The following is a 56651-nucleotide window of genomic DNA, read 5'->3' on the forward strand; positions in this document are numbered from 1 at the left end:
CCAACCGGTGCGTCGGCATCCTGCATGGCTGCCTCAAAACCCGCACGCACTACGACGAGGCGACCGCCTGGTCGCATCGTGTCGAGAAGGCTGCTGCTTGACATTCAAGCTCCTGGGATGTCTTTCGGCTCGTGCCGGTTCGGCCGGGCTCGCCTCGTTTCGCTCGCTGCTGGGCGACTTGGCCGGTCACGTGCGCCTGTGAGGGTCCTTGAACCCCGTTCACAGTTGTCTGGCACTGTGGTGGACATGAGGCGACTTGGGGGAGTGCTGGCGGCGGCCGTGTTCGGCCTTGCCGCGTGCACCAACGCGCCACCACCGCCGCTGGTCCCCGATTCCGAGGTCCCGACGATCGTCACGACGGGCCCGAAGATCAAGGAGATCGTGCTCGGCGTCGACGAGGTGAAGGGCGGGTACAACCCGCACACGCTCGCCGGGCAGAGCGCGATGACCACGGCGTTGTCGTCGCTCCTCCTCCCCAGCGCCTTCCGGCCCGCGCAGGACGGGGCACCGCAGCTGGATCGGACGTTGCTGGTCAGCGCTCAGGTCACCAAGGCCGAGCCGTTCACCGTCACGTACACGATCCGCAGGGACGCGAGCTGGAGTGACAGTGCGCCGATCGCCGCCGAGGACTTCGCGTACCTGTCGGAGCGGATGCGCAACGAGCCCGGCGTGGTGGACGCCGCCGGGTACCGGCTGATCCAGAACGTCGGGTCGCGCGAGGGCGGCAAGGTCGTCGAGGTCACCTTCGCCAAGCCGTTCCCCGGCTGGCGGTCGCTGTTCGGGAACCTGCTGCCCGCCCACCTGCTCAAGGACGCACCAGGCAACTGGTCCAGCGTGCTGGCCACCGGGTTCCCCGCCACGGCCGGGCCGTTCGCCGTGCGGTCGCTCGACGAGCCGCGCGGTGAGGTCATCCTCGAACGCAGCGATCGGTACTGGGAAGCGCCGACGACACTCGATCGGGTGGTGTTGCGGCGGTCGGGGCACCAGGAGATGGCCGACTCGCTCAAGGACGGTGACGTCCAGGCCGCGCTGCTGCGGGCGGATGCCATCGCGCTCAACCTGCTGCGGCCCGTGCCGGGCCTGGTCACCAAGGCCGTTCCGCGCAACGAGGTCGTCCAGCTGCTCGTCCGGCCGGCCAGTCCGCAGCTGGCCACGTCCACGGTGCGCAAGGCGCTGGTCGCCGCGCTCGACCGGGACACGCTCATCGCCGCGGGCACCGGCAACGGGCCGTCCGCGCAGCTCAGGGCGGACTCGCTCGTGGTGCCGCCGAGCAGGCCCGGCTACCAGGCCACGATTCCGGCCGGCATCAGCGACAAGGTGAAGGCCGAGCAGCTGCTCACCTCGGCCGGGTACGTCAAGACCGCCGCGGGCTGGGGCAAGGACGGCAAGCCGCTGCAGATCAGGATCGCGGCGCAACAAGGCGTCGAGCCCTACCTGACGGTCGCGAACGAGGCGCAGCGCCAACTGAAGGCGTTCGGAATTGATGCCAGCGTCATCACGCCGAACGCGGAAGAACTGTACGGAAGACTTCTCGTCTCGAAACTCTCCGAGTCCGAAGGATCGGTTGATATCGCCGTTGTGCCGAGGGCCGATGGCGGTGATTCGGCGGCGGCGCTGGCCAGCTCATTCGGCTGTGTAACTACGCCACCCGATGGTGGGACCGCCGGACCCGTGAATTCCACCGGATTCTGTGATCGGTCAATGCAGCCGTCGATCGAAGCTGTGCTCACCGGCAAGACGCCTCTCGCCGACGGACTCACCGCACTGGAGCCCCAGTTGTGGGAACAGGCCGTCGCATTGCCGTTGTTCCAGGTGGCCGACCTGCTGGCCGTGACACCTGCGGTTTCCGGTGTCGACGCGGGCGCTCCGCTGGCTGGAGTCCTCTCCGGTGCGCCCGAATGGCGCAGGCTCGACCGCTGAGTTAATCACCTTCCCAATTAGCTCGAGGTGCGCGTTGCCTCGTTCGTTGACAGTATTTCCGGCGTCCGGTTAACGAACGCTCCCGGCCGGTAATCGGGGTGTAGCTTGCTGCTACCAGCGTGTCACCCTTTGGTCACGATCACGCGTGGGACAGTGACCCGCCCCGCCACCGGTTCTTACGGTGCTGCAACGGTGTGTCGGTTCGGGGCGCGTATGACACATCACGGGTTACGGGTGATGAAGGCGCCAACAGGCCGCTTCACCCAGTGCTAGGAGGGCACGTGTCGATGAGTAGAACCAAAGCACTGCCGGTGATCGCGCTGCTTTCTGGCGCGGCTCTCGTGCTGAGCGCGTGTAGCGGCAGTGGAGGTGGCGGAGATGCCACCAGTGGCGACGGTTCGATCGCCGAGATGGCGGTCCCGCGTGGTGAGTCGGGTGACACCTACACCGCTCCTGAGACCAAGGAGAGCGACCTCATCGAGGTGTCGCAGGACAAGCCGTTCACCACGTACAACAACGCCACGGCTGACGGCAACAACTCGTACAACACCTACGCGCTGGCGCTGATCCAGGTGGGCGCGTACAAGTTGGACGGCAACAACAAGGTCATCCTGAACAAGGATGTCATGGAGTCCGTCGAGGTCACGAACGCGGACCCGCAGGAAGTCACCTGGAAGCTCAAGTCGGGCGTGAAGTGGTCCGACGGCGAGGCCTGGGACTGCGACGACTTCTACATGCAGTGGTTCACCTCGTCCGGCAAGGTCAAGAAGCCCGACGGCAGCCCGTACTTCCTGTCGGCCAGCAGCAACGGCTACGAGCTGATCGACGGCTCGTGCAAGGACGACCAGACGTTCGTCGGCAAGTTCTCGGACAAGTACCCGGACTACCAGGACCTGTTCAGCGCCGACGTGCTCCCCGCGCACATCGTGGAGAAGCAGGCGAACGTCCCCGACATCACCAAGCTGACGGCCACCAGTGACGCCGCGCAGCTCGCTGCGGTGGCGGAGTTCTGGAACACGAAGTGGAACGGCTTCGACAAGGCCATCCAGCCGGGCTCCGGCCCGTACGTGATGACCGAGTTCGTCGCCAACCAGTCCGTGACGCTGGAGCGCAACCCGAACTGGGTCGGCAAGAAGGGTGGCCCGAAGAAGATCTTCATCAAGGCCATTCCGGACCCGGTCGCCCAGGCTCAGGCGCTGGAGAACAACGAGGTCAAGGTCAACGGCCTGACCCAGCCCGACGTCAACGCCGCCACCCGCCTGAAGGGCCTCGCGTCCCAGGGCATCACCTTCGGCGCGGCTCCGGGTCTCTCCTTCGAGCACCTCGACCTGAACTTCAAGCACCCCGCTCTGAAGCAGAAGGAAGTTCGCCAGGCGTTCTTCCAGTGCGTGAAGCGCCAGGACATCGCGGACAAGCTGATCGCCGAGATCCAGAGCGACGTCAAGCCGCTCGGCTCGCTGATCTTCTTCCCGAGCGACGAGGGCTACAAGGACCTCTACGCGGACAAGAGCAAGGGCAGTGCGGACGAGGCCAAGAAGGTCCTCTCCGGTGCCGGCTGGACCCAGGGTGCCGACGGCATCTTCGCGAAGGACGGCGTGAAGGCGTCCTTCAAGATCAGCCACACCGACATCCCGCGCCGCAAGCAGACGGTCGAGCTCATCCAGGGCCATTGCAAGGAAGCCGGTATCGAGGTCATCGACGACACCGACCCGAACTTCCTCGACAAGCGCGTGAGCGACGGTGACTACGAGGTCGCCCTGTTCGCGTGGTCCGGTGGCCCGTACAAGAGCTCCAAGAAGTCCATCTACGAGACGGGCGGCGGCCAGAACTGGCAGGGCGTCTCCTCGAAGGGCTACGACGAGAACTTCAAGAAGGCCGTCTCGCAGACGTCGATCTCCGACGCGCTGAAGTACTACCAGGAGGCCGACAAGGCGCTGGCCGACGAGTACGCGTCACTGCCGCTGTTCCAGATGCCCAACATGTGGGCGTTCAAGGGCATCGACCGCGTGTACTTCCAGAGCCAGTACGGCGTCGCCACCTACGCCAACGAGTGGCAGCTGAAGTGATCTTGTTCAGCAGGTAGTAAGACCTATGGGGCGGGGTCGGACCACGAGTCCGGCCCCGTTCTCCTGGGTTCCCCCCGACTTCACACCGCGCGTACAGTCCGCGCAGGAGGGTTCCCGTGCCCGGCCTCACCCCCCAGGCCACCGGGTGCCGTCAAGGAGCTTGATCGTGATTCGCTACATACTTCGCCGACTTCTCATATCGATACCGATCTTGTTGATCGGTAGCTTCCTCTGCTACGTCCTCGTTGCCACGGCGGGCAACCCACTGGCTGAAATGCGTGCGAAGCCAGGCGTGACGGAGGCTCAGGTCCAGCAGGTGGCCAACGAGCTCGGCCTCAACCGGCCGGTGCTGGTCCGGTACTGGGACTGGCTGACGAACTTCGTGCAGGGCGACTGGGGCACGAGCGTCGCGCTCGGCCAGGCGCGCGCCGAGGTCCAGCCGGCCATCATGGACGCGCTCTGGACCACCGGACGCCTCGTGCTCGGCGCCGAGCTGCTCGCGCTCACGCTGGGCGTCGCGGTCGGTGTCCTCGCGGCCGTCAAGCAGTACTCGATCTTCGACTACCTCGCCACGAGCACCGCGTTCCTGATGTTCTCGATGCCGATCTTCTGCGTCGCCGTCATCATCAAGAACTACGGCATCCAGTTCAACAACGTGCTGGAGTCGATCGGTCTGCAGCGCTGGCTGACCACGGCGGGCCCGCGTGAAGGCGGGTTCTCCGGCAGCATCGGTGACGCGATATTCAAGTACACCGGCACCTTCCTGCTGCCCACGGTCAGCCTCATGCTGATCAGCTTCGCGGCGTACAGCCGGTTCGAACGGGCCTCGATGCTGGAGATCATGCACTCCGACTTCGTGCGCACCGCGCGGGCGAAGGGCATCTCGCAGAGCCGCGTGATCTTCCGCCACGCGTTCCGCAACGCGCTCATCCCCGTCGCGACGCTGTTCTCGCTGAACTTCGGCGCCGTCTTCGCCGGCGCGATCATCACCGAGACGGTCTTCGGCTGGGTGGGCATGGGTACGCGTCTCGTCGAGGCGGTGCGCAACTTCGACCCGTCCATGCTCATGGGCTGGCTCGCGGTGACCGCGACCATGGTCGTCCTGTTCAACCTGGTTGCCGACATCGTGTACGGCATCCTCGACCCGAGGATCCGACTTGGCTAACGTCAACCTCACCTCAGCGTCCCTGCCGCCCGCGGGCGTCGGTACCGACAGCTCGCACGAGTTCGACGCGGCCACCACCAGGACGCAGGGCCAGCTCGTGCTTCGCCGGTTCCTCCGGCACCGCATGGCGATGATCAGCTTCGGTGTGTTCATCGCACTGGTGGTCTTCGCGTTCATCGGCCCGCTGGTGTGGTCCTACGACTTCGAGGACGTCTCCAGCAAGGCCTACCAGGCGCCCAGCATCGGCCACCCGCTCGGCACCACGCAGGTCGGCAAGGACATGCTGGCGCTGCTGATGCGCGGCACCGGCTACTCGCTGCAGATCGCGCTCGTCGTCGCGGCGCTCGCCACGGTCATCGGCGTCGTGTTCGGCGCCCTCGCGGGTTACCTGCGCGGGTTCGTCGACAACGCGCTGATGCGGCTCGTCGACCTCATGCTGATCGTCCCGCAGATCGCCGTCGCGGCCATCGTCGTGAAGGGCTTCTCGGGCAGCTGGTACGTCGTCGCTCTCGTGCTCGCGGCCTTCGCGTGGATGTCCATCGCCCGCATCACCCGCGGTGAGACGCTCTCCCTGTCGCAGCGCGAGTTCATCGAGGCGGCCAGGGCGTGCGGCGCGACGACGCCGCGGATCATCTTCAAGCACCTCGTCCCCAACATGATCGGCAGCATCACGGTCAACGCGACCCTCGCGATCGCGGCGGCCGTGCTGACCGAGGCCGCACTGTCGTTCCTCGGCCTGGGCGTGCGCCCGCCGGACACCTCGCTCGGTGTGATCGTGCAGGAGAACTACGGGCAGTTCCTCAACCGTCCCTGGCTGTTCTGGGGACCGTTCGTGGTGCTCGTGTCCCTCTCCCTCGCGGTCAACTTCATCGGCGACGGTCTGCGCGACGCGTTCGACCCCCGGCAGACGAAGGTGCGTGCCTGATGTCCCAGGTTTCCGAACTGACGGAGGACTTCCTCCCCTCCGACTCCACCACCCCGCTGCTCTCGGTCGAAGGCCTCTCGGTCACGTTCCCGACCGACGACGGCGACGTGCGCGCGGTGCGCAACGTGTCGTTCGACCTCAACTCCGGTGACGTGCTCGGCATCGTGGGTGAGTCGGGGTCGGGCAAGTCGGTCTCCTCCATGGCGATCATGGGTCTGCTGCCGGGATCGGCGCGGATCGAGGGCTCCATCCGCTACCGCGGCCAGGAGCTCGTCGGCCGCAACTACAAGCAGATGCAGCCGTTCCGCTCCAAGCACATCTCGATGATCTTCCAGGACCCGATGACGTCGCTCAACCCGGTTTACACCGTGGGCTGGCAGCTCGCGGAGACCTACCGGGCGCACCACAACGTCTCGAAGAAGGCGGCGTGGGCGAAGGCCGTCGAGTCGCTGGAGCTGGTCGGCATCCCGCAGCCGGACAAGCGTGCGGCGCAGTACCCGCACGAGTTCTCCGGCGGCATGCGGCAGCGCGTCGTGATCGCCATGGCGATCATCAACGACCCCAGCGTCATCATCGCCGACGAGCCGACGACCGCACTGGACGTCACCGTGCAGGCGCAGATCCTCGACACGATGCTGCGCATCCAGCAGGAGACCGACGCCGCGATCGTCATGATCACGCACGACCTCGGTGTCGTCGCCGGCATGGTCAACCGCGTGCAGGTCATGTACGGCGGCACGGTCGTCGAGTCCGGTCCGGTCGACGACGTCTTCGAGGCGCCGCGCATGCCGTACACCGTCGGCCTGCTCGGCTCCGTGCCGAACCCGTCGACGCTGGGCAAGCGCCTCACCCCGATCAAGGGTGCGCCGCCCTCGCTGGTGAACCTGCCGTCCGGCTGCGCCTTCTCACCGCGCTGCCCGCTCGTCGCCGAGGTGTGCCACGAGTCGGAGCCGGTGCTGGCCGAGGCCGGTGTCAGCAACCACCGTTCCCGGTGTCACCGCTGGGAGCACCTGGCGACGCTGGAGAACCCGCAGAAGCTGTTCCTCACCGAGGAGATCGGCGTCGTGGAGAACCCGGCCTCGCTCACCGTGGCCGACCCGGACATCCCGGTGATCGCGGACATTGTTTCCGTTGATTTCGAAGGAGACAAGTCGTGACCGCCGTCAGCTCTTCCGGGCCCCTCCTGGAGGTCACGGACCTCGTCAAGTCCTTCCCGGTGCGGGGCAAGGGGATCATCCCTCGCTCCGTCGGTGAGGTGCAGGCCGTCTCCGGCATCTCGTTCAAGCTGGAGGCGGGCGAGACGCTCGGTCTGGTCGGCGAGTCGGGCTGCGGCAAGTCGACGACCGGCCGCGCGATCCTCCAGCTGCACAAGCCGACCTCGGGCTCGGTGAAGTTCGAGGGCCGCGAGCTCACGTCGATGAGCACCAAGCAGCTCCGGCCGCTGCGCAAGGACATCCAGATCGTGTTCCAGGACCCGTACGCTTCGCTGAACCCGAAGTGGCAGGTCAACGACATCATCGCGGAGCCGCTGCGCATCCACGGCAGGGAGAAGGGCGTGCAGGGCCGGGTCAACGAGCTCATGGAGCTCGTCGGCCTCAACCCGGAGCACCGCAACAGGTACCCGCACGAGTTCTCCGGCGGCCAGCGCCAGCGCATCGGCATCGCGCGTGCGCTCGCGCTCAACCCGAAGTTCCTCGTGCTGGACGAGCCGGTGTCCGCACTGGACGTCTCCGTCCAGGCGGGCGTGGTGAACCTGCTGGAGGAGCTGCAGGACCGGCTCGGGCTCGCGTACCTGTTCGTCGCGCACGACCTGTCGGTCGTCCGGCACATCTCGGACCGGGTCGCGGTCATGTACCTCGGCAAGATCATCGAGATGGGTGACCGCGAGGCCATCTACAGCAGGCCGATGCACCCCTACACCCAGGCGCTGCTGTCCGCGGTGCCGATGCCGGACCCGAAGGCGGAGCGCCAGCGCCAGCGGATCGTGCTCACGGGTGACGTGCCGTCGCCGGTGAACCCGCCGTCGGGCTGCCGGTTCCGCACGCGGTGCTGGAAGGCGCAGGACATCTGCGCCACCGAGGAGCCGAAGCTCGAGTTCCGCGGCTCGCCGGAGGGCACCATGTCGGCGTGCCACTTCGCCGAAGAGAAGTCCGTGGTCTGAGAGTTCACTGCCGAACGGGGTCTCGCGACTGGTCGCGGGACCCCGTTTTCCGTTGCACGGCAAGCGCTCGCTGCTCGTGCAGCCGCAGCCCGGTCCGCTCGATCTCCTCGAGCGCCGCGGCCGCATCCCGTGCCGCGGCCTCGTCCTCGCCGAGCTCGTGCCGCGCCTCCGCGCACCCGAGCAGCGACTCGATGCGGCCGGTGAGGTCGTCGGCCGCGGTGAGCGCGGCCAGCCCGCCCGTGTGCTTCGCGACCGCGCCGCGGGCGTCGCCGAGGTGCCGCAGCGCCAGGCCGACGCGGTTGAGGAACCTGCCCTCGAACATGTCGTCCGCCCGTGATCTCGCGAGCGCGAGGCCTTCCTGCCCGTACGCCAGTGCCTGGTCGTGCAGGCCCAGCGCGCAGTGCACCGACGACAGCTCGTCGAGTGCGACGAGGTCGCCGCGCGTCGCCCCGGTCAGGTGGTAGAGCCGCTGCGCCTCGAGTACGAGCTCCAGCCCGGCGGCCGGCCTGCCCTGCTCGCGGAGCGCGTGGCAGAGGTTGGTCAGGCAGTTCCCCGTCGTGTAGTCGTTGCCGAGCTCGCGGGTCAGCGCCAGCCCGGCGCGCAGGTGCCGTTCGGCTTCGATCAACCGGCCGGTCTCCACGCACGCCATGCCCAGGCTGGACAACGCGTTCGCCTCGCGCAGCCGGGCACCGGCCGCGCGGGCGACCGTCAGCGACTCGGTGAGCAGCTCGACCCCGAGGTCCGCCTCGCCCAGCCGCATGTGGGCGATACCGATGTTGTGCAGCGCCGCGGCGAGCCCGTCCGACGGGCCGAGCTCGCGGTACCTGTCCGCGCCGTGCGTGAACTGGACGATCGCGTCGCGCAGGCGGTGCTGGGTCCAGCGCAGCGCGCCGAGGCTGTTGTGCATGACGGCCTGTGCCAGCTCGTCGTCCGCCGCCCGTGCGGCGGCGAGGCCGGCATCGGCGAGCAACGCCCACTCCGGCTGCAGGTGGGCCAGCACCAGCTGACCGCGCAACGCGTCGGCGAGCCGCCAGCTGATCGATCCCGCGTCCGCGGCGGTCGCCGTCGCGACGAGGTTGCCCAGCTCCGCTGCGACCCAGGCCCGTGCCGATGCCGAGTCGGTGAACTCGCGTCCCGTGCCAGCGGGCTCCGGCCAGCGCGTGCGGTGCAGGCCGGTGTTGGTCGCGACCGCCGCGTTCTCCGAGCCGGCGAGGTACCACTCGGCCAGCCGCCGGGTGGCCGCCCGCCAGTGGCTCTCCTCGGCGAGGCAGCACTGCCGGGCGAACTCGCGAAGCAGGTCGTGGAAGTGGAAGCGGCCGTCCTGGTGCTGCAGGAGGTTCGCCGTGACGAGACGCTCCAGCAGTGGCGCCGCCTCCGCACCCGCGAGCACGGTGGCCGACCCGGTCGTGAAGTCCACGCCCGGCGCGACACCCAGCAGGCGGAACAGCCGCCGCACCTCGGGTGACAGCGCGTCGTAGGACAGGGAGAACGTCGTGTGCACGGCGTTCTCCTCGTCGCCGTCGATGGCGAGCGCGGTCAGCCTGCTCTCGCCGCGCAGCTCGTCGAGGTAGTCGGTGATGTCGCTGTCCGCGATCCGCGCTCCGGCGATCCTGATCGCCAGCGGCAGGTGCGCGCAGGCGTCGACGAGCTCCGTCGCGGACGCCAGGTCGAACCGCTCGCTGACCAGCTGGTCCAGCAGCCCGAGCGCCTCGGTCGTGCTGAAGGCGCCCAGCGCGACGTGCCGGGCGGGGAGGTCGTCCAGGGTGTCGCGGCTCGTCACCAGCACGCCGCAGCCCGCGGCCACGGGCAGCAGCGGCAGGACCTGCTCGGTCGAGGCCGCGTTGTCCAGCACCACCAGCACCTGCCGTTCGGCGAGCAGCGAGCGGTACAGCGCGACCTGCTCCTCCTCGTCGTGCGGGAGCATCTCCGGCGCGACGCCGAGCGCGCGGAGGAACCGGGCGATCGCGTAGCCGGGCCGCACCGCGGGCTGGGGCGAGTACCCGCGCAGGTTCACGTACAGCTGCCCGTCCGGGAACCGCGCGCGCACCCGGTGCGCGACGTGCACGGCGAGCGTGGTCTTGCCCGTGCCGGGTGGCCCGGAGATCGCCGCGGTGCGGCCCGCGAGCTCCTCCAGCGCGCTGATCTCCTCGGCCCGGCCGACGAACCCCGTGACGTCCGCGGGCAGCTCGGACGGCACGACCCGCGGCGGGCTCAGCTGGTCGGCCAGCGCGCGCAGCTCGGGACCGGGGTCGAGGCCCTGCTCGTCGGCCAGCCGGTCGCACAGCGCGCGGTACACCTGCACCGCCTCCGCCCGACGGTTCGACCGGTGCAGCGCCCGCATGAGCTGCCCGGTCAGCCGTTCCCGCAGCGGGTGCTCGGCGACCAGCACCCGCAGCTCGGTGACGAGATCGGCGTGCCCGCCCAGCTCCAGCTCCAGCTCGATGCGGCGTTCCAGCGCGCCGAGCCTGCGTTCCGCGAGGTCGGCCACCACGTCGGCGGCCAGCGCGGTCGGGGTGCCGCGCCACAGGTCCAGCGCCGCGCGCAGCAGGGCGGCCTCCCTGGCGGGATCGGCCTCGCGGTGGGACTCGGCCAGCAGCTCCCTGAACTCGAGCAGGTCCAGCTGGTCCGATCCGATCTCGACGACGTAACCGTTCGGCAAGGTGCGGATCACGTCGCGGTGCGGGCCCAGCGCCCTGCGCAGCCGGGTCATCGCCGTGAGCAGTGCCGCGGGGCTGCCGCCCACCACGTCGAGCAGCCGGTCCGCGTCGACCCCGACACCGGCGTTCACCAGCAACGTCGCCAGCAGGTACCGCAGCTTGCCCGAGGGCAGCACGACCAGCCCGGCGTCATCGTGGACCTCGAGCTCACCGAGTACTGCGAACCTCACCGCCATCGCACCCGGATGCTAGCCGCGCTCTACTCTTTTCCGGTGACGCTGACTGCACCACCACGGTTGCTCCTGGTACACGCGCACCCCGATGACGAGAGCCTGTGGACGGGCGGCACCATCGCGAGGTACGCGGCGGCGGGTGTGCACGTCACCGTGGTCACCTGCACCCTGGGGGAAGAGGGCGAGATCATCCCGCCCGCACTTCAAGAACTCGCCGCGAACGCCGCCGATCAACTGGGCGGGTATCGAGTGGCGGAGCTGAGATCGGCGTGCGCGGCACTCGGCGTGACCGAACACCGGTTCCTCGGCGGCATCGGCCGCTGGCGCGACTCCGGCATGGTCGGCGTCGACTCCAACGCGCACCCGCGCGCCTTCGTCCAGGGCGACCTCGACGACCAGGCCGCCGCACTGCTGGAGATCATCAAGGAGGCCAAGCCGCAGGTCGTCGTGTCGTACGACGCGTTCGGCGGCTACGGCCACCCGGACCACATCCGCGCGCACGAGATCACCATGGCCGCGACCGCGCAGACGAACGACGTCGAACGCGTCTTCTACGCCGTGACCTCTCGCGACGCCACGAAGGCCGGGCTGGCCGAGCTGGACGTGACCGGCCTGCCGTTCCGCATGCCCGCCGACGGCGAACTGCCCGTCACGCCGGACGAGGAGATCACCACGGTGGTCGACGTGTCCGAGCACCTGGCCGCCAAGCGGCGGGCGTTGCGCGCGCACTCCACGCAGGTGAGCGTGTGGCCCGAGGGCTACGCGCTGTCCAACAACATCGCCCAGCCGCTCGTGGGCGCTGAGTACTACGTGCTCGCCAGGGGTGCCGCGGACGGTGCCGCCACCGACCTGTTCGGAGGACTGGGTGAGCGTTAGCGCGCGGCTGTTGCTGCTGCTCCTGTGCGTCGAGACGTTCGTGCTCGCCGTGCTGGAGGTGTTCTTCCTGCCGCTGCGCCTCGACGGCACCCTGCTGCCGAGGTGGGGCGACATCCAGTTCCCGATCACCATCGGGGTGGCCATCGTGACGACGCCGATGCTCGTGCTGAGCGCGGCCGGCCTCGGTCGCTCGCTGCGGGTCGCGGCGGCGCCGCTCGCGGTGTGGGCGCTGACCGTGTTCGTCACGCTGTTCTTCGAGCCGGGCGGCCAGTACATGCTGCTGGACGACTGGCGCACGCTGATGCTGTTCGCCGGCGGCGCGCTGCCCGGCGCGGTGGCCGTCGGCGCGGTGATGGGGCGCCACGCCCGGGAACGGGTACCCGGCACCCATGGCTGAGGCGATCACCGACAGACACGTCGTGGCGGTGCTGAGACCGTTCGTGCGGGCCTCAGGGCCGCTGGTGGACAGGTTGCGCGAGTCGAACCCGTTCGGGCTGCGGGACAGCGAGCTGGAGGGGTTGCTCGGCAAGCTGGCGACGATCAAGGCACCCGGAACCGCCGCGTGGGCCGCGATGAGCGTCGAGGACCGCGACGAGTGGTGGATCAACCGCGTCGGGCGCTTCACGGCGCTGCTGGCGTCCGTGCCGGGCATCGGCGGCGCGCTCGCGGACCGGCTGCCGATCCAGGACGCGCTCGGCGCCGCCGGTCAGGGGCTGCTGCTGTGCGCGCTGGCCGGTGAGCACGGCTTCACGTCCGTCGAGGATCGGGTGCGGCTGCTCGCGTGGGTGCTGTTCGAACGCGACGTCGACCCGACGCCGCGAGAGCCCGACGAGGACGCCAGGACCGAGGAGCTCAAGGTCGAGGGCGGCACGATGAAAGCCGTGGCTCGGACGGTGTGGAAGCTCGGCCGCATGCTCTGGGGGCTCGGCGACGAGCTGGGCAAGCGCCCGCAGGGACGCCTGCACCACAAGGCGCTCGGCATGCTGCCCGTCGTCGGACTCGTCGGCGACTACCTGGGGGAGCGGTCGGCGCTGCGCAAGGTGCGCACGCGCGCGCTTCAGTGGTTCGACGGGATCCAGTAGCGGTACCGGTGGTGCTCGGTGCAGCCGAGCTCCTCGTAGAGCCCGATGGCGGCCGTGTTGTGCTCGGCGACCTGCAGGACGCACGTCTTCGCGCCCCGTTCGACGCCCCAGCCGGCCAGCTCGCTCATGAGCCGGCGCGCGAGCCCCCGGCGCCGGTGCGACGGCCGCACCGCCAGCCGCGCCACGTGCAGCAGGTCCTCGACGACCGTTCCGCGCACGGCGGCGACCGTCACGCCATCCTCCTCGATGCCCGCGAAGCACACCTCGCCGGTGGCGAGCACGTGCCGTTGCGCCGGGGTCGGATCCTTCGACGCGGCCAGTTCCCACCATCCGGGACTCGCGTCACTTCGGGCCGGAGATCCCGCGAACGTCTCGAGTGGCCCGGTCATCACGAGCGACTCGGCACCTCCTGGATGGTCGAGGTTCACCCGCCAGCCCGCCGCGTCGACCGCGTCCTCGTTGCGCGAGCCGATCACCACGTGCGCGGTCGGCTCGATGCCGTGTGACCTGGCGAAATCCTCGGTCGCGCGCAGCGCTTCGGCGACGGGGACGCCCGGATCGCCCGTGGTCAGCGTGCTGTTGGCGCGTCCGGTGAAGCCGTCCGCGGCGCGCATCCACCAATCCCCCAGCCGTTCTTCGACCAGTGCGGGCCATGCTCGTGCGCAGAGGTGTTCGAGAAGATCGACGTCGTGCACGGTTCCATCCTGACCCATCGCCCTGTGTGACCTGGATTACCGTGGAACTAAGGCAGGCCTGACCGGGTGATACTCAAGTGTGCCGCGTACTCTCCGGCTTGCGCGGTGTGGACCAGAACAGAAGCAGGAGAGCGCAGTGACCTATGTGATCGCCCAGCCGTGCGTGGACGTGCTCGACAAGGCGTGCATCGAAGAATGCCCCGTCGACTGCATCTACGAAGGCGACCGGATGCTCTACATCCACCCCGACGAGTGCGTGGACTGTGGCGCGTGCGAACCGGTGTGCCCGGTGGAGGCCATCTACTACGAGGACGACGTTCCCGATGAGTGGAAGGACTACACCAAGGCGAACGTCGACTTCTTCAACGAGCTCGGCTCGCCCGGTGGCGCGTCGAAGGTCGGCAAGGTGAGCGCCGACCCCGAGTTCATCAAGGTGCTCGAGCCGCAGGCCGAGGGGCATTGACCACTCTGCGCAAGGGGCCGGCCCTGCCGGACTTCCCGTGGGACGCGTTGGCTGACCACGCCGCCAAGGCGCGCACGCACCCCGGTGGCGTGGTCGACCTGTCCATGGGGACACCGGTCGACCCGGTCCCGCGGGTGATCCAGGAAGCGCTGGCCACCAAGGCGCACGAGCCCGGTTACCCCACCACGCACGGAACACCCGAGCTGCGCGAGGCGGCCGTCGCGGCCATGGCCCGCCGGTTCGGCGTGACCGGTATCGACCCGGCCGCGGTGCTGCCGACCATCGGTTCCAAGGAACTGGTGGCGTGGCTGCCGAAGCTGCTGGGCCTCGGTTCCGACGACATCGTCGCGATCCCCGCCGTGGCCTACCCGACCTACGAGGTCGGCGCCCGCATCGCGGGCTGCGCCGTGGTGCGGCTGGAGGACGGCGAGGCCCCGCCCGCCGGAACGTCGTTGGTGTGGCTCAACTCCCCGTCGAACCCGACCGGCCGCGTCCTGTCCGCGTCCGCCATGCGCTCGGCCGTCGACGCGGCGCGGTCCGCGGGGGCGATCGTGGCCTCCGACGAGTGCTACCTGACGCTGCCGTGGGAGTCCACGCCGGTCTCCGCGCTGCATTCGTCCGTTGTGGACGGTGACTTCGACGGGGTGCTCGCGGTGCACTCGCTGTCGAAGTCCTCGTGCCTCGCCGGATATCGGGCCGGGTTCGTCACCGGCGACGCCGAACTGGTGGCCGGGCTGCTGGGGATTCGCAAGCACGCCGGGATGATCGTGCCCCGGCCGGTGCAGGCGGCCATCACCGCGGCGTTGTCGGACGACGCGCACGTCGAGGTGCAGAAGGCCCGGTACGGGGCGCGGCGCGAGGTGCTGCTGCCCGCCCTGCGCGCCGCGGGGTTCACGGTCGACCACTCCGAAGCCGGCCTCTACCTGTGGTCGACGCGCGGTGAGGACGCCTGGGAGACCACGGCTTGGTTCGCCGATCGCGGAATCGTCGTCGCTCCGGGCACCTTCTACGGGCCGACGAGCACGAAGCACGTGCGGATCGCGCTGACCGCGTCGGACGAGCGCGTCGCCGCCGCGGCCGAACGCATCACAGCCTGACGGAGCCGTTGGTCCCCGCCAGGATGTGCGGCAGGATCGCGCGGACGGTGGTCGACGTGGTCGGCGAGCTGTCGATCACGAACTGACCGCCGAGCCCCTCGACCCGTTCGCGCATCGTGTCGAGCCCGAAGTGGCCGGGGCGCCGGACCCGCGGGTCGAACCCGGTGCCGTCGTCGAGCACCTCGATCTCCAGCGTGCCGTCCACACTGCCCGGTTCGACCAGCCGGACCTTGATGCGCTCGGCCTGCGCGTGCTTCGCGCAGTTGTGCAACGCCTCGCGCACGAACAGGAACAGCTCGGACTCGGCGCGCTCGTCCAGCGGGAAGTGGTCCTGCGACGTGTCGACGAGGATGTCCAGTCCCTCGCGCGCGGACAGCGCTGCCGCCTGCTTGCGGATCGCGACGACCAGCCCGTCGTTGTGCAGCGCGTCCGGGCGCAGCTGGAAGATCAGCGCGCGCATCTCGGACAGGGCCGTCTGCGTCAGGTCGCGCAGATCTTCCAGTCCCCGCGCCATCTTCGCGTCGCGCGTGCTGTCGTTGCCGCGTTCGACCATGAGCTGCAGCGCACGGGTGTGCAGGTTCATCGAGAACAGCGCCTGCGACACCGAGTCGTGCAGATCTCCTGCCAGCCGTTGACGTTCCTCGCGCCGGTGCGCGTCCTCGACGGCCGCGAGCGCCGCGCGTTCCCGCTCGACCATGAACGCCCGGTGCAGCGCCGCACTCAGCTGCGACTGGAGCGTCTCGTACAGCCAGCCGATCCGCGGGCCCACCTCGAGCAGCACGAAACCCAGCTGCTCGTCGGTGAAGTACAGCGGCGCGAGCACCGTGTTGCGCGGCCGCGGGCCGGCCAGCAGGTCTCCCGGCACCAGCTCGACGGAGCGGAAGATCTCCAGGTCGGGCGTGATGTCCAGCCGGACGCCGTCCTCGCAGGCGAAGAGCAGGTCCGACCACGCGGTCGCGGTTCTGTTGGCCCGCTTCACCTGCGTCTCGGTGTCGTCCGGCGAGGGGAGATCACCGTGGTAGGACGCCAGGTAGCAGCTCGGGATCCCGATCTTGGAGAGCGCGCCGGGCAGCATGTCCAGCAGCTCGTCCGCGTCGGACGCCGCGATCAGGTCCTGGCCGATCTCCCTGACGATCTGGCTGCGCTTCTCGACGATCACCTGCATGTACTGCCAGTCGCGTTCCTCCGGCGCGCTCAGCTCCGGCGCCTCGGCGGGCTCGCACCCGCAGGAGCGGCGCACGACGAGCTCGGTGGGCACGGTGACCACCGGGTCGACGGGCTCGCCGTTCAGCAGGCGGGCCACGACCTCGACGGCGCGATGTCCCAGCTCCCAGAACGGTGCGCGGACGGTGGTGAGGGACAGGCTGTCCACCGCGGGACCGTCGTCGCCGGACGGTTCGCTGAACCCCAGCTCGTCGGACGTGATGTTGATGGAGTCGTCGAACCCGACGACGGCCACGTCGCCGGGGACGCTGAGCCCGGCGCCCGCGAGCGCGGCGACGACCGCCACCGCGAACCCGTCGTTGACCGCGGCCACGGCTTCGGGCGGGTCGGCGAGAATCCGGGCGAGCCACTCGGGGTCGATCTCCGCGGCGTGGCCGGTCGCGACGCCTTCGGTGTCCGTCGAGGTCACGCCGCACGTGACGACCGCGTCCGGCGAGGCGATGCCGTCGCTGGTCCACGGTTCCGAGTTGGCCGAGACCAGTTGCGGGTCCACGGTCAGGCCGTGGTCGCGCATCGCGTCGAGATAGCCCTGGTAGCGCTCTTCGGCGCCGTCGTGGGTGGTGGGTCCGCGCACGAACGCGATCCGGGTGTGACCGTGCGCCTCGATCAGGTGGGCGACGGCTTCGCGCATGCCGGACCGGTTGTCCATGAGCACCATGGGTGCGTCACCGAGCGCCTGCTCGACGGCCACGACCGGCAACGGCGAGTACTGGCGGCGGAACGCTTCCATGCGTTCGCTGCCGACGTGGATGCCGAGCGTGCTCGACCACACGACCAGCGCGTCGACCGACTCCGGGCCGACCAGGTCGTAGACCACGTTGGCCTGGCGCTTGAACCCCGTGTCCTCCAGCGGCCTGCCGCAGAACGTGATCAGGTCCAGCCCGAGTTCGCGGGCGGCGTCCATCGCGCCGAAGGACTGGTCGGCGTAGATGTCGAACAGGTTCTGCTGCAGCATGCCGACCACTGGTCGGCTCCGCGAGACCACGAGCCGATGCTAACCCCCAGGTGGGGCGTGATGGCTACCTCCGAGTAGGTGGCCATCACGCCCACGCACGGTGGTCAGTTGGCGTGCAGGGCCTCGTTCAGCTCCACGCCGGTGCCCTTGCGGGCCTTCACCAGCACGGTGCCGGACACCGAGTCGCGGATGAACAGCAGTCCGGACTGCCCGGACAGCGACCCGGCCTTCGCGACCTCACCGGTCGGCAGCGTCACCTTGGTGCCCGCCGTGATGTAGAGACCGGCCTCGACCACGCAGTCGTCGCCGAGCGAGATGCCGACACCGCCGTTGGCGCCGACGAGGCAGCGCTCGCCCAGCGAGATGACCTCTTTGCCGCCACCTGAGAGCGTGCCCATGATTGAAGCGCCGCCGCCGACGTCCGAGCCGTCACCGACGACGACGCCCGCGGAGATGCGGCCCTCGACCATCGAGGCGCCGAGCGTGCCCGCGTTGAAGTTGACGAAGCCCTCGTGCATGACGGTCGTGCCGGACGCCAGGTGCGCGCCGAGCCGCACGCGGTCCGCGTCACCGATGCGCACGCCGGTCGGGACCACGTAGTCGACCATGCGCGGGAACTTGTCGATGCCGTACACGGTCACCGGGCCGCGCACGCGCAGCCGCAGGCGGGTCTGCTCGAAGCCGTCGACGGCGCACGGACCGTGGTTGGTCCACACGACGTTCGTCAGCTTGCCGAACACGCCGTCCATGTTCTGGCCGTGCGGCTGGACCAGCCGGTGCGACAGCAGGTGCAGCCGCAGGTAGGTGTCGTAGGCGTCCGCGGGCGCGTCCGCCAGCGCGATGCCGGTGCGCACGCCGACGACCTCGACGCCGCGCTCCAGGTCCTCGCCGAGCAGCTTGGCCGCCGCCTCACCGAGTTCGGCCGCCACCTCGGCCGCCGAGAGGCGGAAGGTGCCGGTGGCCTCCCCGCCGAGTGACGGCGCGGGGAACCAGGTGTCGAGGACGGTGCCGTCCGGGGTCAGAGTGGCAAGACCAATCGCATTCGCAGTGCTCACAGGCGTACAGGTTAGTCGGGAACCTGCGCGGAGAAGTACAGGGAGCCCAGGTCGCCCCTGGTCGCGATGAGCGCCTCGTTGCACTTGGACTGCCTGGCCTCGGTGCTGGAGACGTTGTCGACCTTCACGTCCGAGCACTTGTGGGTCTCGAACTCGCCGACGGCGGTCATCAGCTTCGGCAGCGTGTCGCGCACGGCGGGCTCGACGGGCTTGCCCTGCAGCGACTGGTCGAGTGACTTCGCCATCGCGCTGACCTTGCCGACCCACTTGGCGCACTCCGCGGGCGTGCCCGAGTGCTGCGACCCGCAGGGCGCCTCGAAGAGGGTTCTGATCTCGCCGCACTGTCTGCCGCAGGCTTCGGGGGCCGGGCCGCACCCGGAGGCGCACAACCCAGCGGCGGACAACAGGGCGCCGATGAGGAGCGGTGTGCGTTTCGTCACGCGGCGCACCGTAATGGTCGCGCGGCGTCACCTCCACCCGCCATCGGTACGGTCTAGGGGTGTCCGACACCCTTGACCTTCACAGTGACCCTGCCGATCTGACGGCCGCCCTGGTGGATGTGCGCAGCGTGTCCGGGGAGGAGGCCGAGCTGGCCGATCTCGTCGAGCGCAGCCTCGCGGCCCACGCTCCCCATCTGGAAATCGCCCGATCGGGGAACGCCGTGCTGGCGCGCACGAACCTCGGCCGCGGCCAGCGGGTGGTGCTCGCCGGGCACCTCGACACGGTGCCGATCAACCAGAACTGGCCCAGCAGGCGCGAGGGCGGCGTCCTGCACGGCTGCGGCACGGTCGACATGAAGAGCGGCGACGCGGTGATGCTCACGATCGCCGCGCAGGTGACGGATCCCGCGTACGACCTCACGTTCGTCTTCTACGACTGCGAGGAGGTCGAGGCGGACCGCAACGGGCTCGGCCGCATCGAGCGCGAGATGCGCGAGTGGCTGGACGGCGACCTCGCGATCGTGTGCGAACCGTCGAACGGCGTCGTCGAGGCGGGCTGCCAGGGCACGATGCGCGTGGACGTCCGCGCGACCGGCAAGCGGGCGCACACCGCGCGGGCGTGGATGGGCGACAACGCGATCCACAAGATGGGCGAGGCGCTGCGCAGGCTCGACGCCTACGAGGCGCGCGTCGTCGAGATCGACGGCTGCACCTACCGCGAGGGCCTGCAGGCCGTGAAGGTCACCGGCGGCGTCGCGGGCAACGTCGTCCCCGACGAGGTCGTCCTGTCGGTCAACCACCGGTTCGCGCCGGACAAGTCCGTTGAGGACGCCGAGGCGCACCTGCGCGAGGTGTTCGATGGCTACGAGGTCACGGTCGTCGACCACGCCGCGGGCGCGCTGCCCGGACTGAACGCACCCGCCGCGCAGCAGCTCGTGCGGGCCGCGGGCGGGGAGCCGGTCGCGAAGCTCGGGTGGACGGACGTCGCGCGGTTCGCGGCGCTCGGCATGCCCGCCGTCAACTTCGGACCGGGCGACCCGGTGCTGTGCCACACGCGGGAGGAGCACGTTCCCGTCGAGCAGATCGGTGTTTGCCAAGGTGTCCTCAAGCGTTTCCTGGGACGTGCGTCACTAGAATCGCGCCAATGACCGAAGACAAGAACGGTGTGGTGGACGAGCACCCCAGGGAGAAGCAGCGCGGCCCCGTCGTGCTGCGCCGGGACCGCCGCGACGAGATCACCACCACCGACCAGCGCCTGCTCGACTCGCGGGGCCCCGCGGACTGGGTCCACACCGACCCGTGGCGGGTGTTCCGCATCCAGGCCGAGTTCGTCGAGGGCTTCGGCGCGCTCGCCGAGGTGCCCAGCGCGGTGACCGTGTTCGGGTCCGCGCGCACCGGCCGCGACCACCCCGAGTACCAGCTGGGCCGCGACCTGGGCGCCGCGCTGGCGCAGGCGGGTTTCGCGTGCATCACCGGCGGCGGGCCGGGTGCGATGGAGGCGGTGAACCGCGGCTGCTCCGAGGCCGGTGGCTTCTCGGTCGGGCTCGGCATCGAGCTGCCGTTCGAGCAGGGCCTCAACCCGTGGGTCGACCTCGGCGTGAACTTCCGCTACTTCTTCGTGCGCAAGACGATGTTCATCAAGTACTCGCAGGCGTTCATCTGCCTGCCGGGTGGTTTCGGCACGCTCGACGAGCTGTTCGAGGCGCTGACCCTGGTGCAGACGAAGAAGGTCACCAAGTTCCCGGTCGTGCTGTTCGGCACGCAGTACTGGCAGGGCCTGTACGACTGGATCAAGGACTCGGTGCTGCCCGGCGGCAAGGTCGGCGAGAAGGACCTGGCGCTGCTGCACCTCACCGACGACATCGAGGACGCCGTCCGCGTCGTCAAGGAAGCCCACCAGGCCTGGGCGGACACGCACTGATGCGGGTGTGCGTCTACTGCGGTTCGCTCAAGACGGTTCCCGAGTCCTACGTGGAGCTGGCCGCGTCGGTCGGTCGTGAGATCGCCGCACGCGGCTGGTCCCTCGTGTGGGGCGGCGGCCGGACGTCCATGATGGGCGCCGTCGCCCGCGCCGCGCGGGAAGGTAGCGCGCGCACGGTCGGCGTCATCCCGCGCGGGCTCGTCGACCGGGAGATCGCGGACGACGAGGCGGACGAACTGCTCGTCGTCGACACCATGCGCGAGCGCAAGGCCGCCATGGAGGCGCACGCCGACGCGTTCCTCGCGCTGCCCGGCGGCATCGGGACTGCCGAGGAGTTCTTCGAGGTGTGGACCGCGCGCGTCCTCGCCATGCACGCGAAGCCGGTCGTGCTGCTCGACGTCGACGACCACTACAAGGGACTCGCCGACTGGCTGACCGGGTTGCGGGACAAGGGTTTCGTGTCCGACTTCGCCATGCGGTCCCTGGTCGTGACGAACGACGTGTCAGCCGCTCTGGACGCGTGCGCCGCCTGACGCGAAACACCCCGAGGGGACTCCTCGGGGTGTCTCTGAGCCTTCCGGCTGTCAGGTGCTACAGACCCGAAGTCCACGCACCTGTCCGCAGTGTGCTGCGAGTGCTGAGCTCGTGTCAAGCGACCGGAACGCCGCGCGACAACACCCGCAACGCGCGTTCAGCGCGTCTCGCGATCCACCGGTCGTGCTCGTAGACGCGCACGCTGAAACCAGTGCTGACGTGCCCGGACGCAAAGTTCTCCACGCCGAGTCGGGCGCGTAGCCGGGCGGCCGTCCTGCCCTTCAACGAATCGTGGCTGGCGAGTCCGTTGTCGGCCTTGAACCCGAACGCGACGGCGCCGGTGAGCACGTCGACCAGCTGGAGCCCCTCGGTCGCACCGGAGTCGACCTGCACGACCGACACCACGGCGAGCCGCCGCAGGCGGGCGTTGCAGTCCCGGCGAACGGTGTTCTCGAACGACCGGTTGTTCGGCGCCGAGTAGTGGTCCGCGAGCACCGACACGAGTTCGTGCGGGCGGACGCTGCCGTGCAGCAGCTGGGTGGCCAGCTTCTCGTACGCCTGGAAGGAATCCCCGAACCGCTCGACGGGGTCGGCGACGCTCCGGTCGGCGACGAAGCACGAGTAGATGGCGTCCGAGTCGAGCAGCAGGTCGATCAAGTCGGCCATCGCCTGACGGTTCCTGGTGGTCAGTCCGGCCCACTTGAACTCGTCGTGGTACCCGTGCGCCTTCCGGAGCTTCTTCACCTCCTTGAGGAGGTCGGCGTGGTTCGCGACACGAAGCAGTCCCACCGCGAAGAACCTGTCACTCGAGATGGCGCCGGCCTCGTCGAAGAAGGCGACCGAGGTCGGGTGATCCGGGTGAAGCGCGTGCGGCTGTTCGTGCGCGGGTGGGAAGGAGCCCACTGCGCCTGTCTTCCTCTCTGCCTCGTCGCTACCCGGCGTCGCCGGCAAGGCGTACGCGCTTGCCCGCCTCGGAGTCGGGATCGGCCAATGCCTCGATCACCGCGTGCCCGTACTCCTTGATGCCGCCGATCGAGAACTTCCCGGTGGGGGTGATCTTGCCGGCTATCCCTTCCCAGGGACTGATGGGCTGACCGTGCTCGTTTCGCGCCGAGCGGTCCCAGCAGATCTGGGAGATGAGCTTCTGCACGTCCTCCGACGTGATCTGCTCCGTGGACGCCGACCGCGGTGGGTTGGGCAACGTCTGGTGTGCCAGCACACCGAGTCCGGCCATGATCACCGGAGCGCTCACCACCGTCTCGTTGCGACGGTTGAACTCCGGGATGAGCATCTCCAGCAACGGTTTCCACACGTCGAGCACGTGCTTGAGCAAGACGGACTCGTCAATGCCCTGGAGCTTCTCGCCGATCGGCTTCGAGCCGAGGCCGAGCCCGGTCCGGCCGATGAGCGTGGTCACGACCGCCGAGCGCAGAGCGCTGATCGTCACCAGCTCCGTGCTGTTCTGCCCCAGCTGCCGTCCGGTCTGCATGACCCGGTTCTTCAGGACCGGCGAGCGTTCCTCGAGCTCGCGGGCGATGCGGGTCGCCACGTCGGAGCTGTCCATGCTGATGCCGACGGCGACGTTCGGACGCACGCCGAGCAGGTTGAAGTCGTGGAAGATCTGGCGAGCCCAGGACACCGACCTGCCGTGGGAGATCGTGACCGCGACCTTGGCGTTGTTGATCTCCGGTTCGCGGGCCGCCGCCCACGCCCAGGCCATGCGCTGAGTCTCGCCGTCGGTGTTGACGAGGAAGTCCCCAGGGCTCAACAGGAACGCGACACCGTTGCCGTCGGGGAGCTTGAAGAGCTCGACGGAGTCCTCCCGGAACAGCTGCATCGTGGGGGTGTCCCACAATTCGCGTTCACGGCGGAATCCTTCCAAGATGTACTGGCCGTAGGCGATGACGTTCGACTTCTTGGCGCCGGTGACGCTGCGCTGCACCTTGCCCCGCACCTGTTGCGCCATGCGCTTGCGCGCGTCGCTCGCGGTGATCTTGGGGTTTTCCAGGTCGGTCGGATCGAGCACGGCCTGCACCAGTGACGCGACCTTCATCGCCGTCTGGAGCTTGTGATCGTCAACCGGGACGCAGGGCAGGAGCACACCCTCGCCCCAGGGGATCTCACTGCTCGGACGGATCGTAGCCATTGGCGCATCATGGTCAACTGCCTCGAGGTTGTCAAACTAATCCTCGAGGGTGAATCCGGCCTTTACCTTCTCGCCTCGAGGTCAATGATCAACTACCTCGAGGAAACTTGGGTGGTGGCGGGGATCACTGTGCTGACGGCAAGGCTAGAGGGTCAGTGAACGCGTGCGTCGCCCAGCCCCTTGGCCTGCGCGGCGCGTTCGGCTTCCGGTTCGAGCTTCTTCAGGTTCAGCTTCCGGTACGGCGTGACGGTGACGTCGAGCCGTTTGCCGGACGTCCTGGCCTGCCACGAGCCGACGATCTCACCGTCGACCAGCACGCCGCCGCGCCTGCCCAGCACCCGGAAGACGTCCTTCTGCTGTCCCTTGTCCGGCAGCAGGAGGTCCCGGTCGCGCGCCTGCAGGTACGGGTCGGTCGGCGGGAGCAGCCGGACGAAGTTCGGCTTCTCGTCCGAGATCTCGACGTCCTCGGGCAGCCACGCCTTGCGCCCCTCGACGGTGACTTCCCTGAGCGCGGGCCAGTTCGTCTTGACCTCCTTGGCCGTCGTGCCGAAGTAGGAGGCCACTTCGGACGGTCCGGCCGGGCCGTGCAGCCGCAGGTACTTCTCGACCAGGTCGCCGAAGTCGCCCGTTTTCGCAGGCACGCCAGGCCATTTCGGGATGCGCTCGAACGTGATCGTCTTCTCCCCGGTGACGATCCGCAGCCCGGCGGGCAGCGCGGCGAGCCGGAAGATCGGGTCGCTGACGTGGTGGGTGTCGCAGCCGCGGCACCACTCGACCGTCTGCTCCGGAGCCTTCGGGGTGAGCGCGGTGCTGATCTCGCCCTTGGTCATCGGCTTCGTCACGATGGCGCGCATGGCCTTCGCGGTCTGTCGCAACGCGTCCACCGCGGTGTCGACCTTCGGCCTGCTCATGCGGGCCAGCGCGTCCGCGTCGCTCCACGGCCACAACGCCTTCGCGAGTGCGGGGAGCTCCGCCGGCCGGTGCAGGTGCGGCGCACCGCGGACGGTCCACGTGACGGTGAAGCCGCTCGCGTCCGGATCGTCGAGCCTGGCGGACAGGCTGAGCGCCGCCGAGCCGGCGGTGTTGTCCTGGACACCCAGGTCGAACACCCTCAGCTCGGCGGCGCTGGTCACCCGCCGGTCCAGCTCGTGCGCGTGGATCCGGTGAGCCAGGACCTGGTGCCTAGTCAGATCAGGCATGCACCAGATTCTGGCACCGGACCCTGACACCCGCTGTCAGGTTCAGCAGTTGGTCTCGGCGTCGTCCTGCAGCTGCACGCGGTCGACCACGTTGTTGGACACGTTGAACTTGTACTGCGCGTCGTGGTTCAGCGGCGCGTCCGCGACCCAGATCCACGGGAACACGTGGTGCGGCCTGGCGTCCGGGTACGCCTTGCGCACCTCGTCGAGAGTGGAGCCTTCGTGGATGCCCCGCGTCGTCGTCATCTCGGTGGTGCTGTTGATCAGGACGACTCCGTGGTCCTTCTGCACGGTGACCGTCGTGTTGGGCTGGCGCGGCCCTTCGGACGGGACCAGCTCGTAGTACTCGCAGGTGAAGAACGAGCCGACGTGCCGCAGCAGCCCGGTCTCCTCCGCCTGCTGCGCGTTCATGCCGAGCAGCAGGTTCTCGTAGCCGAAGGAGTGCAGGACCTTCGGGAACACCTCGACGTCAGCCGGTGCGGCGGACGCTGCCGGCGCGATGGTGGCCACCAGGCCCGCGGTGACAGCGGCGATTGCGATTGCGAACTTCTTCATGATGGAACTCTCCCCCCCAGGAGATCTTCGGAAAGTCTGCGATACGCGGAGATCAGAACGCGCAGACGGTCTCGTTGAGCGACAGGTGGATCTGCCAGACGCCGTGCTGCTTGGACGCGTCGAACTCGTAGTGCGCACGAGGGTTGAGCGGCGCCGGGGCGTCCTGCTTCCAGCTGTGCTGCGGGTTCTGCGTCGCGTTCGGGTAGGCCGTGAGCAGCTCGTCGAACGTCGATCCCTTGCCGATGCCGCGCGTGGTCTTCATCGGGTAGGTGCCGTTGATCTTCTCGACACCGTTCTCCTTGGACACGAACACGACGGTCATCGGGTCGCGGGCGCCCTCGGACTGCTTGAGCGTGTAGACGGCGCATTCGTCGTCGCTGGCGGACGGCTGGTTGAGCAGACCCGTCGCGACCGCCTGCTCACCGGACATGCCGAGCAGGAGGTTCTTGTAGCCGAACGAGTGCAGCAACTGCGGTGCACCGGTCGAGGGCTCGTCGGCGGACGCGATCGGTGCGGTGGTGGCGACCAGACCGGCGACAGCGGTGGCCATGAGTGCGAGCGTGAGCTTGCGCATTTCGGTGTTCCCCCAAGTACTTCGGACCGCCTCCCCTTGGCGGTCGTACGTGAACAACACGCACGACCGCCAAGGGGGGTTGCCCTCAGTTGCGGGGAATTTTCAGACTGGACGCCCCGAAGGTGACCGATGACCCGAACGTGCTCTGGGTCAGGTACCTCGGGTCGACCGTGTCGACCACGAGCACCAGCCTGTTTCCGCGTGCCACGTCCCACAGCGTCGGTTCCAGCGGGATGTCGAGGTTCCGCGTGATGCCGGCACCGGTGACCGTGAACGGCTTGTGCGTCACCAGCGCGCCGAGCCCGAGCGGCCCGACCTCGTACAGGTACGCGAAGAGCGAGGTCTTCTCCGCGCTCGGCGTCACGCTGACCTGCAGGCGTGGCGTGCCCGCGATGGTCGCGCCGTTCGGGTAGCTCGGCCCGTTCCACACGGCCGCCACGTTGCGGTCGACGAACGGCAGGGCCACCCCGGTCGGGATGTTGAAGAACCCCTGCATCGCGCCGCTCAGCAGCACCGTGCCGCTGTCCGCGACGGTCGGCCAGCCCGCGAAGATCCGCTTGCCGTCGAGCGCCACGGTGTCACCCGCTGGTGCGGGCCACGACGGGTACGAACGCCACGCGCCGCCGTTGTTCGGCTTGAGCCGGACCGGCTGTTCGGCGTCGATGCCGTTGCTCTCGCCCTTCACGTACCGGTTGAACCAGCGTCCGGTGGACTCCCAGATGTCGTTCGGGAGACCGGCCGCGCCGAACAGCTCCGCCGTGGCGTGATCACCGGGGGAGAGCATGAGGCGCTTCGGCCCGGTGAGCTGGCCGTAGAAGTCCGCGACCTGGCCGGGCGCGAAGATGCCGTCGTTCCAGGCGTTGCCGAGCAGGACGGCGGTGCCGTTGGCGTTGATCTGGGCGACCTTCGACGCGGCCGACCGGCCCGCCGAGATCGGGACGACCTCGTGGAACCGGCCCGCGTTGTAGGCGGCCTTGGCCTCCTTCAGCACCGGGCCGGGTCGTCCGGTGAGGTCGGCCGCGGTCAGCAGGACCTCGACGGCCTGCTTGTTGACGGTCTCGTTGGGGTAGAGCGACCTGGCCAGGTCGGTCCACGTGCTCAGCGCGGCGACGGCCTTGACCCTCGGGTCGGCCGCCGCGGACAGCAGGGCCTGTCCCGCGCCGTACGAGATGCCGGCGACGCCGACCTTCGTGCCGTCGGCGTGGGCGTTCGCGACGGCCCAGTCGATGACCTTGCTGACGTCGCCGACGGTGTCCGGGCCCGCGATGTCGATCTCGCCGCCGGAGTCCCAGAAGCCGCGGCTGGTGTAGCTCACCACGACGTAGCCGGACTCCTTGGCGAGCTTCGCGGCCGCGCCGACGTACTCGATGTTGTTGATCGCCCAGCTGGAAGGCATCACGAGCAGCGGGAAGGGTCCGCTGCCCCAGCCGGTCGGTTCGATGACGAAACCCTTGATCGGGGCTCCGCCGACGCCGGCGATGGTCTGGTAGCTCGCTTTGTGGCCCGGAGCAGCGATCGCGGCCGGGGTGATGAACAGGGAGGTCAGGAAAACTGCCGTGAGAACAAGTGATCGTCGCACTCTGGTCCTCCTTGACCATGACGTAGATCACACAGGGTTGTTACTGGTGAGTAAACAGAGACTTACTCGCCGGTAGCAACGAGGTGTGACCCAGCTCACTGTTTACGCTGGATGCTGTGAAACGATTCCGCGTGGCTGAGCTGGCACTCGACCGAGTGCTGGTAATGGCGCAGGTAGACACGGTGGACGAGGCGTTGCGCGCGGTGGCGGACGGTGCCGATCTGATCGAGTTCGACGGCTCGCTGGAGCTCCAGGAAGACTCGTCGGCGTGGGAAGCCGTGACCGTTCCGCCCGGTGGCCCGGACGAGATGCTGGCCTTCGCGTCGCTGGCGGCGTGGGGTGGTGCGCGGGTGCTCCGGACACCGGACGTCCGGCTGACGAGGAAGGTGGTCGAGATGGTCGCCAGCATCGCTGGCACCCGGCCGCCCGCGCGGGCCGTGCGGGCGCTGGCCTGATGCTGCCTTCGGTCGAACGCTGGTTCGCGTCGCACACGTGGCAGCAGCCGTCGTGGTCCGTCGAGGAGCTCGTCGCGCTGAAACGCGGGCGCACGGTTTCCGTGGTATTGCCCGCGTTGAACGAAGAGGCCACTGTCGGCGACGTCGTCTCCGTGGTAAAGCCGTTCGTCGGGTCGCTTGTGGACGAACTGGTGGTGATGGACTCCGGTTCGGTGGACGAGACCGTGGTTCGCGCGCGGGCAGCCGGTGCTCGTGTCGTGCTGCGCACGGACGTGCTGCCGTGGCTGGAACCGTTGCCCGGCAAGGGAGAGGTGCTGTGGCGCTCGCTCGCCGCGACCTCGGGCGACCTGATCGTCTTCCTCGACTCGGACCTGGTGGACCCGGACCCCGCGTTCGTGCCCGCCCTGCTCGGCCCGCTGCTGACCGGTGACGTCCACCTCGTGAAGGGCTTCTACCGCAGGCCGTTGCGGCTGGAGAGCTCCGGTGGCGGACGCGTCACCGAGCTGGTCGCGCGCCCGCTGCTGAACACGCTGCGCCCGGAGCTCTCCGGTGTCGTGCAACCGCTCGGCGGCGAGTACGCGGCGACCCGGTCGTTCCTCGAATCCGTTCCGTTCGCCGCGGGTTACGGCGTGGAGATCGGGCTGCTGCTCGACGCGCACCGCCGGTACGGGCTTTCCGGGCTGGCGCAGGTGAACCTCGGCGTGCGCAAGCACCGCAACCGGTCGCTGCTCCAGCTCGGCGTGATGTCATCGCAGATCATGGGCACCGCTCTCGCCCGCTGCGGCGTCGCCGTGTCACCCGGCCCGCTGACCCAGTTCGTCCAGGTCAGTGACGAGTGGCTGCCCGACTCGACGGACGTCCTCGTCGCCGACCGGCCCCCGATGATGCACGTGGTCGAACAGCCGTAGCTGCTCCATCCGGTGCGTCACGACGACCGCGGTTCCCCGGCAGTTGGCGAGGATTCGTTCGAGCACGGCGTCCGCTTGCTTCGGATCGAGTCCTTCGGTGGGTTCGTCGAGCAGCATCACTTCCGGGTCGGCGAGCACGGTGCGCGCGAGGATCAGGCGTTGGCGCTGACCGCCGGAGATCTGCTCGCCGCGTTCGCCGACCCTGGTGTCCCAGTCGAGGTCGAGCTCGACGATCTCGGCGGCGCGGTCCAGTTCCTCCTGTGTCGCGTCGGGTTTGGCGAGCAGTACGTTCGCGCGGACGGTCGTGTTGAAGACGTGCGCGTCTGCCAGGGCGCCGCGGCACGGCTCCAGCTGCCTGGCGATCGCGTTGAGCATCGTCGTCTTGCCCGCGCCGGTGGGTCCGACTATCGCGATCCTGCCCGCGAGCGGCACCGCTGTTGCTGAGTTGATCTTGCCTGCAAGATGCACTCGCGGCCCGGAATTGTCGGTGCCGGCTGAGATGATTGGAGTGGGGAGCTCGTCTCTCCCCCACCCCACCGCGGGGTCCCCGAGGGGGGACGCCTGCGCGAGCGTTGTCAGCGGGAGTGTCACCTCGAAGGCCGCGATCGCGCCCAGCACCAGCCACGCGGGGTCGCCCTGGGTCAGCATCAGGAGTGCGGTGCCGAACTGGACGAGTATCGCCAGCGCGGTCAGGTCGGCGGTGCGTTCCTTGCTCGCCAAGGTCTTCGCGATGCGGCCGGCCTTGGCGAGCTCGTCGTCGAGCAGGTCGAACGCGACCAGTTCTTCGCGGCCGTGCACGAGGAACACCGCGTGGTCGGCCAGCCGCGCGCGCAGTGGTGCGCATGTGCTGAGTCGCCTCCTCGCCAGTGCGGCCGAGACGAGGGGGAGTGCGACACCGGTGAGCAGCAGGCCGATGGTGAGCGGCCAGGAGGTCGCCACGGCGATCGCCACCAGGCTCACCAGGCCAGCCACGGAGGCCGGGATCAGGCAGCGCAGCAGCACGTCCAGCTTCTTGTCCACATCGGACACGAGTTGGGTGAGCGCGTCGCCGGACGGGATGTTCTTGCGGCGCAGCAACGAGTCGTACACGCGGCCGCGCAGCTCGACGGCGTGCCGGAGCACGGCGCTGTGGCCGGTGAGGCGCTCGGCGTAGCGCAGGCCGCCGCGCGCCATGGCCAGCGCGCGCACCGCGACGATCGCCACGGTCAGCGCCGCCATGGGCGGCTGCTCGGCGGCGCGCATGATCAGCCACGTCGCGGTGGCGGTGAGCGCGACACCGGAGAGCTCGGCGAGCGCGCCGACGACGACGGCGAGCCCGATTCTCGTGGCGCCGACCCTCATGCCGCCGCCTCGATCCGCACCACGCGGTCCACCTCGTCGAGCAGCGCGGGCCGGTGCGCGACCAGCACGGTCGTCCGGCCGCGGAGGAAACCCCGGCAGTCCCGCAACACCTTCGCCTCCGTCTCCGGATCCAGCCTGGCCGTGGGTTCGTCGAGCAGGAACAGGCCCGCGTCCTCCCTGGCCAGGGCACGGTTGAGGGCCACCTGCTGCCGTTCGCCCGACGAGAGGTCCTGGGGGACCACAGTCGGCCGTTGCGGCATCCACGCCACCCGGCGCAACCACTCCGCCTGGTCCACGTCGCGGAGGTCGACGCCGCCGACGAGCACGCGTCCGGAATCCGGACGGACGAACCCGAGCAGCAGCCCGAGCACCGTGCTCTTCCCGGCGCCGCTCGGCCCGACGAGCGCGACCCGTTCGCCCGGTGCGATGCGCAAGGTGAAGTCCCGCAACGACCGCACGGTCACCGACTCGAACACGATCTCCGCGCCGAGCAGGTCCGGTGCCGGGCAACCGGTGTCCGACGGCAGGTCGGGCACCTGGTCCAGCACGGCCTTGCCCTCCGCCGAAGCGTGGAACTGGGCGCCTGCCGCGCGCAGCGGCAGGTAGGCCTCGGGTGCGAGCAACAGCACCAGCAGCGCGGTGTGCAGGGCGACGCCACCGTCCAGCAGGCGCAGCCCCACCGGCACGGCCACCATCGCCACGGACAGCGTTGCGACCAGCTCCAGCACCAGCGCGGAGAGGAACGCCACCCGCAGCGTGCTCATGGTCGCGGACACGTGCTGGTCGGCCAGTTGCCGCACGGTCACCGACTGCGCCTCGGCCCGCCCGAACGCGCGCAGCGTGCCGATTCCCTTGACCACGTCGAGGAAATGGCCGCCCAGTGCGGACAAGGCGTCCAACTGCGTCTTGGTCCGGTCCCGCGTGTGCGCACCCACCAGGGCGGCGAACACCGGCACCAGCGGCAGCGTCACCGCGATCGTCAGCGCCGCCGTCACGTCGGCGAAGGCCAGCCGCACGATCACCGCGACCGGCACCAGCGCGGCCAGCACCATCTGCGGCAGGTAGCCGGCGACGTACGGCTCGACCGCGTCGACGCCGCGAGTCACCAGCGTCGCCACCTCGCCCGCCCGCGAACCTGGCGAGCGGAGGAACCGCATGCGCAGCCGGACTGTCGTGGCCGCGGCCGCGCGCTGACCCAGGTACCGGTTCAGCCAGATCACCCCGGCCCGCGCCGCGACCACGAGTGCGAGCAGCGCGACTCCGCCGTTCCCGGTGAGCACCCGCGCGAGCAGTTCCGCCTGTGCGAGAACGAGTAGCGGGATCGGGATCAGCGCGACGAGATGGCGACGATCGACCACTGCAGGATCACCACCAGCGGCAGGATCGGGATCGCGACCCAGCTGAGCATCGCGAGCGTGTCCGGGTGCGCCATCAGCCCGGCGACCGAGTGCGAGCTGAACGCGATCGGCACGGGCAGCGCGCAGGCGAGCGCGGTGAGCAGGAAAGCAGGCCTGCGACGTGTCTGGAAAGCCCAGCCGTGCAAGGCGAACAGCATCGGCATGACCACGACCCAGATGAACCACGGCGTGCCGGACAGGTGCGCGACGAACAGCCCCCAGCCGCACGACACCATCAACGCGCCCGCGAACACCAGGCCGTGCCACAGTCGCAGTTGGACGGACGCCATGAACAGCACCAGCCCGCCGAGCACCAGCGTGAACACCTGGTGCGCACCGGAGAGCAGTTCCCCTTCCAGGCGCGGGAAAGCGGCGAACAGCACGCCGACCGACGCGACGAGCCACACCTCGTTGCCCAGGAAGAACGGCGTCATCCTGCGCATCGCCTCAGCGCGCCGGACGAACGGCAGCAGCAGGCCCGTCCCGTAGTCGAACCCCGCCAGTGCGAAGTACCCCATGACGAGCACCGTCAGCAGGGCGAGCCAGAGCGTTTCCACGACAATCCCCCTAGAGCGACACGACGAGCGGCGCGATCGGCCGCGGCGTCGTCTCCGGTCCACTTCGGACAGCACGCGCGATGAGCGCCCAGTCGGTGACGGCGAGCAGCAGGAACATCGACGAGAACACGACCAGCGAAGTGGTCATGCTCGCCGCGCTCACGTGCGACACGGCGTCCTCGGTGCGCAGCAACCCGTACACGAGCCACGGCTGCCGCCCGATCTCGCGGAACAACCAGCCGAAGATCGCCGCGCAGAACGGCAGCGGGATGCCGATCACCATGAGGTACAACGGAAAGCGCATTCGGATGACCCAGTCGCGGAACAGCAGCGGCACGGCCGCCCAGCTGGCCAGCAGCAGCGACATGCCGATGAGGATCATGAACCCGAGCGGCACGCCGAGCCACGGCGCCGCGTCCTCCTTGTGCGGCTGGTAGGTCCCGATGATCGGGAACTGCCCGAACCCCGCGCCGATCAGGAACGGCGTCGCCACCGCCGTCACGACGACACCGAGCCGCAGCGAACGGCGGAAGAACTCGACTTCCCCGGTGCACTTGATGAAGTGGTAGGCGCTCACGCCCGTGACGAACACGCCGCCGGTCGTCAGCGCCGCGAAGACGACGTGCGTCAACGCGGTGCCGAACGTCGGATTGGTCAGCAGCGCACCGAAGTCGACCAGCCGCAGCACGCCGTCGCGCTCCTCGTAGCCGACCGGGTGCTGCAGGAAACCGTTGGCCGCCATGATCCAGAACGCCGACGCGTACGCGGTCAGCGCGGTCAGCCAGATCAGTGCGAGGTGCACCCAGCGGTTCAACCGTCCCCAGCCGAAGATCCACAGACCGAGGAACGTGGACTCCAGGAAGAACGCGACCAGCGTCTCCAGTGCCAGCGGCGCGCCGAACACGTCGCCCGCGTAGCTCGCGAGCCCGCTCCAGTTCAGACCGAACTGGAACTCCATCACGACGCCGGTGACGATGCCGAGCGCGTAGTTGATGACGTAGATGCGGCCCCAGAACTTCGTCATCCGTTCGTGCACGGGCGCTCTGGTCAGCGTGAACCTGGTCTGCATCACCACGATCAGCGTCACCAGGCCCAGCGTGAGCAGCACGAACAGGAAGTGGAACGACGTCGTCACGGCGAACTGGAGCCGCGCCAGGTCCAAGGTGTCCATAGGTAGCGACGTTATATGTAGGCTGGCTACGTCAAGCTGTTTTCGGGGCGATATCAGGGATATCTCAGGGCTCCCCGGAGCCCGTTCATCAGTAAGGTCGCTACCTATGAAGCCGGACGCGCTGCGCGGACACCTCGACGCGTTGCTGCTCGCCACGCTCGACGGCAGGCAGCTGCACGGTTACGCGATCATCGAGGCGCTGCAGCAGGGCAGCGGGGGAGTGCTGGACCTGCCGACCGGCACGGTCTACCCGGCACTGCGGCGGCTCGAACGGGCGGGGCACGTCTCCAGCGACTGGAGCACGGTCGGCGGGCGCCAGCGCCGCACGTACCGGCTCACGTCGTCGGGCCAGCGGGCGCTGTCGGCCGAGCGGTCGGCGTGGCGCGAGTTCACCAGCGTGATCGACGGCGTACTCGGGGGTGGCAAGTGGAAGCAGGTGTGATCGACAGATACGTGGCCGATCTCGACGGCAGGCTGCGCGGCCCGCGAGCGGCGAAGGACGACCTGCTGACCGAGACCCGCGACAGCCTGGTCGACGCCGTCGAGGCCCACCTGGAGAGCGGCCTGTCGTCGTCCGCGGCCGAACGCCGTGCGATCGAGGAGTTCGGCCCGGTCGGCACGATCGCGCGGGCCTACCAGGCGGAGCTCGCCGTGTCGGCCGGCACGCGGACGCTGGTGACGATCGCGGTCGTCCTGCCGCTGATGCACGTGATGTGGGAGCTCAACCGCTGGTTCTTCATCGGCGCGTGGGACCCGCACATGGACGCGCCGCCCGCCTGGTACCTGTGGCTCGCGAAGGTCAACGACATGACCGGCATCGTCGCGGCGGGCGTCGCCTTCGCCGCCCTGCTCGTCGGCCGGTACCTGTGCCGGGGCAGGACGCACAGCGCCACGATGGGCAAGCTGGCCAGCGGCCTCGCCCTGTGCTCGGTGGCGGCGGTGATGACCGGCCAGGTCGCGATCATGGCGGCCACCTGGCACGTCGACGTCCGCATGCTGCTGCTGTCCCCGCCGGTGACGATCGCCAGCGCGATCTCCCTGGTGATCCTCATCTGGCTCGGTGTCCTCGCTCGCCGCTGCCTGAGCTGTGCCACGATCGTCAGGTGACCACCGCCCTGATCTACTTGATCATCATGGTGCTCGTGGCGGCCGTGGTGTTCCTGCTCGCCTCGCTGGTGTTCGGCCGAGGCGAGGAACTGGCTCCGCTGCCGCCCGGCGCCTCGCCGACGCGCCTACCGGCCGAGGACATCACGTCCGACGACGTGCGCGTGCTCAAGTTCCAGCAGGTCCTGCGCGGCTACAAGATGAGCGAGGTCGACTGGGTCCTGCTGCGGCTCGCCGACGAGCTGGACACCCTGCGCGCCCGCGTCGCCGAGCTCGAGGACTCCCGCGAGGCCTCCCGTGAGCACAGCTGAGCTGACGCTCTCGGTGGACGTGGCCGCGCCTCCCGCGGCCATCTTCGCGGCCATGACCGACTGGAAGCGGCAGTCCGAGTGGATGCTCGGCACATCCGTGTCCGTTGTGTCGGGGACCGGGTCTTCTGTGGGGTCCGAGTTGGTCGCCGTGACCTACGGGGTCCGGGACCGCATGCGGATCACCCGGTGGGACCCACCGCACGTCGTCTCCGTTCTGCATCTCGGACGAGTGGTGCGCGGCACGGGGGACTTCGCGGTGCGCGGATCCTCGTTCGTGTGGTCAGAGCGGCTTTCCGTGCCGTTCTTCTTTCCCGTGGTGCGGCCGGTGTTCCTGGCCGGGCTGCGGTACTCGTTGAGGCGGTTCGCCCGGTTCGCGGAGGGGTATCGGTGATCGTTCGTTGTCCCTGGGGTGAGTCCACTCCTGACTACATCGCCTACCACGACAACGAGTGGGGCGTGCCGTTGCACGGGGTCGCCGAGTTGTACGAGCGGATGTGCCTCGAGTCGTTCCAGTCCGGGTTGTCGTGGATCACGATCTTGCGGAAGCGGGAGAACTTTCGGCGCGCGTTTGCCGGGTTCGAGCCTGAGGTGGTTGCCGGGTACGGGGATGCCGATGTTGCGCGGCTGCTCGGCGATGCGGGGATTGTGCGGAATCGGGCCAAGATCAATGCTGCTGTGCGCAACGCTCAGGTGATACTGGGGCTTGACGTTGACCTTGATGAGTTGTTGTGGTCGTTTGCGCCATCGTTGCATGTGCGGCCTGTGACCATTGCTGATGTGCCTGCGGTTACCCTCGAGTCCAAGGCTATGGCCAAGGAGTTGAAGCGGCGTGGGTTTACCTTTTTGGGGCCTACCACCTGTTATGCGTTGATGCAGGCCACTGGGATGGTTGATGATCACATCGCTGGCTGTTTTCGGGCGCAGGGTTGAGGTTTCTGGTGTGGGGTGGCAAGGCTGCGCCTGATCAGCGAGGACCTCCCCACCCTGGCCCTTCGGATGCTTGGGATCATTCGGCCGCCGGTTTGGGCTCGGGGGCCGCGCCCGTTGGGCAGTGCGGGGGTTGGCAGTGCGGCGGGCGCTCCTTTCTTTTGGCATCTGCCGGTTTGGTCGGTGCTCCCTTGGTACCTGCCGGTTTTCGCTGTGCTCTCTTGGCACCTGCCGGTTGGGTGGGTGCTCGCTTGATGCCCGCTGTTTGGGCCGTGCTCCCTAGTAGGTCTTCGTCAGGTTGGCAGGTCAGGGGTCGTGAGTGATTAGGAGGCCTATGGCACGCCTAATCACTCACGAGCTTTGACCTGCTGCGATTGATGATGGCGCCCGCTGTGCTCGTGTCGGTGGGGGTGTGGCGGGCCTTGGAATCTGCGGGGTTTGAGGGGTGGCGTTGCTGCGGGCCGGGGATTGTCGGTGCTGGCTGGGAGCATGATTTCGGGGAGTTCTCACGTGCGGGGGACGCCTGCGCGAGGCTGCGACGACACCGGCACCTCGACACGCCCACGTCGTCGGCGAATCCGTGCGTGTTGCTCGAAGTCGGAGCGCCCCGAACAGCGGAGAACCCCGGCGGCAATTGCCAACCGGGGCTCTCCGCACACCGCGATCAGGCCAAGAGGCCGATCAGCGGCCGATGAACTTGGGGCGGCGCTTCGCCACGAACGCCTCCACCGCCTCGCGGTGGTCCTCTGTGCGCCCGGCGTCCGCCTGGGTGCGGGCCTCGGCGTCCAGCGCGTCCTCGAGGGTGCCGTCAGCGGCGGCGGCCAGCGCTTCCTTGATCTTGGCGTAGGCGGTGGTCGGACCGGCTGCCAGCCGGGACGCCAGTGCGTGGGCCGTGGAGAGGAGCTCCTCGTCGGGCACGACCTGGTTGACCATGCCCACGCGCAGGGCTTCCTCGGCACCCACCGGCTGCGCCAGCAGCATCATCTCCATGGCGCGGCCGTGGCCGATCAGGCGCGGCAGCGTCCACGAGGCGCCGGAGTCCGCGGTCAGGCCCACGTTGGCGAAAGCCATCAGGAACTTGGCGGACGCGCCCGCGATGCGCAGGTCGCTGGCGTAGGCCAGGGAAGCGCCCGCGCCCGCGGCGGAGCCGTTGACGGCTGCGATCACCGGCTTCGGCATGCCGATCAGGGCGCGGACCATCGGGTTGTAATGCACCTCAACGGTGTTCAGCGGGGACGGGTCGCCCGCCTCGAGCAGTGCGATGTGTTCCTTGAGGTCCTGGCCCGCGCAGAACGCCCTGCCCGCGCCGGTCAGCACCACGGCGCGCACCGACGGGTCCGCCGAAGCGTCCTGCAGTGCTGCCAGGAACTGCTCCTTCAGCGCGATGGTGAACGCGTTGAACGAGTCCGGGCGGTTGAACGTGAGCGTGCGAACACCGTCAGCGTCCTCGATGAGCAGTTCAGGCACGGGGTGGACCTCCATCAAGCTGTCGAAACGTCGCGGATCGGTCGGTCAAGGCACTCGTCGACGAATCTCGTCACCGCCGGTGCGAGTCTGCGGGTGTGCTCGTCGAAGAACACCGCTGCCGCGTGGCCCGGCCAGCCGTCCGGCAACAGTTCAGCAGGCAAACCCGGATCGCGGAACAGGAACTTGCGCCACGCGTGCAGCAGGCGCTGTGACGCCGCGAACGCGTCCGGTGGTGCTGATCCGTCCACAACAGACACGGCTGGTTCCCAGGTCGCGACGAACTGCGCGTAGTCCTCGCCGAGAGAGTCCAGGTCCCAGGCCCGCGCGGCCAGCTCGGTGTCCTTGCCGTCGTGTGAACCGTGAAAAGTTCGTGCCGCCACTTCTTCGGCGGCGAGCACGTCCGGCAGTTCCGGCGACGGGCGGGGTGCGATCCACGTCACTGGGCCCAGTGCTCCGTACCCCAGCAGTTGTAGGGAGGACGTGAGGTGGTCGCGCGAGTCGCGCGCCGGCATCTCCTCGAGCACCACGACGTGCCAGCGACCGTCCCAGGTGGACGGCAGAGTGCGGTAGATGCGTGCCGCCGCCTCGTCCAACCTGCGTTCTCCGCGCGGAGTCATGGCGTATCCGGGGCCGCCCGCGAGTCGCACCGGGTGCAGCCAGCCCTGCCGCACCGTTCTCGACACCGCGGTGCGCACAGCGGGCGCCGCGAAGTCCAGCGGTTCGAGCAGACGGACGAGGGCGGCGATCGTCGCGGCACCCCCGCGCTCGCGCAGGTGGCCTCCGTAGACGTCGAACAGGGCGGAACGGGCTCGCACGACCGCCAAGTGTGTCATGGCCTGAGTCACTTCGCGGGACATTGGTCACGACGAGGTGACAAGAGACATTCGCGACGAAAGCGTTAGGACACCGGGAATCCCGGCCATGAGCAGCGACGAAACAAGATCGTTTTCTCACGGAGGAACTCGCCGAAAGATCGGTTCGGTTTCGCTGCTGAGTCGCGATAGGGGAGAATGGCGTCGGTCCGGCCTGGCCGGGCGGGGAAGATGTTGACGGAGGGAGCACGCGATGGCGGCCATGAAGCCCCGGACCGGCGACGGTCCCCTCGAGGTCACCAAGGAGGGACGCGGCATTGTCATGCGCGTGCCGCTCGAGGGTGGTGGGCGCCTTGTCGTCGAGATGTCGGCAGACGAGGCCAGCGCTCTGGGCGACGCGTTGAAGGCCGCCGCCGGCTGAGGCCTCCCAGCTGAGCACGAGCCCCGGTTTCCACAGTGGAGACCGGGGCATCGCTTCGTTGGCGGACCTCGTAACGCAGAATGTGACCCGATTGAAGTGTTACGCAGTGAAACGCCTTCGAAGGAGGCCGCCGTGCGCACGCCGGTACCCACCGTGCCCACCAAGCTCGTGGACGTGGAGGTTGCTTCCGCCCCGCGCGACGGCGTCACTCGGGTGGTGCTAGCCGCCACCGGCCCCGAACTCGGTCCGGGCGCGCAGTCCGCCGACCTGACCGGCGTCACCGGCAAAGCCGGGGAGACCGTGCGGCAGGCGGACCCCGATCTGTGGGTGCTCGGCATCGGTGCCGGCACCATCGGCGACTGGAAGATCGCTGGTGCGAGCCTCGTGCGAGCGCTCACCGGCGACACCGCGCCCAAGACCGCGGACGTCCTGCTGACCGACATCGACGCCGACGCGCTGCGCGCTTTCGTGCTCGGTGCCGCGCTCGGCGGCTACCGGTTCCGCGTGACCGGTGAGGACGCCAAGCCCCAGGTGCGCACGCTGCGTCTCGTCGTCGCGGACCAGGGCATCGAGGACGTGCTCGCCGCGTCCGCGCTGAAGGCCCACGCGCTCGCGACGGCCACCGCGCTGACCCGCGACCTCGCGAACACGCCGTCCAACGTCAAGGACCCCAAGTGGCTCGCGTCGACCGGCGCGAAGCTCGCCGAGAAGGTGACGGGCGTCACGGCCGTCGTGCGCGACGAGAAGTGGCTGGCCGAGCAGGGCTTCGGCGGTGTGCTCGCGGTCGGCGGCGGATCCAGCCGCCCGCCCAGGTTCCTCGAGCTGAGCTGGAACGCGTCGGCGAAGAACGTGCCGCACGTCGTGCTGGTCGGCAAGGGCATCACGTTCGACACCGGCGGCATCTCGGTGAAGCCCGCCGACGGCATGCACCTCATGCGCACGGACATGGCCGGTGGCGCCGCTGTGATCTCCGCGCTGATGGCCATCGCGCGCCGCGGCCTGCCGGTCCGGGTGACCACCCTGGTGCCGTGCGCCGAGAACCACGTCTCCGGCACCGCCTACCGCCCCGGTGACGTCGTGCGCCACTACGGCGGCGCGACGACCGAGGTCGTGAACACCGACGCCGAGGGCCGCATGGTCCTGGCCGACGCCATGGCGTACGCGGTGACGAAGCTGTCGCCGGACCTGCTGGTGGACGTCGCCACGCTGACCGGCGCCATGAAGGTCACGCTCGGCCTGCGCACCGGCGGCCTGTTCACCAACACGGACTCGCTGGCGACCGACGTGATCGCCGCGGGTGAGCGCGCCGGCGAGCGCTGGTGGCGGATGCCGCTGCTGGAGGAGCACGCGGACGCCGTCCACAGCGAGATCGCGGACTACCGCCAGTGCCCGCCGGGACCGGGCGGCATCACCGCCGCGCTGTTCCTGGAGAAGTTCGCGGGCGGCCTGCCGTGGGTGCACCTGGACATCGCGGGCCCGGCGCGTTCGGAGAAGAACTACGACGAGGTCGTGCCCGGCGCCACCGGCTTCGGCGCCCGCACGCTCGTCGAACTCGTCGAGGACTACGCGCGCAAGGCGTAGTCGCGGAAGTTCCGGACGGCCGGCGGCAGCGGGTGGTCCCTGCGCCACGCGAGGCCGAACCGCCTGCTCGTCCGGGGCGTCAGCGGTAGCTCGACGAGCCCCTGCGGCGGTGTCAGCTCGGCGTGCGTCAGCAGCGCCACGCCGAGCCCCGCCGCGACGAGGCCGCGCACCGTCTCGATCTCCTGGCTCTCGAACGCGATCTTCGGCGTGAACCCCGCTCGCGCGCACAGCTCGTCGTGGATCTGGCGCAGGCCGTAGCCGTGCTCCAGCACGATGAAGTCGTCCCCGGCGAGCTCCTCGAGCCGCACCTGGGTGCTTCCCGCCAGCCGGTGCGTCGACGGGACGATCACGATCAGCTCCTGCTCGAACACCACCCGGCTCTCGAACTCATCGCCCTCCGGCGGTGGCGCGACGAGCGCCAGGTCGACCTCGCCTCGGGCGAGCAGCTCCGTGACGGCCTGGCGGGAGTTCTGGACGAGCCCGAAGCGGACGTGCGGGTGCTCCTGGCGGAAGCCGCGCACCAGCTCGGGGACCACCGAGCGGCCCAGCATGTGCAGGAACCCGAGCACGACGCGTCCCCGTTCCGGGTCCACCTCCTCCTCGACCTGCCGCAGGCCGGCTTCGAGCGCGTTCATCGACCGCTCGGCGGCTTCGGCGAGCAGCTTGCCCGCTCGGGTGAGGCGGATCCGGCGGCCGTCCCTGACGAGGATCGGCGTGCCCAGCTCCTCGCTGAGATCGGTCAGCCAGCGGCTCGCGGTGGGCTGCGGAACTCCGGCTCGTTCCGCGGCGCGGGTCAGGTGTTCGTCCTGGGCGAGCGCGCCGAGTACGGCCAATTTGGGTGCCAAAGTCGCGGAATTGTCGGTGTCAGCTGGGAGAATGGAATCAGGGGACCCCCTGGGCGGGGACTCTTGCGTGAGCTTGGGCGATTCACTCATGGATTGATTGTGCCGCCTGGCCGTATTGGACGTATGGCTTAGCGTCGAAGTGTGTCCACCAGGTTGACCGTGTCCGTTGCCGCGGCCGGGCTCGCGAGCTTCGCGTTGCTGTACGCGCCGCAGCCCGTGCTGCCCCAGATCGCTGCCGAGTACGGGCTGGAACCGGGTGGCGCTTCGCTTGCCGTGAGCGCTGCGACCGGGGCGCTGGCGGTGGTGGTCGTGCCGGTCGCTGCGTTGTCGGAACGGGTCGGGCGGCGGCCGGTGATCCTCGTGTCCGTGCTCGCCGCGGCGGTGCTCGCTCTGCTGCTGCCGTTCGCGCCGGACTACTCGACGTTCCTGGTGCTGCGGGTCCTGCAAGGTGCCGCGGTCGCCGGCGTGCCCGCTGCCGCGATGGCGTTCCTCGCGGACGAGATGCGGGACAACCTCGGCGGCGCCGTCGGCGCGATGATCGCGGGCAACAGCGCGGGCGGGATGCTCGGGCGGCTGCTCGCCGGGACCACCGCCGACTGGCTCGGATGGCGCGGGGCGCTCGGGGCGGCCGCCGTGTTCGGCCTGTTGTGCGCGTGCGTCGTGGCCTTCCTGCTGCCACGGCCTGAATTGGACCGCAGTGGATCGGGCCGCTTGGGTTCGGACCGCTCGGTGTCGCCTCGCGCGGCTCGCCTGGGAATGCTTCGCAGGGGTCCCCGCCCTGGGGGTCCCCCAGATCCAATTATCCCAGGCAGCACCGACAATTCCGGGGGCTCAGGACTGAAAGCGGCGTTATCCGACCCAGCTCTCCTGTGCCTCTACGGCGTGGCGGTGCTGGCGGTCGGCTCGTTCATCTCGCTCTACAACGTGATCGGCTTCCGCCTCGCGGCACTCCCGAGCTGGCTGTCGTCGCTCGTCTTCGTCGTCTACGCGGTGGGTGGCATCGCGTCCGCGACGGCGGGCAGGCTCGCCGACCGCCACGGGCGGGGCCGGGTGCTCCTCGTGTGCCTCGGCATCACGGCGGTGGGCGCACTGGTGACCATCCCGCTGGTCCCGCTCGGCCTGGCGATCTTCACCGGCGGCTTCTTCGCCGCCCACGCCACCGCCAGCGGCTGGGTCGGCAGCCGCGCCCCGCGGCACGCACGCGGCCAGGCGTCCGGGCTCTACCTGTGCGGGTTCTACGTCGGCAGCAGCGTCCTCGGCACCACCGGCAGCGCCGCGTTCGGCGCGTGGGGCTGGACCGGGCTGACCGCGCTCGTCGTGAGCTGGCTCGCGATGGCCGCCGTGCTCGTTCAGAAGTCGAGGGGGATCGACACCGACGACTCCAGCGCCTTGAGGTCCACCCTGCCCAGCCGGGGCAGGTCCAGCGAACCGGACTTCAGGCCCACCGACACGGAGCGGGTGTCGGCGGGGACCTCGACGACCACCGCCGACGGGAACACGCCGCCGTCGTAGCGGACGCCGCGCAGCGGGACGGCCGAGCCGTCCGCGAGGGTCACGGAGATCAGGTCCTTGGTGGCGTACGCGGCCGCGCTGTCGGGGGCGTCGCCGCTCGCGTCCAGCAATATCTCCAGCAGGGCCTTGTCCGGAGCCGACGCGCTGACCATGTCGTACACCGCCAGGGCGTCGGCCTTGACCGGCCTGCGCACGCCCAGCCGCACCCCGTTGACCTTCATGCCGAACTCCTTCGAGCCCACCTGGACCTTCTGGGTCGGCAGGGGCGCACCGGACGTCGCTGCGCGCAGCAGTGCCGCGGGAGGTTTGTCCGTGCGCTTGCCGGACGGGACCTCGACGCGCTGGTCCAGCGACTTCACGCCGATCGAGCTCAGCACCACCGACTCAGGGCCGCCCGACTCGGGGACGGTGTAGACGACGACCACGGAACCGTTGTCCGGCAAGCGATCCGCGGGCAGCACGTGGCGCTTGCCCGGAACCTCCACCGCCAGCTCGGACGGCTGCGGCGCCCAGCCCTGCCAGTTCGTCGAACGGAAACCGTTGTCCGTCTGCAGCAGCTTCTCGACGTGCAGGCGCGCGACGTGCAGGCGGCTGCCCGGCGCAGCCTTCAGCACGCCGTCCGGGGTCGGCCAGCTGTCCGGGTTCGCCCAGCCCGTGCCGCGCACGGACAGCAGGTCGTCGCGCAGCCGGACGTCCAGGTCGCCGAGGCCGAGCTCGGAGTTCGACTTCTTGCCGTCGTCCGGCAGGACCGCGAGGAACTCGGCACCCGCGACCATCTCCGCCGGTGACTTCGGGTCGAACTCGGCGCCGTCGGTGCGGATGAGCGTGCTCTCCGGCGTGCTCCGCGCGCCGGACTGCGGCACCTGTGGCGACTGCACCTCCAGTCGCACGCCATCGCCGGACTGGTCGACCTCCTTCAGCGGCACGGGCACCCAGTCCGGTGTGGGTCCGGTGCCCGGCACCTGGACCGGGCCGCACCACAGCCGGGCGTCGACGTCCAAGGCCGCGCCCGCCGTGCGAGCGAACCAGCACTTCACCGCGGCCGAACCCGCGCGCGCCACGTAGCCGAAGCCGAGCGTGTACGCGAGCTGCGCCTCCGCCTGCGACTGCAGATCGGGCGCGCCGAGCACGGTCTTGCCCTTGATGGTCAGCGTCACGTCGCGCGGCTCGGGTGGTGGCGGCGTTGCGCAGGAAGCCACGAGCAGGCACGCCAGCGCCACCGCCATCCGTCGCACAGGTCGCCCCCAGTAGGTAGATCGTCGCTACTGGTTAAAGGCGAGTATCGCTCGATCGGGTTGCCCCAATCGGGGGTGACTCAGATCACAGTGCGGTACACGTCCACGGTCTGCTTGGCCATCGTCTCCCAGGAAAAGTCCTGGACAGCGCGGGTGCGACCAGCTTCGCCGAACGTCCTGGCGCGCGCCGGGTCCGCGAGCAGTGCGTTGATCGCCACGGCGAGATCGTGTCGATATGTCGACAAATCGTGCTCGTCGTAGTGCACGAGCAGGCCGGTCTCGTCCTGCACGACGACCTCGGGGATGCCGCCGACGTCCGACGCGACGACGGCCGTGCCGCACGCCATCGCCTCCAGGTTCACGATGCCGAGCGGCTCGTAGACCGATGGGCACGCGAACACGGTCGCGTGGCTCAGGATCTGCCGGACCTCGGGCAGCGGCAGCATCTGCTGGATCCAGAAGACACCCGGCCGCACCGCGGACAGCTCCCCGACCGCGAGGCGGGTCTCCTCGGCGATCTCCGGGGTGTCCGGCGCGCCCGCGCACAGCACGATCTGCGCGTCGCGGGAGATCTCGTGCGCCGCGGCGACCAGGTGCCCGACGCCCTTCTGCCTGGTGATCCGGCCGACGAACGCGACGATCGGCCGCGCCGGGTCGATGCCCCGGCTGGTCAGGGCGTCGGTCTCGGTGACGGGCCGGTAGGTCTCCGTGTCGATGCCGTTGCGCACGACGTGCACGCGCGCCGGATCGAGCGCGGGGTAGCAGTCGAGCACGTCCGCGCGCATGCCGTCGCTCACCGCGATGATCGCGTCCGCCGCCTCGTACGCGGTGCGCTCGGCCCACGACGAGATCCGGTAGCCGCCGCCGAGCTGCTCGGCCTTCCACGGCCTGCGCGGCTCCAGCGAGTGCGCGGTGATCACGTGCGGCACGCCGTGCAGGAGTTTGGCCAGGTGCCCGGCCATGTTCGCGTACCAGGTGTGCGAGTGCACGAGCTCAGCATCTGAGACGGCTGAGGCCATGCTGAGGTCGACCGACAGGGTGCTGAGCGCGAAGTTGGCCTCCGCGAGGCCCGGCGCGGGGTCGTGGGTGGTCGCGTCATCGCGCGGACCGCCGAAGCAGTGCACGTCCACCTCGACCAGCTCCCGCAGGTGCGGGACGAGGAATCCGACGTGCACCCCGGCACCGCCGTAGACCTCAGGCGGGTATTCCCGTGTCAACAGTCCTACGCGCACACCCATACGTTAGTTCAGAAGCTGGTCCGTTGGCTGCGACGCAGATAGGGTCACATGCTGTGAAGGGGCAGCCGCACGTTCTCGGAATTGTGCTTGCTGGCGGCGAGGGCAAGCGCCTCTGGCCACTGACGGCCGACCGGGCCAAGCCCGCCGTGCCCTTCGGTGGCAACTACCGGCTGGTCGACTTCGTGCTGTCGAACCTGGTCAACGCCGGCCTGGTGCGTCTGTGCGTGCTCACCCAGTACAAGTCGCACTCGCTCGACAAGCACATCTCGACGACCTGGCGGTTGTCCAATGTGCTCGGTCAGTACGTGACGCCCGTGCCCGCTCAGCAGCGGCTCGGGCCCCGCTGGTACACCGGCAGCGCCGACGCCATCTTCCAGTCGCTGAACCTGGTGCACGACGAGAAGCCGGACCACATCGCGATCTTCGGTGCCGACCACGTGTACCGAATGGACCCGAGCCAGATGATCGACCAGCACGTCGAGTCCGGCGCGTCGGTCACGGTCGCGGGCATCCGGGTGCCGCGGACCGAGGCCAAGGCGTTCGGCTGCATCGACTCGGACGCCGCCGGCAAGATCACCCGGTTCCTCGAGAAGCCGTCCGAGCCGCCGCACGTGCCGGACGACCCCGAGGTCACCTTCGCGTCGATGGGCAACTACGTCTTCACGACCGAGGCCCTGCTCGACGCGCTGCGCTCCGACGCGCTCAACCCCGACTCGGACCACGACATGGGCGGCGACATCATCCCCATGCTCGTCGACCAGGGGGAGGCGCACGTCTACGACTTCAAGGACAACGTCGTGCCGGGCGCGACCGAGCGCGACCAGGGCTACTGGCGTGACGTCGGGACCATCGACGCCTACTACGACGCGCACATGGACCTCGTGTCCGTGCACCCGATCTTCAACCTCTACAACCAGATGTGGCCGATCCGCACCGCGACGCCACCGCTGCCGCCCGCGAAGTTCATCGCGGGAGGGTCGGCGGAGGACTCGATGGTCGGGCCGGGCTCGATCATCTCCGGCAAGATCCACGGCTCGGTGATCTCGTCGGACGTCATCGTCGAGGTCGGGTCCGTCGTGCAGGGGTCCGTGCTGCTGCCCGGTGTGCGCATCGGCAAGGGCGCGGTCGTGCGGCGCGCGATCCTCGACAAGAACGTGCTCGTGCCCGACGGCGCGCTGATCGGCGTCGACCCGGCGACGGACCGGGAGCGCTACACCGTCAGCGCCGGCGGCGTCACCGTGCTCGGCAAGGGCGTCCGCGCCTACTGAACCCGCGTTGCTCGCTCAACCCGCGCTTCAAGGGGTCCCCCGGCAAGGGGATCCCCTTGTTGTAAGTCTTTCACGCAGGACCGACAAGAACGGGTGCTCAGCGCTCGTTGAGGCTGATCAGGTGCGGTGAACGGCCCGTTGACCGCGCGAGTCAGGGCCGCCGCGCGGCGACCAGCAGCCCGTCGCCCAGCGGCAGGATCACCGGCACCAGCCGGTCGTCCTCCCGCACGGACCGGGCGATGTCGCGCATCGCGTTGGTCGACTCGTCCCGCTGCGCCTGGTCGACGACGCGCCCGTGCCACAGCACGTTGTCGAACGCGATCACGCCGCCCGGCCGCAGCATCCGCACCCCGTGCTCGAGGTACTTCGGGTACTCCGGCTTGTGCCCGTCGACGAACACGAGGTCGTAGCCGCCGTCGGTCAGCCGCGGCAGCACGTCCAGCGCGCTGCCCATGATCAGCCTGGTCCGCGACGGCGAGATCCGGGCCCGCGAGAACATCTCGCGCGCCACCCGCTGGTGCTCCGGCTCCACGTCGATGGACGTCAGCACGCCCGAAGCCGGCATGCCGCCGAGCAGGTAGAGGCCGCTCACACCGGCACCCGTTCCCACCTCGACCACGGCCTTGGCCTGCAACGCGGTCGCGAGGAACCGCAGCGCCGCGCCGCCACCCGCGCCGATGGGGACGCACCCCAGCTCCAGGCCGCGGGCCCGTGCGGCCTGCTGCACGTCGTCCTCCGGGAGGTACTGCTCCACGTACTCCCGAAGTGGCGAATCCGGTGTCACAAGGACGGAGGTTACTGCCGACTGTGCCCAAAACGGGTGAACCCGCCGACCGGATTCTCAGCCAGCTCTCAGGCCACTCTCACGATCGTCTAAAGGGAGCACGACAAAGTGACACTCGAGGTTGGAACCAGGCTCAGATCGGGAACACACGGGACCAGATCAGCGTTGAGCCGCTCAAGGGCCGCCGAGGCCCGCTGGAGGTGCCGTAACACCTGATGCGTACACAGTCGAGTTCCGCGGAGGCCGTCGCGCCCATCGAGACGGTCGACTGGACGCCGCCCTCGTGGGACGAGGTCGTGCGCGAGCACGCCGATCGGGTGTACCGGTTGGCGTACCGCCTCACCGGTAACCAGCACGACGCCGAGGACCTCACCCAGGAGACGTTCATCCGGGTGTTCCGCTCGCTCGCGTCCTACAAGCCGGGCACGTTCGAGGGCTGGCTGCACCGCATCACCACGAACCTCTTCCTCGACATGGCGCGCCGCCGTTCGCGGCTGCGCATGGAGGGCCTGCCCGACGACACGGACCGGCTCGAGGGCGACGACCCCACCCCGGAGGAGATCTGGGACAGCACCCACCTGGACCCGGACCTGCAGGCCGCGCTGGACGCGCTGCCCGCCGAGTTCCGCGCCGCCGTGGTGCTGTGTGACGTGGAAGGACTCTCCTACGAGGAGATCGGTGCCACGCTCGGCGTAAAACTGGGTACCGTGAGGAGCAGGATCCACCGGGGCCGCCAGGCCCTTCGCGCCGAACTCGAACGCCGGAGGCAAACTGTGCAGGAGGACTCTGCATGACCGACCTTCGTGGTTGGCGTCTGCCTGAGCAGCACCTTCTGCCGGATGCCGTGGTCGCCTTCGTCGACGGCGAGCTGTCGGCCACCGCGCACCAACGCGTCGCCACGCACATCGCGCGATGCGGCTTCTGCGCCTTCGAGACCTACGCCCAGCAGCAGGCGCGCACCCTCGTGCGCGCCGCGGAAGCGCCCGCCGCTCCCGCTGGGCTCCTCGACCGCCTGGGTGCCATCCCCCAGGAAGTCGACCTGCCCAGCGCGCCCGACGGGCTCGCGCTGGACGAGCACGGCCAGTTCGTCACGATGCAACGCACCGACCGCACCGCGTTCGGCTCAGGGCCGAGGCTCGGCGAGTCACGCCCGCTCGGCAGCCAGGGCTGGTTCAGCGGCCGCCGTGCCCGCCAGGGCGCGGGAGTCGTCGTCTCCGGCCTCATGCTCGGCGCGCTCGCGCTGATCGCACCGGACTCCGACACGCCGGCCGAACCCGCCCGCGTCGCGGGTGACCCGCAGCCCGGCGGCATCCAGCTCGACGGCCGCGCCGCGCTGCTCGGCAACCGCTGACGCCCACTTCACCGGACTTGTAGCAGGCTGAACGAGTGAGTCAGCAGTCGCCCAACGGACAGACGTCCACCCCGGTGTCCGGTGTGGACGACGGCGCCCATCGGCGGCTGGGGCCCCGCCCCATCGACCGGCCCGAGACCGACCCCGTGCTGACCTCCACCTTCGGCCGCCCCGACGGCGTCGAAGGCGCGTTCGCGCGCGGCCCCGAGGTCACGCCGCCTCCCGTCCAGCTCGCGGCCCCGCCGCCCGAGGCGCTGTCGACCGCGTTCGGCCGCCCGCCCTACGGCGACGAGCTGCTCCAGCGACCCCCCGGCGACACGCCGCCGGAACCCGAGGTCGACCCGGTCTTCTGGGCGGGCAAGCCCGCGGGCGACCCGTGGCGCGACCCCGGCGCGGGCGCCGTGATCGGCCCGCCCGCCGTCACCGAGGACACCCCGGCCAAGGAGAAGAAGCCGGCGCCCGGCCCGCAGTTCTCGGTGCCCGAGCTGATCCTCGGCCGCCGCGTGAAGCCGACGTCGATGGCGATCCTGCTGGTCGTCGTGCTGCTGATCGGTGCGGCCGGTGGTCTCGTCGGCTGGCTGGTCGGCCGCGCGGGCAACCCGCTGACCGACGCCGAGGTCACCCTCGCCGAGGTCGCACCCGGCAAGGAACGCCCGGCGGGCTCCGTCTCGGACATCTCCACGCGCGTCACGCCGTCCGTCGTGTCGATCGAGTTCAAGGGCACCAACATCGCGGGCATCGGCTCGGGCGTCGTGATCGACGGCGAGGGCTACGTGCTCACCAACGACCACGTCGTCGCACCGGCCGCGCAGGACACGTCCGCGAAGCTCACCGCCGTCTTCACCGACGGCACCCGCGCGCAGGCCCGCATCGTCGGCCGCGACTCCAAGACCGACCTCGCGGTGATCAAGGTCGAGGTGAAGAACCCGACCGTCCTGCGGTTCGGCAACTCCGACGAGCTCAAGGTCGGTGACACGGTCATCGCCGTCGGCTCGCCGCTGCAGCTGTCCAACACCGTCACCCAGGGCATCGTCTCCGCGCTGCACCGACCCGTGACGGCCGCGGGCGAGAACGGCGGCCCGCAGGTCACCTACGACGCCATCCAGACCGACGCGGCCATCAACCCCGGCAACTCCGGCGGTGCGCTGGTCGACTCGTCCGGGACGCTCGTCGGGATCAACTCGTCGATCCGCACCGAGACCGGCGGTTCCGTCGGACTCGGGTTCGCGATCTCCGGCAACCAGGCCCGCAAGATCGCCGAGGCGCTCATCCGCGAGGGCAAGGTCCGGCACGCGGACATGAACATCAACGTGAAGTCCGTGTCCGCGGAGACGTCCGAGGGCGCTCAGGTGCAGAACGTGCCCGCTGGTGGCGCGGCGGCCGCCGCCGGCATCCAGGAGGGTGACGTGATCACCAAGGTGGGCAACCGGATCGTGCGGAACGCCGCCGAGCTCACCGTCGCCGTCCGCGAACGCGAGATCGGCGAGACCGTGAAGGTCGTGCTGGCCCGGCAGGGGCGCGAGCTGACGGTTGACGTGACTCTCAAGTCCGACTGACAGCTAGGCTGGCATCGTGTTCGACAGCATCGGATGGGTCGAGATCCTCATCATCGTGGTCGCGGGTCTCTTCGTCCTGGGCCCGGAACGGCTGCCGTCCGCGGCGGCATGGCTCGGCAAGACCGTCCGAACGGTGCGTGAGTACGCGACGGGCGCGCGCGAGCAGCTCAAGCAGGAGATGGGGCCCGAGTTCGAACAGCTGCGCAAGCCCCTCGAGGACCTGCGCGAACTGCGGAACTTCGACCCCAAGCGCGCGGTGACCAAGCACCTCTTCGACGACGACTCGTCCTCGAAGCCCAACGGCTACCCCGCCACGCCTTCGACGCCGTCCGCGCCGGAGCAGCGGCCACTCGCGCCCGGCGAGCGTCCGCCCTACGACCCGGACGCGACCTGATCGCAGGCACCTGCGCCCGATTGCCGCGGCGCTGATCCCAGGCGACGTGGCTGAGTTGTCCACAGGCCTCGAGTTGTCCACAGGCTCGGTCTCGCGGGCCCCGAACTGTCGGTGCTCAGTGGGAGAATCAAATCAGGGGTCCCCTGGGCGGGGACCCCTTTCAAGCGTTGACGGGCAGTCTGCTGACCGGCGGTGCGGTGGCTAGCGGCCCGCGGGTGAGACGTTCAGCAGCCGGCCGGACAGACCACGCGACCGCACAGACAGCTTCTGCGCCACGTCGATGAGCACCTGCGCGGCAGCGGAGTCCGGAACGGACGACACGATCGGCGTGCCGGTGTCACCGTTCTCCCGCAGGCGCGGGTCGAGCGGCACCTGGCCGAGCAGCGGCACGTCGGCGCCGATGGCCTTGGACAGCGACTCGGCCACGGCCGCGCCGCCGCCCGTGCCGAAGACCTCCATGCGGCTGCCGTCCGGCAGCTCCAGCCACGACATGTTCTCGATGACGCCCGCGACGCGCTGACGCGTCTGCAGCGCGATCGAGCCCGCGCGCTCGGCGACCTCGGCGGCCGCCTGCTGCGGGGTCGTCACGACCAGGATCTCGGCGTTCGGGACCAGCTGCGCGACGGAGATCGCCACGTCGCCGGTGCCGGGCGGCAGGTCGAGCAGCAGGACGTCCAGGTCGCCCCAGAAGACGTCCGCGAGGAACTGCTGCAGCGCGCGGTGCAGCATCGGGCCGCGCCACACCACCGGGGTGTTGCCGGGGGTGAACATGCCGATCGAGATGACCTTCACGCCCTGCGCCTGCGGCGGCATGATCATCTTCTCGACCTGGGTCGGCTTGCCCGTCGCGCCCAGCATGCGGGGGATCGAGTGGCCGTAGATGTCGGCGTCGACGATGCCGACGGACAGGCCGCGCGCGGCCATCGCCACGGCGAGGTTCACCGTGACCGACGACTTGCCGACGCCGCCCTTGCCGGACGCGACGCAGTACACGCGCGTCAGCGAGCCCGGCTGGGCGAACGGGATGACCGGCTCCTCGACGCCGCCGCGCAGCGACTTGCGCAGCTCGGTGCGCTGGGCGTCGCTCATGACGTCCAGCTCGACCGCCACACCGGTGACGCCGTCGAGCGCCTCGACGGCCGCCGTGACGTCCTTGGTGATCTTGTCGCGCATCGGGCAGCCCGCGACGGTCAGGTAGATCGCGACCGCGACGACCCCGTCCTCGCCGATCGAGACGCTCTTCACCATCCCGAGCTCGGTGATGGGGCGCCTGATCTCGGGGTCCTGGACTCCGGACAGCGCCTTCTGGACGTCGTCGACCGCGGGTAGGGGCTTCACAGCAGCCATGCTACGTCCGGCCCAGTGGCGTTCTACCGACTGGTCACTTTCGTCCACAGGGTCAGGTCGTAGTCGCGCACCTCCTTTCCGTAACATCGACTTCCGTGCCGGATTCGGGTAGTTCCCGTTTGCCCACCCGCGTCGAGCTCGGGGTGTGGCGATCGTTCCTCCGCGCGCATGCAAGGATCACTCGGATCCTCGAGACCGAACTGATTGCTGAGCAGCGCCTTTCGCTCGCGGCCTACGACGTCCTGGTCCAGTTGGCCGAGACACCGGGCATGCGGATGCGCATGACTGAACTCGCCGACGCGGTCCTGTTGTCCCGCTCCGGCGTGACCCGCCTCGTGGACAGACTGGAACGCGCCGGCCTCGTCGGGCGCGAACGCGCCGACGGTGACGGACGCGGCATCGTGGCCGTACTCACACCCCAGGGCATGGATCGCCTCAAGAACGCCTCCGGCACCCACCTCGCGGGTGTCGCTGAGCACTTCGGTGAGAGCTTCGGCCCCGGCGACCTGGAGGCCTTCGGCCGCATGTGCGACCGGCTCGGCGCCGACGAGGAGTTCTCCTGATCAAGGTCGTCGGACTGGTCCACGTGCTCGACGGCCGCCTGCTCGTGGTGCGGTCCCGGCACAAGCGCGCCTTCTACCTGCCCGGCGGCAAGATCGAGCCGGGGGAGACGCTGGAGGACGCGCTGCGCCGCGAGGTGCGTGAGGAGCTCGGCGTCGGCCTCACGAACCCGCGGTGGCTCAAGCGCTACCTCGCACCCGCGTACGGCGAGGGTGAGGGCGCGATGGTCGACATGACCTGCTTCACCGCGGACCTCGACGCCGAGCCTGTGCCGAGCGCCGAGATCGCCGAGATGGCGCTCGTGACGGCCGACGAGTACGCGAACCACCCGGAGACGGCACCCGCGATCCACGAGGTCCTCAACGACCTCGTCATGACCGGACGCGTTTCTCCTTGACCAGGCGGTCCAGCTCGCCCCGGATGAAGTCGCGCGTCGCGACCTCGCCCAGGGCCAGCCGCAGGGCCGCGAGCTCGCGCGCCAGGAACTCGGTGTCGGCCTTCGTCTGAGCCGCGCGTGCCCGGTCCTCCTCGAGCGACACCCGGTCCCGGTCGTCCTGCCGGTTCTGCGCCAGCAGGATCAACGGGGCGGCGTAGGCGGCCTGCGTGGAGAACGCCAGGTTGAGCAGGATGAACGGGTAGGGGTCCCAGCGCAGCGACACCGCGACCAGGTTGAGCGTGATCCAGACGAGCACGAGCAGCGTCTGCCAGAACAGGAACTTGCCGGTCCCCAGGAACCTGGCGAGTCGTTCCGACAGCCTGCCGAACGCCTCGGGGTCGATCGCGAGACGCAGCCGCCGCGGCTCGCGCGGCTGGTCGAGTCTGCGCCGGGGCAGCAGTTCAGGCATGGGTCAGTCCCGTCTCGCGCCAGTCGTCCGGCAGCAGGTGGTCCAGCACGTCGTCCACGGTGACCGCGCCGAGCAGGTGCTCAGTCTCGTCGATCACCGGTGCGCACACCAGGTTGTACGCGGCGAAGTAGCGGGTCACGTCCTCCAGCGAAGCGTCTGGTGAGAGGCTCGCGAGGTCCGTGTCGAGCACGCCGGCGACCAGGTCGAAAGGCGGTTCGCGGAGCAGTCGCTGGATGTGCACGCAGCCGAGGTAGCGGCCGGTGGGCGTCGCGGACGGCGCCCGGCACACGAACACCATCGACGCCAGCGCGGGCGTCAGGTCCGGGTTGCGGACGCGGGCCAGCGCCTCGGCGATCGTCGCGTCCGGGGTCAGGATGATCGGCTCCGGCGTCATCAGGCCGCCCGCCGTGTCGAACGAGTACTTGAGCAGCCGACGGACCGGCTCGGACTCCTCGGGCTCCATCAGGCCCAGCAGGCGGTCCTTGTCCGGCTCCGGCAGCTCGGCGAGCAGGTCGGCCGCGTCGTCCGGGTTCATCGCCTCGAGGATGTCCGCGGCGCGTTCCTCGTGCAGGTGCGCCAGCAGGTCCTTCTGGTCGTCCTCGGACAGCTCCTCGATGACGTCGGCGAGCCGTTCGTCGTCGAGTGCGTCCGCGACCTCGTAGCGGCGCTTGGACGGCAACGCGTGCAGCGTGCTCGCGACGTCCGCCGCGCGCATGCCCTCGAACACGGCGAGCAGCTGCTGCGCACCCTGCGGCTGGCCGGCCAGCTCGTTGACGCTCAGCCCGGTGATGTCCTCCCACCGCCACACCTGCACCGGGCCGCGGCGGCCAAGCCTGCCGGTGCGGACGCGCGCCGCGACGCGGGTCATCCGCCAGTCGCGGGTGCGGGTCGGCTCCATCGCGGCGTCGATGACGATCGCGGTCGAGCCGTCCTCCAGCCTCACGTGGGCGTCCAGCAGCTCACCGACGACCAGCACCTCGTTGGCGCGCTGGTGGAACGCCCGCAGGTTGACCTGCCCGGTCGCGAGCGTCACGGCGTTCGGCTCGACCGACATGACCCGCAGCATCGGCACGAAGATCCGCCGCCGGGTCACCAGCTCGAGGACCATGCCGAGCACCCGCGGCGGCTGCCGGTCGATCCGGAGGCTGATCACCACATCCCGCGCCCTGCCGATGGGTTCTCCGTCCGGGCCGAAGACGGGCAGCCCGGCGAGCTGAGCGACGAAGACCCTGTTCACAGCCACCACGAATCAAGGCTAGATCACGTGCGTGCGGCCCACCGCGCGATCTTCTCCAGCACGTCCTCCGCCTCCGGGTCCTCCTCGAGGCACCAGATCCAGTTCGACACCGCGCGGTGCAACGTCCAGCCGAGCGCCCGTTCCGGATCCAGGTCGCCCGCCGCGCAGATCGCGGCGAACCGGTCGCTCAGCCCGCGTTCGCTGTCGAGCTCGCTGAACCTGTTCCACAGCAGCGGGATCACCGCCCACTCGGGATCACCGGACACCGGCTTCGGGTCGATCATCAGCCACGGCTCGCGGCCGCCGCGCAGCACGTTCTCGTAGTGCAGGTCCTCGTTGACGAGCGTGTCGCCCTGCGACTTCACCAGCTCCTCGCCGATCTCCCGCGCGGCGTCGAGCAACTTCGCGGGCACCGCGGGATGGTCAGCGATCTCCGGCTCGACGCGCCGGACCTCGGCGGGGGCGGGGATGCGGAGCGTGCGGATCAGGCCGCCGACGACGTCGATCGCCTCCTCGATCGGCGCGTCGTGCAGCGAGTAGGAGTGGTCGAGCCGCTCCAGCAGCAACGCGCCGAGCTCGGGATCGTGGTCCAGCAGGCGCACGACACCCTTGCCGTCCCACAGCTTCAGCGCGAGCGCCTCGTGCTCGGTCTCCTCGTCGATCCACGTCAGCTTCAGCACCGCCGGATGCCCGTCGGCCTGGCGCACCGGCAGGACGACCGCGCAGAACCCGTTCATCAGCTCGCCGTCCGGCGTCAGCCGCCAGCGGGCGCAGATCTTCGTCGCGAGCCGCGGCAGCGACGCCACCCACTTCGGGGCTCCCTCGCCGAGCCCTTCGCCGAACCCGTCAGGGACAGTGATCACGCGACCTCCAAGCGGTACACCGACTCCCACTGCGGCGTGGTGTTGAGCCGTGCGGTCCGCAGCGCGAGAGCCGTTTCCTCGTCCGGTTCGGTCAGGCGCGCTGTCGCCGGGGTCTCGAGCAGGTGCGAGTGCGTACTGGGCGACCGAACAGTTACCCTGACCGCCACGCCGTCGGCAAGACCCGGCACCTCTTGTTCTGTGCCACCGACAGCGAGCCAGATCGTGTTCTGCCGCCACAGGGCCCAGACGAGTTTCGGCGGGTGACCGGGGACGGCGACCCAGATCGCGGCGGCCTTGCGGAGGGCGGCGTCGAGCACTTGGGAGATCTCCACCGGTCAAGCCTGCCAGGTGGCTGTGAAAAGCGACTCAGCGAATAGCGGGTGTTGGATACGCGTGCCAGTGTTTGCGCAGCACAGTTACCGGCCGGTACGAGGAGGTACCCAGTGGTCGACCAGCAGCGTCCCCGTCGCTCGTGTCTGGCTGTTCCCGGCTCGAGCCAGAAGATGATCGACAAGGCTCGCACGCTGCCGGCGGACCAGGTGTTCCTCGACCTCGAGGACGCCTGCGCGCCGCTCGCGAAGCCCGACGCGCGCAAGACGATCGTCGCGTCCCTCAACGAGGGCGGGTGGGGCGAGAAGGCCCGCGTCGTCCGCGTGAACGACTGGACGACGGAGTGGACCTACCGCGACGTCACCGAGGTCGTGGAGGGCGCGGGCGCGAACCTCGACTGCATCATGCTGCCGAAGGTTCAGACGCCCGAGCAGATCCACGCGCTCGACCTGTTGATCACCCAGATCGAGAAGACCATGGGCTACGAGGTCGGCAAGATCGGCATCGAGGCCCAGATCGAGAACGCGCTCGGCCTGGTGAACGTCGACGCGATCGCGACGGCGTCCCCGCGCGTCGAGACGATCATCTTCGGTCCGGCGGACTTCATGGCGTCGATCAACATGAAGTCGCTCGTCGTGGGTGAGCAGCCGCCCGGCTACGACGTCGGCGACGCCTACCACTACATCCTGATGCGGATCCTGATGGCCGCTCGGGCGCACGACAAGCAGGCCATCGACGGCCCGTACCTGCAGATCCGCGACGTCGACGGCTACAAGCGCGTGGCCGGTCGCTCGGCGGCGCTCGGCTTCGACGGCAAGTGGGTGCTGCACCCCGGCCAGATCGACGCGGCCAACGAGGTGTTCAGCCCGAAGCAGGACGACTACGACCACGCGGAGAACATCCTCGACGCGTACTCGTACTTCACGTCCGAGGCGGGCGGCAGGCGCGGTGCCGTGATGCTGGGCGACGAGATGATCGACGAGGCGTCCCGCAAGATGGCGCTCGTGATCTCCGGCAAGGGCCGTGCGGCGGGCATGTCGCGCACGAACGTGTGGACGCCGCCGGAGGACTAGGCCTGTGGCGATGGACACTCTCGGTAACGCGGAATGTTGCCGAGAGTGTTCATGAACTACGTACCGTCACAGGTTGCGATGACCTGACTCACAATCCGTGACAGAAAATTGCAATGCGGGGGTCCCGTGGGTGCATGCTGCTGGCATGTCACGGACGAGTAACGGAAAGAGCGGCAGAGGCCTGCGACTGTTCAAGCGCCGCGAAGACGACCTCTACGAGCGCAGCTTCCGCAGCTGC

General features: G+C 69.4%; 58 protein-coding genes (1 of these 58 running past the window's edge). 33 read left to right on the top strand and 25 right to left on the bottom strand.

The features are described 5' to 3' along the window. The first annotated feature begins 246 nt into the window (after nt 1–246). The 6 genes from FKR81_RS24220 (at nt 247) to FKR81_RS24245 (ending at nt 8237) form a co-directional block, all read left to right on the top strand. Nucleotides 247–1920, top strand: a complete 1674-nt coding sequence (locus FKR81_RS24220) for an ABC transporter family substrate-binding protein (protein ID WP_146354693.1) — start codon at nt 247–249, stop codon at nt 1918–1920. Nucleotides 1921–2207: 287 nt separating this feature from the next. Further along, nucleotides 2208–3986, top strand: coding sequence for an ABC transporter family substrate-binding protein (locus tag FKR81_RS24225; protein WP_146354695.1), 1779 nt, complete (start codon nt 2208–2210; stop codon nt 3984–3986). A gap of 160 nt (nt 3987–4146) precedes the next feature. Continuing rightward, on the top strand, nt 4147–5151 hold the full coding sequence (locus FKR81_RS24230) for an ABC transporter permease (RefSeq protein ID WP_186763145.1): 1005 nt from the start codon (nt 4147–4149) through the stop codon (nt 5149–5151). 22 nt (nt 5152–5173) lie between these two features. Continuing rightward, complete coding sequence (locus FKR81_RS24235; RefSeq protein ID WP_235921752.1) at nt 5174–6076, top strand: ABC transporter permease; 903 nt, start codon at nt 5174–5176, stop codon at nt 6074–6076. Beyond that, nucleotides 6076–7233, top strand: a complete 1158-nt coding sequence (locus tag FKR81_RS24240; RefSeq protein ID WP_146354699.1) for an ABC transporter ATP-binding protein — start codon at nt 6076–6078, stop codon at nt 7231–7233. Before FKR81_RS24235 ends, FKR81_RS24240 begins: the two co-directional genes overlap by 1 nt. Next, nucleotides 7230–8237 (top strand): ABC transporter ATP-binding protein, encoded by a 1008-nt coding sequence (locus FKR81_RS24245; RefSeq protein ID WP_146354701.1) that lies wholly within the window; start codon nt 7230–7232, stop codon nt 8235–8237. Before FKR81_RS24240 ends, FKR81_RS24245 begins: the two co-directional genes overlap by 4 nt. Nucleotides 8238–8241: 4 nt before the next feature. On the opposite strand, the gene FKR81_RS24250 is transcribed toward FKR81_RS24245, so the two are convergent. Then, nucleotides 8242–11124 carry an AfsR/SARP family transcriptional regulator gene (locus FKR81_RS24250; protein WP_186763146.1) on the bottom strand — a complete coding sequence of 961 codons (2883 nt, stop codon included), beginning with the start codon at nt 11122–11124 and terminating at the stop codon, nt 8242–8244. A gap of 42 nt (nt 11125–11166) precedes the next feature. Here FKR81_RS24250 and mshB point away from each other — a divergent pair, with 42 nt between their 5' ends. Genes mshB through FKR81_RS24265 form a run of 3 tightly spaced genes read left to right on the top strand, consistent with a single transcriptional unit; the run spans nt 11167 to nt 13085 of the window. Next, entirely contained in the window at nt 11167–12003 is an 837-nt protein-coding gene (gene mshB / locus FKR81_RS24255) for an N-acetyl-1-D-myo-inositol-2-amino-2-deoxy-alpha-D-glucopyranoside deacetylase (RefSeq protein ID WP_146354705.1), read from the top strand. Beyond that, nucleotides 11993–12400: a hypothetical protein gene (locus FKR81_RS24260; RefSeq protein WP_146354707.1), complete on the top strand. Its 408-nt coding sequence runs from the start codon at nt 11993–11995 to the stop codon at nt 12398–12400. The genes mshB and FKR81_RS24260 overlap by 11 nt, the downstream gene beginning before the upstream one ends. After that, nucleotides 12393–13085, top strand: coding sequence for a hypothetical protein (locus FKR81_RS24265; protein ID WP_146354708.1), 693 nt, complete (start codon nt 12393–12395; stop codon nt 13083–13085). Before FKR81_RS24260 ends, FKR81_RS24265 begins: the two co-directional genes overlap by 8 nt. On the opposite strand, the gene FKR81_RS24270 is transcribed toward FKR81_RS24265, so the two are convergent. Beyond that, entirely contained in the window at nt 13061–13780 is a 720-nt protein-coding gene (locus tag FKR81_RS24270; protein ID WP_235921738.1) for a GNAT family N-acetyltransferase, read from the bottom strand. The genes FKR81_RS24265 and FKR81_RS24270 overlap by 25 nt on opposite strands. A gap of 136 nt (nt 13781–13916) precedes the next feature. Between FKR81_RS24270 and fdxA the strand changes: the two genes are divergently transcribed. Beyond that, complete coding sequence (gene fdxA, locus FKR81_RS24275; RefSeq protein ID WP_086662771.1) at nt 13917–14243, top strand: ferredoxin; 327 nt, start codon at nt 13917–13919, stop codon at nt 14241–14243. Continuing rightward, complete coding sequence (dapC, locus tag FKR81_RS24280; RefSeq protein WP_328593158.1) at nt 14240–15340, top strand: succinyldiaminopimelate transaminase; 1101 nt, start codon at nt 14240–14242, stop codon at nt 15338–15340. The genes fdxA and dapC overlap by 4 nt, the downstream gene beginning before the upstream one ends. Here dapC and FKR81_RS24285 read toward each other — a convergent pair. From FKR81_RS24285 to FKR81_RS24295, 3 genes are all read right to left on the bottom strand, one after another. Then, entirely contained in the window at nt 15330–17549 is a 2220-nt protein-coding gene (locus FKR81_RS24285) for a substrate-binding domain-containing protein (protein ID WP_146354712.1), read from the bottom strand. The two genes, dapC and FKR81_RS24285, sit on opposite strands and share 11 nt — an antisense overlap. A gap of 74 nt (nt 17550–17623) precedes the next feature. Further along, on the bottom strand, nt 17624–18574 hold the full coding sequence (gene dapD / locus FKR81_RS24290; RefSeq protein ID WP_146354714.1) for a 2,3,4,5-tetrahydropyridine-2,6-dicarboxylate N-succinyltransferase: 951 nt from the start codon (nt 18572–18574) through the stop codon (nt 17624–17626). Nucleotides 18575–18585: 11 nt separating this feature from the next. Next, nucleotides 18586–19014: a hypothetical protein gene (locus tag FKR81_RS24295; RefSeq protein ID WP_146354716.1), complete on the bottom strand. Its 429-nt coding sequence runs from the start codon at nt 19012–19014 to the stop codon at nt 18586–18588. Between the two features lie 59 nt (nt 19015–19073). Between FKR81_RS24295 and dapE the strand changes: the two genes are divergently transcribed. The 3 genes from dapE to FKR81_RS24310 are packed head-to-tail and all read left to right on the top strand — an operon-like array spanning nt 19074 to nt 21468. Continuing rightward, nucleotides 19074–20162: a succinyl-diaminopimelate desuccinylase gene (gene dapE / locus FKR81_RS24300; RefSeq protein WP_146354718.1), complete on the top strand. Its 1089-nt coding sequence runs from the start codon at nt 19074–19076 to the stop codon at nt 20160–20162. Continuing rightward, nucleotides 20159–20935, top strand: a complete 777-nt coding sequence (locus FKR81_RS24305) for an LOG family protein (RefSeq protein WP_146354720.1) — start codon at nt 20159–20161, stop codon at nt 20933–20935. Before dapE ends, FKR81_RS24305 begins: the two co-directional genes overlap by 4 nt. Further along, nucleotides 20935–21468, top strand: coding sequence for an LOG family protein (locus tag FKR81_RS24310; protein WP_146354722.1), 534 nt, complete (start codon nt 20935–20937; stop codon nt 21466–21468). Before FKR81_RS24305 ends, FKR81_RS24310 begins: the two co-directional genes overlap by 1 nt. Nucleotides 21469–21583: 115 nt before the next feature. Here the strand turns inward: FKR81_RS24310 and FKR81_RS24315 are convergent, their stop codons facing one another. The 6 genes from FKR81_RS24315 to FKR81_RS24340 all read right to left on the bottom strand — a co-directional run bounded on the left by FKR81_RS24315 (nt 21584) and on the right by FKR81_RS24340 (nt 27522). Next, nucleotides 21584–22372: a DUF3800 domain-containing protein gene (locus FKR81_RS24315; protein ID WP_186763147.1), complete on the bottom strand. Its 789-nt coding sequence runs from the start codon at nt 22370–22372 to the stop codon at nt 21584–21586. Nucleotides 22373–22400: 28 nt separating this feature from the next. Next, the gene (locus FKR81_RS24320) at nt 22401–23615 is read right to left on the bottom strand and encodes a DNA sulfur modification protein DndB (RefSeq protein ID WP_146354726.1); all 1215 of its coding nucleotides are present in this window, start codon (nt 23613–23615) and stop codon (nt 22401–22403) included. A gap of 152 nt (nt 23616–23767) precedes the next feature. After that, nucleotides 23768–24814 carry a winged helix DNA-binding domain-containing protein gene (locus FKR81_RS24325; RefSeq protein WP_146354728.1) on the bottom strand — a complete coding sequence of 349 codons (1047 nt, stop codon included), beginning with the start codon at nt 24812–24814 and terminating at the stop codon, nt 23768–23770. Nucleotides 24815–24856: 42 nt separating this feature from the next. Continuing rightward, entirely contained in the window at nt 24857–25369 is a 513-nt protein-coding gene (locus FKR81_RS24330; RefSeq protein WP_146354730.1) for a hypothetical protein, read from the bottom strand. Between the two features lie 52 nt (nt 25370–25421). After that, nucleotides 25422–25943 (bottom strand): hypothetical protein, encoded by a 522-nt coding sequence (locus tag FKR81_RS24335; protein ID WP_146354732.1) that lies wholly within the window; start codon nt 25941–25943, stop codon nt 25422–25424. 85 nt (nt 25944–26028) lie between these two features. Next, the gene (locus FKR81_RS24340) at nt 26029–27522 is read right to left on the bottom strand and encodes a CocE/NonD family hydrolase (protein ID WP_146354734.1); all 1494 of its coding nucleotides are present in this window, start codon (nt 27520–27522) and stop codon (nt 26029–26031) included. Between the two features lie 116 nt (nt 27523–27638). On the opposite strand from FKR81_RS24340, the gene FKR81_RS46035 reads away from it, so the two are divergent. Both FKR81_RS46035 and FKR81_RS24350 read left to right on the top strand, forming a co-directional pair. After that, nucleotides 27639–27977, top strand: coding sequence for a hypothetical protein (locus FKR81_RS46035; RefSeq protein ID WP_186763148.1), 339 nt, complete (start codon nt 27639–27641; stop codon nt 27975–27977). Continuing rightward, on the top strand, nt 27977–28885 hold the full coding sequence (locus FKR81_RS24350; protein ID WP_146354736.1) for a glucosyl-3-phosphoglycerate synthase: 909 nt from the start codon (nt 27977–27979) through the stop codon (nt 28883–28885). Before FKR81_RS46035 ends, FKR81_RS24350 begins: the two co-directional genes overlap by 1 nt. Here FKR81_RS24350 and FKR81_RS24355 read toward each other — a convergent pair. From FKR81_RS24355 to FKR81_RS24370, 4 genes are read right to left on the bottom strand one after another with little or no spacing between them, the layout of a single operon-like run. Beyond that, nucleotides 28772–30226 carry an amino acid ABC transporter ATP-binding/permease protein gene (locus FKR81_RS24355; protein WP_146354738.1) on the bottom strand — a complete coding sequence of 485 codons (1455 nt, stop codon included), beginning with the start codon at nt 30224–30226 and terminating at the stop codon, nt 28772–28774. The two genes, FKR81_RS24350 and FKR81_RS24355, sit on opposite strands and share 114 nt — an antisense overlap. After that, nucleotides 30223–31584 carry an ABC transporter ATP-binding protein/permease gene (locus FKR81_RS24360; protein ID WP_222598388.1) on the bottom strand — a complete coding sequence of 454 codons (1362 nt, stop codon included), beginning with the start codon at nt 31582–31584 and terminating at the stop codon, nt 30223–30225. Before FKR81_RS24360 ends, FKR81_RS24355 begins: the two co-directional genes overlap by 4 nt. Then, a complete protein-coding gene (locus FKR81_RS24365) occupies nt 31554–32180 on the bottom strand; it encodes a cytochrome d ubiquinol oxidase subunit II (protein ID WP_146354740.1) in 627 nt (208 codons plus the stop codon). The genes FKR81_RS24360 and FKR81_RS24365 overlap by 31 nt, the downstream gene beginning before the upstream one ends. A gap of 10 nt (nt 32181–32190) precedes the next feature. Further along, complete coding sequence (locus FKR81_RS24370) at nt 32191–33351, bottom strand: cytochrome ubiquinol oxidase subunit I (protein WP_146354742.1); 1161 nt, start codon at nt 33349–33351, stop codon at nt 32191–32193. 106 nt (nt 33352–33457) lie between these two features. Between FKR81_RS24370 and FKR81_RS24375 the strand changes: the two genes are divergently transcribed. Genes FKR81_RS24375 through FKR81_RS24395 form a run of 5 tightly spaced genes read left to right on the top strand, consistent with a single transcriptional unit; the run spans nt 33458 to nt 35696 of the window. Continuing rightward, complete coding sequence (locus FKR81_RS24375; RefSeq protein ID WP_146354744.1) at nt 33458–33793, top strand: PadR family transcriptional regulator; 336 nt, start codon at nt 33458–33460, stop codon at nt 33791–33793. Then, a complete protein-coding gene (locus FKR81_RS24380) occupies nt 33790–34458 on the top strand; it encodes a permease prefix domain 1-containing protein (RefSeq protein WP_146354746.1) in 669 nt (222 codons plus the stop codon). The genes FKR81_RS24375 and FKR81_RS24380 overlap by 4 nt, the downstream gene beginning before the upstream one ends. Further along, nucleotides 34455–34766, top strand: coding sequence for a DivIVA domain-containing protein (locus FKR81_RS24385; RefSeq protein ID WP_146354748.1), 312 nt, complete (start codon nt 34455–34457; stop codon nt 34764–34766). The genes FKR81_RS24380 and FKR81_RS24385 overlap by 4 nt, the downstream gene beginning before the upstream one ends. Next, nucleotides 34753–35157 (top strand): SRPBCC family protein, encoded by a 405-nt coding sequence (locus FKR81_RS24390; protein WP_146354750.1) that lies wholly within the window; start codon nt 34753–34755, stop codon nt 35155–35157. Before FKR81_RS24385 ends, FKR81_RS24390 begins: the two co-directional genes overlap by 14 nt. Further along, a complete protein-coding gene (locus tag FKR81_RS24395; protein WP_146355029.1) occupies nt 35157–35696 on the top strand; it encodes a DNA-3-methyladenine glycosylase I in 540 nt (179 codons plus the stop codon). Before FKR81_RS24390 ends, FKR81_RS24395 begins: the two co-directional genes overlap by 1 nt. Before the next feature lie 678 nt (nt 35697–36374). Here FKR81_RS24395 and FKR81_RS24400 read toward each other — a convergent pair. Next, nucleotides 36375–37160 (bottom strand): enoyl-CoA hydratase-related protein, encoded by a 786-nt coding sequence (locus FKR81_RS24400; RefSeq protein WP_235921740.1) that lies wholly within the window; start codon nt 37158–37160, stop codon nt 36375–36377. A gap of 14 nt (nt 37161–37174) precedes the next feature. Continuing rightward, entirely contained in the window at nt 37175–37975 is an 801-nt protein-coding gene (locus FKR81_RS24405) for a PaaX family transcriptional regulator (RefSeq protein WP_146354754.1), read from the bottom strand. Between the two features lie 250 nt (nt 37976–38225). On the opposite strand from FKR81_RS24405, the gene FKR81_RS24410 reads away from it, so the two are divergent. Together FKR81_RS24410 and FKR81_RS24415 are read left to right on the top strand one after the other, a co-directional pair. Further along, nucleotides 38226–38393, top strand: a complete 168-nt coding sequence (locus tag FKR81_RS24410) for a DUF3117 domain-containing protein (RefSeq protein ID WP_065914675.1) — start codon at nt 38226–38228, stop codon at nt 38391–38393. Between the two features lie 132 nt (nt 38394–38525). Beyond that, nucleotides 38526–39974: a leucyl aminopeptidase family protein gene (locus FKR81_RS24415; RefSeq protein WP_146354756.1), complete on the top strand. Its 1449-nt coding sequence runs from the start codon at nt 38526–38528 to the stop codon at nt 39972–39974. Here the strand turns inward: FKR81_RS24415 and FKR81_RS24420 are convergent. Then, nucleotides 39956–40819, bottom strand: a complete 864-nt coding sequence (locus FKR81_RS24420; RefSeq protein WP_235921741.1) for a LysR family transcriptional regulator — start codon at nt 40817–40819, stop codon at nt 39956–39958. The two genes, FKR81_RS24415 and FKR81_RS24420, sit on opposite strands and share 19 nt — an antisense overlap. A 141-nt stretch (nt 40820–40960) precedes the next feature. On the opposite strand from FKR81_RS24420, the gene FKR81_RS24425 reads away from it, so the two are divergent. Continuing rightward, on the top strand, nt 40961–42331 hold the full coding sequence (locus FKR81_RS24425; protein WP_146354760.1) for an MFS transporter: 1371 nt from the start codon (nt 40961–40963) through the stop codon (nt 42329–42331). A 1315-nt stretch (nt 42332–43646) separates the two neighbouring features. Here FKR81_RS24425 and glgA read toward each other — a convergent pair. Next, a complete protein-coding gene (glgA, locus tag FKR81_RS24430; protein WP_186763149.1) occupies nt 43647–44798 on the bottom strand; it encodes a glycogen synthase in 1152 nt (383 codons plus the stop codon). Between the two features lie 59 nt (nt 44799–44857). Here glgA and glgC point away from each other — a divergent pair, with 59 nt between their 5' ends. Next, a complete protein-coding gene (gene glgC, locus FKR81_RS24435; protein WP_146354762.1) occupies nt 44858–46072 on the top strand; it encodes a glucose-1-phosphate adenylyltransferase in 1215 nt (404 codons plus the stop codon). Nucleotides 46073–46223: 151 nt separating this feature from the next. Here the strand turns inward: glgC and FKR81_RS24440 are convergent, their stop codons facing one another. Then, entirely contained in the window at nt 46224–46856 is a 633-nt protein-coding gene (locus FKR81_RS24440) for an O-methyltransferase (protein WP_146354764.1), read from the bottom strand. A 215-nt stretch (nt 46857–47071) separates the two neighbouring features. On the opposite strand from FKR81_RS24440, the gene sigE reads away from it, so the two are divergent. The 4 genes from sigE to tatB are packed head-to-tail and all read left to right on the top strand — an operon-like array spanning nt 47072 to nt 50157. Continuing rightward, on the top strand, nt 47072–47650 hold the full coding sequence (gene sigE, locus FKR81_RS24445; protein WP_146354766.1) for an RNA polymerase sigma factor SigE: 579 nt from the start codon (nt 47072–47074) through the stop codon (nt 47648–47650). Continuing rightward, a complete protein-coding gene (locus tag FKR81_RS24450; protein WP_235921742.1) occupies nt 47647–48207 on the top strand; it encodes an anti-sigma factor in 561 nt (186 codons plus the stop codon). Before sigE ends, FKR81_RS24450 begins: the two co-directional genes overlap by 4 nt. 35 nt (nt 48208–48242) lie before the next feature. Beyond that, a complete protein-coding gene (locus tag FKR81_RS24455) occupies nt 48243–49763 on the top strand; it encodes a S1C family serine protease (protein ID WP_146354768.1) in 1521 nt (506 codons plus the stop codon). Nucleotides 49764–49779: 16 nt separating this feature from the next. Continuing rightward, entirely contained in the window at nt 49780–50157 is a 378-nt protein-coding gene (gene tatB, locus FKR81_RS24460; protein WP_146354770.1) for a Sec-independent protein translocase protein TatB, read from the top strand. Nucleotides 50158–50358: 201 nt separating this feature from the next. Here tatB and FKR81_RS24465 read toward each other — a convergent pair whose 3' ends face one another. Beyond that, nucleotides 50359–51495 (bottom strand): Mrp/NBP35 family ATP-binding protein, encoded by a 1137-nt coding sequence (locus tag FKR81_RS24465; protein WP_407936547.1) that lies wholly within the window; start codon nt 51493–51495, stop codon nt 50359–50361. Nucleotides 51496–51599: 104 nt separating this feature from the next. Between FKR81_RS24465 and FKR81_RS24470 the strand changes: the two genes are divergently transcribed. After that, entirely contained in the window at nt 51600–52067 is a 468-nt protein-coding gene (locus tag FKR81_RS24470) for a MarR family winged helix-turn-helix transcriptional regulator (RefSeq protein ID WP_146354774.1), read from the top strand. Further along, on the top strand, nt 52031–52462 hold the full coding sequence (locus FKR81_RS24475) for an NUDIX hydrolase (RefSeq protein ID WP_235921743.1): 432 nt from the start codon (nt 52031–52033) through the stop codon (nt 52460–52462). The genes FKR81_RS24470 and FKR81_RS24475 overlap by 37 nt, the downstream gene beginning before the upstream one ends. On the opposite strand, the gene FKR81_RS24480 is transcribed toward FKR81_RS24475, so the two are convergent. Genes FKR81_RS24480 through FKR81_RS24495 form a run of 4 tightly spaced genes read right to left on the bottom strand, consistent with a single transcriptional unit; the run spans nt 52437 to nt 55342 of the window. After that, a complete protein-coding gene (locus FKR81_RS24480) occupies nt 52437–52910 on the bottom strand; it encodes a DUF1003 domain-containing protein (protein ID WP_146354776.1) in 474 nt (157 codons plus the stop codon). The genes FKR81_RS24475 and FKR81_RS24480 overlap by 26 nt on opposite strands. Next, nucleotides 52903–54156, bottom strand: coding sequence for a magnesium transporter MgtE N-terminal domain-containing protein (locus tag FKR81_RS24485; RefSeq protein ID WP_146354778.1), 1254 nt, complete (start codon nt 54154–54156; stop codon nt 52903–52905). Before FKR81_RS24485 ends, FKR81_RS24480 begins: the two co-directional genes overlap by 8 nt. Nucleotides 54157–54170: 14 nt before the next feature. Beyond that, nucleotides 54171–55010 carry an aminoglycoside phosphotransferase family protein gene (locus FKR81_RS24490; protein ID WP_146354780.1) on the bottom strand — a complete coding sequence of 280 codons (840 nt, stop codon included), beginning with the start codon at nt 55008–55010 and terminating at the stop codon, nt 54171–54173. After that, nucleotides 55007–55342, bottom strand: a complete 336-nt coding sequence (locus FKR81_RS24495; protein WP_235921744.1) for a hypothetical protein — start codon at nt 55340–55342, stop codon at nt 55007–55009. The genes FKR81_RS24490 and FKR81_RS24495 overlap by 4 nt, the downstream gene beginning before the upstream one ends. Before the next feature lie 111 nt (nt 55343–55453). On the opposite strand from FKR81_RS24495, the gene FKR81_RS24500 reads away from it, so the two are divergent. Together FKR81_RS24500 and FKR81_RS43715 are read left to right on the top strand one after the other, a co-directional pair. Next, nucleotides 55454–56413 carry an HpcH/HpaI aldolase/citrate lyase family protein gene (locus FKR81_RS24500; protein ID WP_146354782.1) on the top strand — a complete coding sequence of 320 codons (960 nt, stop codon included), beginning with the start codon at nt 55454–55456 and terminating at the stop codon, nt 56411–56413. 145 nt (nt 56414–56558) lie between these two features. Then, nucleotides 56559–56651 carry the 5' portion of a hypothetical protein gene (locus tag FKR81_RS43715; protein ID WP_186763150.1) on the top strand. The gene runs 81 nt beyond the window's last position, so 93 of the gene's 174 nt are visible here — the first part of the coding sequence; the start codon lies at nt 56559–56561; the stop codon falls past the right edge of the window.

The sequence above is a fragment of the Lentzea tibetensis genome (assembly GCF_007845675.1).
Lineage (GTDB): Bacteria > Actinomycetota > Actinomycetes > Mycobacteriales > Pseudonocardiaceae > Lentzea > Lentzea tibetensis.

What these genes read in the sequence shown, in the direction of transcription:
- FKR81_RS24310 (WP_146354722.1), top strand. Translation starts at nt 20,935, where the DNA reads ATGCGGGTGTGCGTCTACTGCGGTTCGCTCAAGACGGTTCCCGAGTCC.
- FKR81_RS24325 (WP_146354728.1), bottom strand. Translation starts at nt 24,814, where the DNA reads ATGCCTGATCTGACTAGGCACCAGGTCCTGGCTCACCGGATCCACGCG.
- FKR81_RS24450 (WP_235921742.1), top strand. Translation starts at nt 47,647, where the DNA reads ATGACCGACCTTCGTGGTTGGCGTCTGCCTGAGCAGCACCTTCTGCCG.
- FKR81_RS24410 (WP_065914675.1), top strand. Translation starts at nt 38,226, where the DNA reads ATGGCGGCCATGAAGCCCCGGACCGGCGACGGTCCCCTCGAGGTCACC.
- FKR81_RS24330 (WP_146354730.1), bottom strand. Translation starts at nt 25,369, where the DNA reads ATGAAGAAGTTCGCAATCGCAATCGCCGCTGTCACCGCGGGCCTGGTG.
- FKR81_RS24240 (WP_146354699.1), top strand. Translation starts at nt 6,076, where the DNA reads ATGTCCCAGGTTTCCGAACTGACGGAGGACTTCCTCCCCTCCGACTCC.
- FKR81_RS24220 (WP_146354693.1), top strand. Translation starts at nt 247, where the DNA reads ATGAGGCGACTTGGGGGAGTGCTGGCGGCGGCCGTGTTCGGCCTTGCC.
- FKR81_RS24335 (WP_146354732.1), bottom strand. Translation starts at nt 25,943, where the DNA reads ATGCGCAAGCTCACGCTCGCACTCATGGCCACCGCTGTCGCCGGTCTG.
- FKR81_RS24350 (WP_146354736.1), top strand. Translation starts at nt 27,977, where the DNA reads ATGCTGCCTTCGGTCGAACGCTGGTTCGCGTCGCACACGTGGCAGCAG.
- FKR81_RS24320 (WP_146354726.1), bottom strand. Translation starts at nt 23,615, where the DNA reads ATGGCTACGATCCGTCCGAGCAGTGAGATCCCCTGGGGCGAGGGTGTG.
- FKR81_RS24370 (WP_146354742.1), bottom strand. Translation starts at nt 33,351, where the DNA reads ATGGACACCTTGGACCTGGCGCGGCTCCAGTTCGCCGTGACGACGTCG.
- FKR81_RS24355 (WP_146354738.1), bottom strand. Translation starts at nt 30,226, where the DNA reads ATGAGGGTCGGCGCCACGAGAATCGGGCTCGCCGTCGTCGTCGGCGCG.
- FKR81_RS24225 (WP_146354695.1), top strand. Translation starts at nt 2,208, where the DNA reads ATGAGTAGAACCAAAGCACTGCCGGTGATCGCGCTGCTTTCTGGCGCG.
- FKR81_RS24375 (WP_146354744.1), top strand. Translation starts at nt 33,458, where the DNA reads ATGAAGCCGGACGCGCTGCGCGGACACCTCGACGCGTTGCTGCTCGCC.
- FKR81_RS24265 (WP_146354708.1), top strand. Translation starts at nt 12,393, where the DNA reads ATGGCTGAGGCGATCACCGACAGACACGTCGTGGCGGTGCTGAGACCG.
- FKR81_RS24480 (WP_146354776.1), bottom strand. Translation starts at nt 52,910, where the DNA reads ATGCCTGAACTGCTGCCCCGGCGCAGACTCGACCAGCCGCGCGAGCCG.
- FKR81_RS24305 (WP_146354720.1), top strand. Translation starts at nt 20,159, where the DNA reads ATGACCGAAGACAAGAACGGTGTGGTGGACGAGCACCCCAGGGAGAAG.
- sigE (WP_146354766.1), top strand. Translation starts at nt 47,072, where the DNA reads ATGCGTACACAGTCGAGTTCCGCGGAGGCCGTCGCGCCCATCGAGACG.